Origin of the sequence: Bradyrhizobium sp. 23 (assembly GCF_023073295.1) — a bacterium.
Taxonomy (GTDB): Bacteria; Pseudomonadota; Alphaproteobacteria; order Rhizobiales; family Xanthobacteraceae; genus Bradyrhizobium; species Bradyrhizobium canariense_D.
Map to the genome: position 1 here is coordinate 1 of NZ_JADPJF010000126.1, position 57,671 is coordinate 57,671.

The 57,671-nt window shown below is 58.9% G+C and carries 49 protein-coding genes, 2 pseudogenes and 1 other annotated feature (1 of these 52 running past the window's edge); of the genes and pseudogenes, 17 read left to right on the forward strand and 34 right to left on the reverse strand.

Annotated elements, in window-relative coordinates:
- The first annotated feature begins 130 nt into the window (after positions 1 to 130).
- The gene (locus tag IVB32_RS30605) at positions 131 to 1,687 is read left to right on the forward strand and encodes an ISL3 family transposase (RefSeq protein WP_247412439.1); all 1,557 of its coding nucleotides are present in this window, start codon (positions 131 to 133) and stop codon (positions 1,685 to 1,687) included.
- Positions 1,688 to 1,838: 151 nt separating this feature from the next.
- Positions 1,839 to 2,867, forward strand: coding sequence for an IS110 family transposase (locus IVB32_RS30610; protein ID WP_247412359.1), 1,029 nt, complete (start codon positions 1,839 to 1,841; stop codon positions 2,865 to 2,867).
- A gap of 380 nt (positions 2,868 to 3,247) precedes the next feature.
- Here the strand turns inward: IVB32_RS30610 and IVB32_RS30615 are convergent, their stop codons facing one another.
- The 13 genes from IVB32_RS30615 to IVB32_RS30675 form a co-directional block, all read right to left on the reverse strand.
- Positions 3,248 to 4,114, reverse strand: a complete 867-nt coding sequence (locus IVB32_RS30615) for an electron transfer flavoprotein subunit beta/FixA family protein (protein ID WP_247412360.1) — start codon at positions 4,112 to 4,114, stop codon at positions 3,248 to 3,250.
- Between the two features lie 411 nt (positions 4,115 to 4,525).
- Positions 4,526 to 6,286 carry a nif-specific transcriptional activator NifA gene (nifA, locus tag IVB32_RS30620; RefSeq protein WP_247412361.1) on the reverse strand — a complete coding sequence of 587 codons (1,761 nt, stop codon included), beginning with the start codon at positions 6,284 to 6,286 and terminating at the stop codon, positions 4,526 to 4,528.
- Positions 6,287 to 6,545: 259 nt separating this feature from the next.
- Positions 6,546 to 7,382, reverse strand: a complete 837-nt coding sequence (locus IVB32_RS30625; protein WP_247296043.1) for an SDR family oxidoreductase — start codon at positions 7,380 to 7,382, stop codon at positions 6,546 to 6,548.
- A gap of 916 nt (positions 7,383 to 8,298) precedes the next feature.
- Positions 8,299 to 9,273 carry a nodulation protein NodZ gene (locus tag IVB32_RS30630; protein WP_247412362.1) on the reverse strand — a complete coding sequence of 325 codons (975 nt, stop codon included), beginning with the start codon at positions 9,271 to 9,273 and terminating at the stop codon, positions 8,299 to 8,301.
- Between the two features lie 198 nt (positions 9,274 to 9,471).
- Positions 9,472 to 11,478 carry a carbamoyltransferase gene (locus IVB32_RS30635; RefSeq protein ID WP_247412363.1) on the reverse strand — a complete coding sequence of 669 codons (2,007 nt, stop codon included), beginning with the start codon at positions 11,476 to 11,478 and terminating at the stop codon, positions 9,472 to 9,474.
- Between the two features lie 190 nt (positions 11,479 to 11,668).
- A complete protein-coding gene (locus IVB32_RS30640; protein ID WP_026232959.1) occupies positions 11,669 to 12,457 on the reverse strand; it encodes an ABC transporter permease in 789 nt (262 codons plus the stop codon).
- 3 nt (positions 12,458 to 12,460) lie between these two features.
- Positions 12,461 to 13,375 carry a nodulation factor ABC transporter ATP-binding protein NodI gene (gene nodI / locus IVB32_RS30645; RefSeq protein ID WP_247390152.1) on the reverse strand — a complete coding sequence of 305 codons (915 nt, stop codon included), beginning with the start codon at positions 13,373 to 13,375 and terminating at the stop codon, positions 12,461 to 12,463.
- 4 nt (positions 13,376 to 13,379) lie between these two features.
- A complete protein-coding gene (gene nodU / locus IVB32_RS30650) occupies positions 13,380 to 15,092 on the reverse strand; it encodes a nodulation protein NodU (protein ID WP_247412364.1) in 1,713 nt (570 codons plus the stop codon).
- 11 nt (positions 15,093 to 15,103) lie between these two features.
- The gene (gene nodS, locus IVB32_RS30655; protein ID WP_247412365.1) at positions 15,104 to 15,733 is read right to left on the reverse strand and encodes a nodulation methyltransferase NodS; all 630 of its coding nucleotides are present in this window, start codon (positions 15,731 to 15,733) and stop codon (positions 15,104 to 15,106) included.
- A 22-nt stretch (positions 15,734 to 15,755) separates the two neighbouring features.
- A complete protein-coding gene (gene nodC, locus IVB32_RS30660; protein ID WP_247412367.1) occupies positions 15,756 to 17,114 on the reverse strand; it encodes a chitooligosaccharide synthase NodC in 1,359 nt (452 codons plus the stop codon).
- Positions 17,115 to 17,128: 14 nt separating this feature from the next.
- On the reverse strand, positions 17,129 to 17,788 hold the full coding sequence (gene nodB / locus IVB32_RS30665) for a chitooligosaccharide deacetylase NodB (RefSeq protein WP_247412370.1): 660 nt from the start codon (positions 17,786 to 17,788) through the stop codon (positions 17,129 to 17,131).
- On the reverse strand, positions 17,785 to 18,417 hold the full coding sequence (locus IVB32_RS30670) for a NodA family N-acyltransferase (RefSeq protein WP_018455474.1): 633 nt from the start codon (positions 18,415 to 18,417) through the stop codon (positions 17,785 to 17,787). The genes nodB and IVB32_RS30670 overlap by 4 nt, the downstream gene beginning before the upstream one ends.
- Positions 18,414 to 18,830, reverse strand: a complete 417-nt coding sequence (locus IVB32_RS30675) for a response regulator (RefSeq protein WP_247412442.1) — start codon at positions 18,828 to 18,830, stop codon at positions 18,414 to 18,416. Before IVB32_RS30675 ends, IVB32_RS30670 begins: the two co-directional genes overlap by 4 nt.
- Positions 18,831 to 19,272: 442 nt before the next feature.
- On the opposite strand from IVB32_RS30675, the gene IVB32_RS30680 reads away from it, so the two are divergent.
- The 7 genes from IVB32_RS30680 to IVB32_RS30710 all read left to right on the forward strand — a co-directional run bounded on the left by IVB32_RS30680 (position 19,273) and on the right by IVB32_RS30710 (position 29,889).
- Positions 19,273 to 20,217: a LysR family transcriptional regulator gene (locus IVB32_RS30680; protein WP_018455472.1), complete on the forward strand. Its 945-nt coding sequence runs from the start codon at positions 19,273 to 19,275 to the stop codon at positions 20,215 to 20,217.
- Positions 20,218 to 22,010: 1,793 nt separating this feature from the next.
- Complete coding sequence (locus IVB32_RS30685; protein WP_026232958.1) at positions 22,011 to 22,730, forward strand: MerR family transcriptional regulator; 720 nt, start codon at positions 22,011 to 22,013, stop codon at positions 22,728 to 22,730.
- A 1,340-nt stretch (positions 22,731 to 24,070) separates the two neighbouring features.
- Complete coding sequence (gene hisC, locus IVB32_RS30690) at positions 24,071 to 25,147, forward strand: histidinol-phosphate transaminase (protein ID WP_247412444.1); 1,077 nt, start codon at positions 24,071 to 24,073, stop codon at positions 25,145 to 25,147.
- Positions 25,148 to 25,356: 209 nt separating this feature from the next.
- Positions 25,357 to 26,385: an LLM class flavin-dependent oxidoreductase gene (locus tag IVB32_RS30695; protein ID WP_247412373.1), complete on the forward strand. Its 1,029-nt coding sequence runs from the start codon at positions 25,357 to 25,359 to the stop codon at positions 26,383 to 26,385.
- A 330-nt stretch (positions 26,386 to 26,715) separates the two neighbouring features.
- On the forward strand, positions 26,716 to 26,991 hold the full coding sequence (locus IVB32_RS30700) for a hypothetical protein (RefSeq protein ID WP_247412375.1): 276 nt from the start codon (positions 26,716 to 26,718) through the stop codon (positions 26,989 to 26,991).
- A 557-nt stretch (positions 26,992 to 27,548) separates the two neighbouring features.
- Positions 27,549 to 27,893, forward strand: coding sequence for a hypothetical protein (locus tag IVB32_RS30705; protein WP_247289248.1), 345 nt, complete (start codon positions 27,549 to 27,551; stop codon positions 27,891 to 27,893).
- A 1,258-nt stretch (positions 27,894 to 29,151) separates the two neighbouring features.
- The gene (locus IVB32_RS30710) at positions 29,152 to 29,889 is read left to right on the forward strand and encodes an outer membrane beta-barrel protein (protein ID WP_018455462.1); all 738 of its coding nucleotides are present in this window, start codon (positions 29,152 to 29,154) and stop codon (positions 29,887 to 29,889) included.
- 2,005 nt (positions 29,890 to 31,894) lie between these two features.
- Here the strand turns inward: IVB32_RS30710 and metC are convergent.
- Both metC and IVB32_RS30720 read right to left on the reverse strand, forming a co-directional pair.
- Positions 31,895 to 33,241, reverse strand: a complete 1,347-nt coding sequence (gene metC, locus IVB32_RS30715) for a cystathionine beta-lyase (RefSeq protein ID WP_346731117.1) — start codon at positions 33,239 to 33,241, stop codon at positions 31,895 to 31,897.
- Between the two features lie 375 nt (positions 33,242 to 33,616).
- Positions 33,617 to 33,732, reverse strand: a sequence feature (AL1L pseudoknot).
- Positions 33,723 to 34,013: pseudogene (locus tag IVB32_RS30720) on the reverse strand (transposase); the annotation flags it as partial. Its footprint overlaps the feature before it by 10 nt.
- Before the next feature lie 712 nt (positions 34,014 to 34,725).
- On the opposite strand from IVB32_RS30720, the gene IVB32_RS30725 reads away from it, so the two are divergent.
- Positions 34,726 to 35,553, forward strand: a complete 828-nt coding sequence (locus IVB32_RS30725; RefSeq protein ID WP_247370777.1) for a transglycosylase domain-containing protein — start codon at positions 34,726 to 34,728, stop codon at positions 35,551 to 35,553.
- A gap of 132 nt (positions 35,554 to 35,685) precedes the next feature.
- Here the strand turns inward: IVB32_RS30725 and IVB32_RS30730 are convergent, their stop codons facing one another.
- The 3 genes from IVB32_RS30730 to IVB32_RS30740 form a co-directional block, all read right to left on the reverse strand.
- Positions 35,686 to 36,120 (reverse strand): FMN-binding negative transcriptional regulator, encoded by a 435-nt coding sequence (locus IVB32_RS30730; RefSeq protein WP_247412379.1) that lies wholly within the window; start codon positions 36,118 to 36,120, stop codon positions 35,686 to 35,688.
- Positions 36,121 to 36,184: 64 nt separating this feature from the next.
- Positions 36,185 to 36,337 (reverse strand): rubredoxin, encoded by a 153-nt coding sequence (locus IVB32_RS30735; protein WP_026232952.1) that lies wholly within the window; start codon positions 36,335 to 36,337, stop codon positions 36,185 to 36,187.
- 94 nt (positions 36,338 to 36,431) lie between these two features.
- Positions 36,432 to 37,166 (reverse strand): MFS transporter, encoded by a 735-nt coding sequence (locus IVB32_RS30740; RefSeq protein WP_247412380.1) that lies wholly within the window; start codon positions 37,164 to 37,166, stop codon positions 36,432 to 36,434.
- An 85-nt stretch (positions 37,167 to 37,251) separates the two neighbouring features.
- Here IVB32_RS30740 and IVB32_RS30745 point away from each other — a divergent pair, with 85 nt between their 5' ends.
- On the forward strand, positions 37,252 to 37,470 hold the full coding sequence (locus tag IVB32_RS30745) for a hypothetical protein (RefSeq protein WP_157642942.1): 219 nt from the start codon (positions 37,252 to 37,254) through the stop codon (positions 37,468 to 37,470).
- 1,520 nt (positions 37,471 to 38,990) lie between these two features.
- Here IVB32_RS30745 and IVB32_RS30750 read toward each other — a convergent pair.
- Positions 38,991 to 39,191: pseudogene (locus tag IVB32_RS30750) on the reverse strand (DUF2285 domain-containing protein); the annotation flags it as partial.
- 1,201 nt (positions 39,192 to 40,392) lie between these two features.
- On the opposite strand from IVB32_RS30750, the gene IVB32_RS30755 reads away from it, so the two are divergent.
- Together IVB32_RS30755 and IVB32_RS30760 are read left to right on the forward strand one after the other, a co-directional pair.
- A complete protein-coding gene (locus tag IVB32_RS30755) occupies positions 40,393 to 40,626 on the forward strand; it encodes a hypothetical protein (protein ID WP_026232951.1) in 234 nt (77 codons plus the stop codon).
- A gap of 3 nt (positions 40,627 to 40,629) precedes the next feature.
- Positions 40,630 to 40,851 (forward strand): hypothetical protein, encoded by a 222-nt coding sequence (locus tag IVB32_RS30760; protein WP_247296010.1) that lies wholly within the window; start codon positions 40,630 to 40,632, stop codon positions 40,849 to 40,851.
- 1,342 nt (positions 40,852 to 42,193) lie between these two features.
- On the opposite strand, the gene IVB32_RS30765 is transcribed toward IVB32_RS30760, so the two are convergent.
- The 3 genes from IVB32_RS30765 to IVB32_RS30775 form a co-directional block, all read right to left on the reverse strand.
- Positions 42,194 to 42,616 carry a hypothetical protein gene (locus tag IVB32_RS30765; RefSeq protein ID WP_247412381.1) on the reverse strand — a complete coding sequence of 141 codons (423 nt, stop codon included), beginning with the start codon at positions 42,614 to 42,616 and terminating at the stop codon, positions 42,194 to 42,196.
- 19 nt (positions 42,617 to 42,635) lie between these two features.
- The gene (locus tag IVB32_RS30770) at positions 42,636 to 42,857 is read right to left on the reverse strand and encodes a hypothetical protein (protein ID WP_247370772.1); all 222 of its coding nucleotides are present in this window, start codon (positions 42,855 to 42,857) and stop codon (positions 42,636 to 42,638) included.
- A 529-nt stretch (positions 42,858 to 43,386) separates the two neighbouring features.
- Positions 43,387 to 44,519, reverse strand: a protein-coding gene (locus IVB32_RS30775; protein WP_247412382.1) for an IS3 family transposase whose coding sequence is annotated in 2 segments (ribosomal slippage) — positions 43,387 to 44,264 and positions 44,264 to 44,519 — 1,134 coding nt in all. Because the reading frame shifts where the segments join, the coding sequence is not laid out codon by codon here.
- 901 nt (positions 44,520 to 45,420) lie between these two features.
- On the opposite strand from IVB32_RS30775, the gene IVB32_RS30780 reads away from it, so the two are divergent.
- Complete coding sequence (locus IVB32_RS30780; RefSeq protein ID WP_247412383.1) at positions 45,421 to 45,630, forward strand: hypothetical protein; 210 nt, start codon at positions 45,421 to 45,423, stop codon at positions 45,628 to 45,630.
- Between the two features lie 605 nt (positions 45,631 to 46,235).
- Here the strand turns inward: IVB32_RS30780 and IVB32_RS30785 are convergent.
- The 3 genes from IVB32_RS30785 to IVB32_RS30795 form a co-directional block, all read right to left on the reverse strand.
- Positions 46,236 to 46,958 carry a hypothetical protein gene (locus IVB32_RS30785; RefSeq protein WP_247412386.1) on the reverse strand — a complete coding sequence of 241 codons (723 nt, stop codon included), beginning with the start codon at positions 46,956 to 46,958 and terminating at the stop codon, positions 46,236 to 46,238.
- Between the two features lie 205 nt (positions 46,959 to 47,163).
- Positions 47,164 to 47,490: a hypothetical protein gene (locus IVB32_RS30790; RefSeq protein ID WP_247412388.1), complete on the reverse strand. Its 327-nt coding sequence runs from the start codon at positions 47,488 to 47,490 to the stop codon at positions 47,164 to 47,166.
- The gene (locus tag IVB32_RS30795) at positions 47,480 to 47,845 is read right to left on the reverse strand and encodes a DUF6074 family protein (RefSeq protein ID WP_018455442.1); all 366 of its coding nucleotides are present in this window, start codon (positions 47,843 to 47,845) and stop codon (positions 47,480 to 47,482) included. The genes IVB32_RS30790 and IVB32_RS30795 overlap by 11 nt, the downstream gene beginning before the upstream one ends.
- A gap of 53 nt (positions 47,846 to 47,898) precedes the next feature.
- On the opposite strand from IVB32_RS30795, the gene IVB32_RS30800 reads away from it, so the two are divergent.
- Positions 47,899 to 48,078 (forward strand): hypothetical protein, encoded by a 180-nt coding sequence (locus IVB32_RS30800; protein ID WP_247412391.1) that lies wholly within the window; start codon positions 47,899 to 47,901, stop codon positions 48,076 to 48,078.
- A 177-nt stretch (positions 48,079 to 48,255) separates the two neighbouring features.
- Here IVB32_RS30800 and IVB32_RS30805 read toward each other — a convergent pair whose 3' ends face one another.
- The 5 genes from IVB32_RS30805 to IVB32_RS30825 all read right to left on the reverse strand — a co-directional run bounded on the left by IVB32_RS30805 (position 48,256) and on the right by IVB32_RS30825 (position 53,597).
- On the reverse strand, positions 48,256 to 48,519 hold the full coding sequence (locus tag IVB32_RS30805; RefSeq protein ID WP_247412394.1) for a hypothetical protein: 264 nt from the start codon (positions 48,517 to 48,519) through the stop codon (positions 48,256 to 48,258).
- Between the two features lie 859 nt (positions 48,520 to 49,378).
- Positions 49,379 to 50,860: an RES family NAD+ phosphorylase gene (locus IVB32_RS30810; protein WP_247412399.1), complete on the reverse strand. Its 1,482-nt coding sequence runs from the start codon at positions 50,858 to 50,860 to the stop codon at positions 49,379 to 49,381.
- A 245-nt stretch (positions 50,861 to 51,105) separates the two neighbouring features.
- Entirely contained in the window at positions 51,106 to 51,534 is a 429-nt protein-coding gene (locus IVB32_RS30815) for a hypothetical protein (RefSeq protein WP_247412404.1), read from the reverse strand.
- A 29-nt stretch (positions 51,535 to 51,563) separates the two neighbouring features.
- Positions 51,564 to 52,070, reverse strand: a complete 507-nt coding sequence (locus tag IVB32_RS30820; RefSeq protein WP_247412406.1) for a DUF6035 family protein — start codon at positions 52,068 to 52,070, stop codon at positions 51,564 to 51,566.
- A gap of 330 nt (positions 52,071 to 52,400) precedes the next feature.
- A complete protein-coding gene (locus IVB32_RS30825) occupies positions 52,401 to 53,597 on the reverse strand; it encodes a Fic/DOC family N-terminal domain-containing protein (RefSeq protein WP_247412408.1) in 1,197 nt (398 codons plus the stop codon).
- 174 nt (positions 53,598 to 53,771) lie between these two features.
- Here IVB32_RS30825 and IVB32_RS30830 point away from each other — a divergent pair, with 174 nt between their 5' ends.
- Complete coding sequence (locus IVB32_RS30830) at positions 53,772 to 54,338, forward strand: hypothetical protein (protein WP_247412411.1); 567 nt, start codon at positions 53,772 to 53,774, stop codon at positions 54,336 to 54,338.
- A gap of 210 nt (positions 54,339 to 54,548) precedes the next feature.
- On the opposite strand, the gene IVB32_RS30835 is transcribed toward IVB32_RS30830, so the two are convergent.
- A complete protein-coding gene (locus tag IVB32_RS30835; RefSeq protein WP_247412416.1) occupies positions 54,549 to 55,064 on the reverse strand; it encodes a hypothetical protein in 516 nt (171 codons plus the stop codon).
- Between the two features lie 470 nt (positions 55,065 to 55,534).
- On the opposite strand from IVB32_RS30835, the gene IVB32_RS30840 reads away from it, so the two are divergent.
- Positions 55,535 to 56,389: a hypothetical protein gene (locus IVB32_RS30840; protein WP_247412419.1), complete on the forward strand. Its 855-nt coding sequence runs from the start codon at positions 55,535 to 55,537 to the stop codon at positions 56,387 to 56,389.
- A gap of 131 nt (positions 56,390 to 56,520) precedes the next feature.
- Here IVB32_RS30840 and IVB32_RS30845 read toward each other — a convergent pair whose 3' ends face one another.
- From IVB32_RS30845 to IVB32_RS42685, 3 genes are all read right to left on the reverse strand, one after another.
- Positions 56,521 to 57,099, reverse strand: coding sequence for a DUF2937 family protein (locus IVB32_RS30845; RefSeq protein ID WP_247412422.1), 579 nt, complete (start codon positions 57,097 to 57,099; stop codon positions 56,521 to 56,523).
- A 184-nt stretch (positions 57,100 to 57,283) separates the two neighbouring features.
- Complete coding sequence (locus tag IVB32_RS42680) at positions 57,284 to 57,466, reverse strand: zincin-like metallopeptidase domain-containing protein (protein WP_018455432.1); 183 nt, start codon at positions 57,464 to 57,466, stop codon at positions 57,284 to 57,286.
- Between the two features lie 125 nt (positions 57,467 to 57,591).
- Positions 57,592 to 57,671 carry the 3' end of an ArdC-like ssDNA-binding domain-containing protein gene (locus IVB32_RS42685; RefSeq protein ID WP_253075430.1) on the reverse strand. 361 nt of this gene lie beyond the right edge of the window, so only the last 80 of its 441 coding nucleotides appear in the window; its start codon lies beyond the right edge, outside the window; the stop codon is at positions 57,592 to 57,594.

Sequence of the window (57,671 nt, forward strand, 5' to 3'; positions counted from 1 at the left end):
TCCTTTGTGGCGCCTCTCTACGCGACCACGTTAGGCACTTTTGATGCCGGTTCGAAGGGCCGTTCCACACCATCACTTTTGATGAAGTTCAAGCGCCGGCTCGTGTTGGTTTCACAAAGGAATCAATATGATGCAGCGAGCCCTACGTCCGTCGGCTCTGGTCCCTCACGGGTTTGACGTGAAAAGCGCCTTTTGTAATGGCGCTACGACCCTGATCACCGTGCGTCCCACGAGCGGGACCAGTCTCTGTCCCGGCTGCGGGACCAGTTCTGGGCGGATCCATAGCCGATATCAGCGGCGCCTAACCGATCTGCCGCTTGCGGGGCGGCAGGTTCGCTTGGTGGTCGTGGCGCGCCGCTTCCGCTGCGTTACTGCTCTCTGCGGTCGGCGTATTTTCACCGAGCGCTTCGATGACGGCGCTCTAGCACCGTGGGCGCGGCGAACGACCCGGCTCGATCTGATCGTCCATCACCTTGGCCTCGCCTTGGGTGGCCGCCCAGCGGCGAGTTTTGCCCGTCGACTTATGCTGCCCGTGAGCAACGACACGTTGCTTCGGGTGGTTAGAAGGCGCGGGTGTCCACCCTTTGCTGCGCCGAGCGTTATCGGCATCGACGATTGGGCCTGGCGGCGCAATCAGCGGTATGGAACTATCATCTGCGACCTCGAGCGGCGACGACCGATCACTCTCTTACCCGACAGAGAGCCAGCCACTGCGCAGGCCTGGCTCGCGGGGCAACCACAAATCGCTGTGGTCGCGCGCGACCGCGGCGGCGGTTACGCCCTTGCTGCGGCCAAGGCACTCCCGCACGCCACCCAGGTCGCCGACCGTTGGCACCTCATGGAGAACGCCAGCCACGCCTTCCTGGATGCGGTTCGCAAATCCATGCGCCAGGTCCGCATCGCGGTCGGCTCCGCCACCATAAATCCCAACTTATTGACCGCCGCCGAGCGCATTCAATATGAGGGTTATCTTCGGCGAGAAGACACCAACGCGGCAATCCTCAAACAGGCTGAGACGGGCGTCTCCATAAAGGAGATCGTACGGCTCACCGGCCATAGCCGGGGCCTCATCCGCAGGGCATTGCGAGGTCAGCGATCCGACGTGTTCAGGGTGCGCGAGAGCTCGCTCGAGCACTACCTGCCATGGCTCGATGTTCAGTGGGCCGCTGGTCATTGTAATGGCGCCGACCTGTGGCGTTGCCTCAAGGCGCAGGGATTTAGAGGCTCGGTGCGAGTCGTTACCGAATGGGCGACACGCCGTCGGCGTGCCGAAATGCCCGATGCTCAGAGCCTGCAGCGCGTACCGTCCGCGAGAACGATCGCCCGCCTGATGACCAATGGCCGCGATACACTATCAAGGTCAGAGACCGTCACCATTGCGGCGATCGAGCAAGGCGTTCCTCTTCTGGTGGAAGCTCGAGAGATCATAGCCGCTTTCCATGCGATGATCCGCAAGAAGGCTCACATGGAGCTTGAACCATGGTTGGAACGGGCACGCGCAAGCCTCGTCATGTCTTTCGCCAACGGCGTCATCAAGGACAAGGCCGCCGTCAGCGCAGCGATCACAACGTCCTGGTCCAACGGACAGACCGAGGGCCAGATCACCAAGCTTAAACTGGTGAAGCGCCAAATGTACGGACGCGCCAAGCTCGACTTGCTGCAGGCTCGACTAATCGGTGCCACATGACCAGTGCTGCACCAAAATTGCGTCAGAGCCAAAATTGGACGCCGATGAGGGGTCAAATTTGCAAACGATGACGTAATTGCGGTCGGCGCTCGTGGCAGACAAGCTCCGTTATCGTTGAGCCCTCGCAATCAAATGATTCGAAGGAGTTCCCATGAAGCAGTACGTCGGGCTGGACGTCTCACAGAGAGAAACCGCTGTGTGCGTTGTCAACGAGACCGGTCAAGTAATCTTCGAAGGAAAAGCCAAGTCTAATCCTGGTGCCTTGACTGACCTGCTTAGCAAACATGCGCCTCATGCCGAGCGTATCGGCTTCGAGACCGGTGCGATGGCGAGTTGGCTATGGCATGAACTCCGCAGGGTTGAGCTTCCGGTGGTCTGCATCGACGCTCGGCATGCGCACGCAGCTTTGTCGGTCCGAATGAACAAGAGCGATCAGAATGATGCGCGAGGCCTTGCCGAACTGGTGCGGGTTGGATGGTATCGAGAGGTCAAAGTCAAAAGTGAGGAAAGCCAGAAGATCCGAGCGATCCTTGTCGCCAGATCTCGGCTAGTGTCCATGCGCCGAGACATCGAGAACCAGGTTCGCAGCTTGATCAAGGAATGTGGATTGCTATTCCCTCGCGCGATCGGCCAACAGTTCCGCAACCAGGTCAGCGAACTCTTGGGCGCCGATCATTTGCTTCTCAGCGTGATATCGCCGCTGCTCTCGATCCACGAGAACGTTTGTCAGCAACAAGGTAAGTTCGACAACGAGGTCCGCCGGTTGGCAAAGCTGGACGAGACGACGCGTCGCCTGATGACGGTCCCGGGGGTCGGTGTCGTGACGGCCCTAACGTTCCGCCACACGATCGATGACCCCTCGCGCTTCCGATCGGCTTCTACGGTCGGCGCCTACCTAGGCCTTACGCCGAGGCGCAGCCAATCCGGCGAAACCGACACCAACGGAAAGATATCTCGATGGGGCGACCGGCTTCTCCGAACTTACTTGTTCGAGGCCGCCACTGTCCTTCTTTATCGAACCAAAAAGTGGTCTTCCTTAAAGGCCTGGGGCATGAAGCTCGCCAAGCGGATCGGCATGAAGAAGGCAAAGGTCGCCATCGCCCGAAAGATCGCCGTGATTCTCCACTGCATCTGGGTCGATGGCACATCGTTCGACTGGGGCCAGCCGAAGCCAATCTGATATTTGCTCGCAAGTTCCTGGTCCGGTCCGCCGGACTGGCGATGTCCCGCTGGGACGGTGGTCGTGGTGACCTCGGTCAATCGGCTGGTGGCGGTTCGCCCGCACTCCGCTGCAAACGTTGAGGCGCCCGATCCGGACATCATCATGAGGCGCTCGCGACCTCGGAAAGGACCATGACCCCAGCTACGACATCAACCTAACCCGACGAAGCCGCCAACGACGTCGATTGCCAATCCCGCTAGGCAATCGTCTCGCCATCCGCGATCGCTCCGTCTCCGCAACCTGACCAGCTCCGACGGAGCAATCGCTACCGGCGTGTCACTGGAGAGAGGAAGAATGGTAGCTTGACAACAAACCGCAATTAAAGGGCCGATTGACATTCACGCACCGCTAGTTTGGGCGGATGAGGTACCGCGCGCAAGCTGTGCGAGCTCCATCTCGAGCGTAGGGTTGCGCTTGAACATGGCGTCGATCAACGCTTGCGCCGGCTGCTCGGCCGCTTCCACCCACGTCGCCTTCTCCGCTCGTGCGGAGGGCGCGAAGACACGCTTGACGACCGTCGGCGACCCCCTCAGACCGCATTTGGCCATGTCATCCACGCCGGCAGTTTGAGCGCTCCATTTTACGACGGAGGCACGGGCCGCACGCAAGGCGTCGATCATTGCACCGCGGCGAATTTGATTGCTTGCCTCTAACATGCTGACGAGACAAGGAAGCTTGGAACGCAGCACTTGGACTCCTCCTTCGCAGCGCCGTTCCGCATCGATCGTGCGTGCTTTGAAGTCCAACGCTTTGATTGTTGAAACATACGTAAGCTGCTGGACCCCGAGCCTCTTTGCAATGCCAGGTCCCACCTGCGCCGTATCGCCGTCGATAGTCTGCTTGCCAGTGAATATGACGTCTGGTGGGCCATATTCCTTCCCGATATTGCGAATCGCGCACGCCAGAGCGTAACTCGTCGCCAGCGTATCAGAGCCTGCGAAACTACGATCGGTGAGCAGGACAGCACGATCGGCACCAAATGTCAGCGCCTTTCGGAGAGATTCTTCGGCCGACGGCGGCCCCATTGTCAGAACAGTGATTTCACCGCCGAACTTGTCTCGTAGCTCGAGCGCAGCTTCCAGTGCGAACAGATCATATGGGTTGATGATCGTCGGCACGCCCTGCCGCATGATCGTATTCGTGACAGGATGCACGCGGATTTGTGCGGAGTCGGGGACCTGTTTGATGCAGACGATGCTGTGCATATGCTTCTCCTAAGATGTTGAGCAGGCTCCCCACGAATAGCAACTGTCATACCACCCGGGCACTTCGCCGATGAGCGACGAATGCAACGGCTGGCGATTGACGGCGAGACCGTTGGGACTGCGACGAGCTGCGTAAAGCGGGACGTGATCTCTCTCATCTGAGTCGCGCCATAAACGGCCCGGCCGCGATCTTGCGCCGGTTCGACACCTAATCATTTCTCATAGGGCGAATACATTGCAAGCAGACGATGACCAGCACGCGGCTGACGCGAAGATGGCTTACGCTCCCGGCATTGCCTCCCAAGCAGAGCACATCGGTTTCGTATCCGCTTCATGGACCAGAGTACCGCCTCTTGCGCACGCTCTCCTACCGCGCCCGGCGATCGAGAGAGACGCGAGCCGACTTTTTATTCAGAAGCGCTTGATCTCGATACCGTGCCTTCTCAAGGCATAGCCAATCTGGCGCGGCGTCAGTCCAAGCAAGCGCGCCGCCTTGGCCTGTACCCACCCGGACGTTTCCATCGCGGCGACTACGCGCTCGCGATCTGTGACCTTGGCGGCACCTATGTTGGGTCGGCCGGGTGGCTCTAGCGGCGTCAGTTCGCTACCGACCGGCTGAACGTGTGCCACAGCTTGTGTCGGCGGCATGCTCAGCCTCGCGGGAAGTGAGATTATAGGGCTCGGCTGTCGTGCCACTTGCTCCAGCCCGCACTTCCATAGCGTGGCCGACAGGCATTGCCCGTGGCAGCAGGCAAAATCGTCTCTTACGATCGACGATCCGTGCGCCAGGGTCGCGGTCCGCTGCACACAGTTCTCCAGCTCACGGACATTACCGGGAAATCCGCAATTCATAAGAACGTCTATCGCACTTGACTCGAAGACCAGAGCACGGCCGTTCTCATTGTTGAAGTTCTTCAAGAATCGAGCGGCGAGAAGCGGAATATCAGTGCGTCTTTCGCGCAGCGGCGGCAGTAGCAGAGGAACCACGCTAATGCGATAATAGAGATCGGCACGAAACTCCTTCCTTGCCACCGCCTCTTCAAGATTCTTGTTCGTGGCAGCAATCACGCGGACGTCGACTTTGATCGTCTGATTGCCGCCCACCCGCTCGAACTCCTGCTCCTGAAGCACGCGCAGGAGTTTCGCCTGGAACGACGCCGAGATCTCGCCAATCTCATCCAGAAACAACGTTCCCTTGTCCGCGAGTTCGAAGCGACCCTTGCGCGCGTTGAATGCGCCCGTAAACGCCCCCTTCTCGTGACCGAACAATTCGGATTCCAGCACCGTCTCGGTGAGGGCTGCGCAATTCAGCTTGATAAAGGGGCGTTTGGCGCGCGCTGAACGCTCGTGAATAGCCTTCGCGACCAGCTCTTTGCCGGTGCCCGATTCGCCACGCAACAGAACGGTGCTATTCGATTTTGCGATCAGCTCGATCTTCTCAAGCATCGCGCGCAGCGCCGGACTGTCGCCGATAATTCCCTCGACTTGGACCTTCTTACGCTCCCGGCCATGAGGCTTGAGCTCGGACGAAGGCTGCGTCTGCAGCCGGAACTCCTCGTCCATAAGCCGCCCGCGGTCGCGCACAAAGGTGCAATGCAGCTTTGCCGTCTGGCCCAGAAGGCTTGCGACCATCGTCAGCAGGCGGAGGTCGTCCTCGAGCTGCGCATGCGTCCCGTTGTCTGCGATGCGGTCGATGCTCAGCGTACCCACAACTTTCTCGTCGATCTCTATGGGAACGCCGATGAAGGCAACACACGTATTACGGGCGGCGTCTAGCATCATCTCGACTTCCGAAAAACTGAAGATCGAATGCAGCGCTACGTTCTCGACGATGAGCGGCCGCCCCGTCGCCACAATTTGATCAATTGCTCCTTGCGGCAAGCGCCCCCCGCAACGCGCGTCGCGCCCTTCGCTCCGGCCGTCGTCTACGATGATCTCGGGCACCCCGTCATGTTCGAACAGACATACGATGCCGCGCCGCATCTGCACGAGCGATGGCAGCCGCTCGATGACGCTCGCCAGCTTGGCTTCGAGCCGGGATAGGCCAGTGAGCGTGTGCGCTATTTCAAAGATCGTGCTTAGCGATTTCTCTTGCGACGGCAGAATAGAAGCGGAAGGGTCCGCGCCGGAGGTTGAGTTTGGTGTTTCGCTCAGGGAAACGCTGTCCAGCATAGTGACTTCTCCGTTCCTTTCTTGATCCTCCCCATCACCTCGATCGGACTTGTTAGACTCGTGTTGCATGCCTGCCTCGATCTGACATCCAATTCTCAGGCCGGGGGCGAGAGATGACGGCTCTTCATGGCACGCCGGCAGCACTTACAGTGACTAGATTTTGCGCTTATTCTTTCCAACTCGCTGCGCGGATTCGCCCGCCCAACATGGCTTCGATCGATGAAGCTGAGTTAGTCGGGTTCGCCAGGAACGGATTCACTCACAAGTGTTGCCCGCCATTGATCGGCACTTCGGCACCGGTGACATAACTTGCCGCATCTGAACATAGGAAGAAAATGACCTTGGCGACCTCTTCGGGTGTACCCACCCGGCGTAGTGGGATCTTTGGCACGAGATGCGCTTCCGTATCAGGCGACAAAATGTCCGTCTTGATTTCGCCGGGCGCGATCGCATTGACGCGAATGCCATGTGAGGCGTAGTCGTGCGCCATTTCGCGCGTGAGACAAGCGAGCGCAGCTTTCGACGTGGCATATGCCGTGCCTGCAAATGGATGCACCCGCGCTCCGGCGATCGAAGTCACATTGACGATCGAGCCTGACGCCGCTTTTAGCTCATCGAACAGACCTTGAGCGAGCAGGATCGGCGCCACCAGATTGAGGTGGAACACGCTCATCCAGGTATCGACTGAGGTCGCCAGCGACGTGAGCCGGGCACCGTTTGGCGTTTTTGGTGAGTTTCCGGCATTGTTTATCAGTCCCTGCAGCGGTGCGCCGGCAAGGCGCTCCTTTATCTGGGCAATCACGCGCGGTAGCGTCCGATGATCGCTCAGGTCGACTTCGATATAGCTATCCCCCTCTGAGTCCCATGGGCAGCGCACCGCATCGAATGGTTGGCGCGCGCAAGAAATGATGCGCCAACCGGCTTCCGAAAACAATCTTCCCGTGGCGCGACCGATACCGCGCGATGCCCCGGTCAATACCAGCGTCTTCCGCTCACGCAGCGGACGGCCCGCTCCATCGGCGTGAATTGGACCACGAGGGTCCGTTTCCGACGATTTAGCTGCGACCGCGTTGTCATCTGGTAGACCTAGATTCACACGCGACTCCCTTCCGCTCCCCTCGCCCGTGCACCTGGTGCAGGATCCGGGCCAGAGCGAAGCAGGGCACAGGTGGCGCGCTTTTACGACGCAAATGGCAGGTTCCGAACATCTGGCCTGTTTGCTTTGCGACACCGGCAGCGCCGCAGCAATGGCTGTCGTCGAGCTCCCGGGTGCTGCCCACTGCGTGCGCTACGCTTCGAGCCAGAGGCTGGGGTTTGCATGGCGAGCTGACTGCGTCACCACTCCACGAGTGGTCTGTGGGTCATGCGCGCTAGACGAGATAGATTAGCTGCGGGCGGAGATCAGGATTTAATGGCCGGTTCGTCCAAGTTGCTCTCGGCCTGGTTACGCGCGGCCGCACATACGGCTCTTGAGCAATACCGATGGGCCGCCGGCCGCGCGGTTCATCACACCTCCGTCCGAAAGGACTCCGCGAGCGGAGCATGAACAAAGGCCGCGTCCAGAAAACGAAAGCCCTGCCCAGCAAAGGCGATCCATCTACCGGACGCGCCTCCTTGCTGCTGGGACATTCTGTCGTGACTGTCTGTTACGTCAGATTTCCTCGGCGACCCGGACCGCCATTGCCGTGCTTTTCACCGTCTGGCCAGCGACGGCGGACTTGGCTGGAGGATGACAGAACTGTAAGCTTTCCGCGCGACTCGACTTGCACCGGAGGGCCCGAAGTGTTGCCGGGCAAGACCGCCGGCCCTCACTGGCATCCGCCTTACGCTTCTCAGGCGTTCGCCCTCCCACCGCACCGCATCCATGGTAGTGCGCCGGTCAGCCGTCGCTTGCGGGACGGAAGTCGCCATCCAACGTTCCTGCGACACGTTGCGAAACTCGACCGTGTCGAAGCCAGCAGTATCAGACCGATGATCTAGCCCGTCATTGTTCAGGCCCACATTCTGGCGCTTCAGGAAGCCGCGAAATGCTCGTATGGATTATCGATCAGGGTCAAGCGCTCCGGATTGCTCTGGTCGAATTCAATAATCCGTGGCACGAGCAGACGGGCATAGCGCGTGAAGGCGCTGGTGGGGGGAAAGCGGATCACGGTAGCGCACCGCGCAAGAAGATACATGTCGATGAGAGCGGAAGCTCCACCTTCAACTCCCATTTCCGCACTATGCAACGGCCCTGCCCGATCGGCCTGGAAACGTTTTGGTACGGCGAAGACATCGGGAAACAGACCCGATAGGCGATCGAGCACCTGTGCACTGTCCGTGCACAGGAAGACCTTTACAGGCTTTGGATATGGCAAAGCCTTGGCTTTACGGATTGCCATGCAAACCTGACGAAGGGCGAGCTCCGAATCGGCCCAGTACGGCGCATGCTCCATGATATCTTCGCCATTGCCGTGCCGAACATGAACGCCAATGATGCTATGGCCGCTAAAATGTTCCTCATACAAGGCGTCGATCCGCGCTTGAATCTCAGACCTGAGCTTGATGTTCCGAAAGATCAGTCGTTCGGCTGCCTCGCCACAACGCCACATTAGGCAGGCGTCACAGACAATGGTGTTGGCTTCGTTATCTTCTCTCGCCTGGAACAGCTCGGTCAGTTCGTCACGTTCTCGGAAGATCTGCTCATCCGGACGATTGATGCAGTCGATCGACGGCCTATTCCACCACCGCGGGAAGAACGGTCCGGGAAACGAGAGCTGGTTGACCCGGTCATCGCAAATCACCGGTACCCCAGCGATGTCCTCAACCGGCTCGAAGAACACCGGAAAGGCGTTGCTGAACGGTCGGTCGATGTAGCAGGAACCGCGCCAGTCAACGACGAGCGTCCGCCCGGTCCGCTGCGCGTACGACCAGGCCGACGCCAATGACCAGAGGCAGTCACCGAAGCCGGTACGCCTCCGAGAAATAACAAAGCGTTCCTTGGTCAAGTTATCAAACCCTTCTCGTTGTGCAAGATCAGCTTTGTGTGGCGCACCTAGCATCTGCGATTCCGATCCACGCCAGTGGACGGCTGGTCACCGGGACGCAAGGCGATCAACCCGCAACCCTCCTCCACGGCACCGCGTTTGGGAGGTCATGCGAGAGGCCTCCAAAGAGCCCTCTTCCGCATTGCTCACCTTTTGCAATCACGCGGTCGGTGACGGATGCAGCCGTATACGGCGGAGATCCCAGAGCCCACGCAGTTCGTTCACGAGAGCTTCTCGCCTAGTCCTGTCAGAGGTGACCCTGGCGAGAAGATCGGCAAGAACAGCTTCCTTCTCAATTTGCATCAGCATGTCGAACAGGTCATGCGAGACGCGCACGCTCTCCTGGCTGGAGTGACCCATGCGGATCTCGCAGACTGTCTCCTGGCGTTCTCGGCCCGCATGAGCGCGAACCCGGTAAAGAGATACATGGGGCGGCAGTGATACAGCGAGTGCAGTCCAGCTTTCGAGCGTTGTCGCCCGCTTTTTGACGAGGAATGAACCGATTACAAGGCCATCCAGCTCGGTTGACAAAAACGCCGTAATCGCATCGGCAACGGAATCTACGATCGGTTCGGCATTGTTGTTGAACGACGTGTTAAGCAAAATCGGGACGCCTGTCCGGCTCTTGAACGCATTGATGAGTTCCCAATAGGCGGCATTGTTCGTGCGGGAAACCGTCTGCAGCCGAGCCGTACCATCGATATGCGTGATCGCGCCCAGCAAAGCACGCTTGGATTCCCGCACGCGAACGACGAAATTCATGAAGGGGTATTCTGCGCGACCATCCGGCAACTCAAAGAACGCGCCCGCATCCTCCTCCAGAACTGATGGTGCAAATGGTCGATAACTCTCGCGCTTCTTGACCATCGCATTGATCCGGTCCTTGTTCGCCGCGGGCCTCGGGTCCGCAAGAATACTACGGTTGCCGAGCGCACGAGGGCCGAACTCCGATCGGCCCTGCACCCACCCGATCACGGCGCCATCAACCATCCACTCGGCTGCTCTGGTTGCGACCTCAGCGGTCCGTTCAAACTCGAGGTGTCCGGCCCATCCCTTCAGTTCCTTTTCGATGCTATCGTCGCTGCCGACATCTGGCCCCCAATAAACCGCCTGTAGCCGCTCGCGGGGCGCAGGCTGCCCGGCCTCGTTCGACACCATCAGCGCCGCGCCCAATGCGCATCCGGCGTCATGCGCAGCCGGCTGCACGAAGATGTCTTCGAACAGGCCTGAATACAGGAGTTTTCCGTTCAGCGTGCAGTTATGGGCCACCCCGCCAGCCAGGCACAACCGTTTCATTCCGGTCGACTCACGGTAATGCCGCAGAATGTGAAACACGATCCGCTCCAGCGCCTCCTGCAACGATGCGCTCACATCTCGATGCTGTTGGGTGAACGGCATTCCCTTTCGCCGGACCTCGATATTGTGCAGCAATGCTGGGCCGATACGTTCGAGGTGAACGCGGTAGCCACCGTTTGCGCAGAGCTCATAGAATTGGGAAAAGAGCTCGCGATAGCGTGCGGGATCTCCGTAAGGAGCCAGTCCCATAACCTTATACTCGTCGAACAGGCCGTAGCCGAGATATCGGATCGTCTCCAGATAGAACAGTCCGAGAGAGTTATTCTCTGGAAATGTCATAAGCTCGGTCATTTCGCTGCCTGACCCGACAGCCAAGAGACCCGACAGGAAGTCGCCACAACCGTCGATCGCGAGGACCAGGCTATCTTCAAAACCCGACATCGCCAGAGCGCTCACGGCGTGGGCCTGATGGTGGCCTACGAATGACACCCGGGAAGGATCAACTTGGGTACCGAACTCCGTGGCTAGAAGGTGCCGTAGCAGCAGATTCGCATCTAGGGGAATTGAGATTTCCGGTTGTGAGATGAACAACCGTTCGAGCATTGCATTGCAATAGGCTTCAGTAGCGTAGAACGCAATACGATCGACGTCGCGAAGCTCCACACCCGCGGCTGCAAGACAGTATTCGATCGCACTGCTCGGCAGCTTGTTTGAATGTTTGATCCGGTTAAGGCGCTCCTCTTCCACGGCAGCGATCACGCGCCCGTCCTTGACAAGTACCGCGGCGCCGTCGTGCAGAAACGTGCCCGGCAGCCCAAGGGGGTTTTCATAGACCCTGTCGAGGCCGCCACTCAATCCTAGACACAGCATCTTGTTCTCCGTTAATCCTGAGAGGCCTGTTGGCCTATTTCGTATCGCTTGCTTTGGGAGTAGGCCGCGCGAGGCCGATCAGGCATCGCTAGCTGACGAGACGCATATAAGCGTCGCACGCGATTGGAAATTCGCTAAGCCCGATATCTCATCTCGCACACGCGATGCTTCGCTTTAGATCTTATTCCTCTCACCGCATCAGGCGCTGCCGAAGGAGCACGGCCGAGACGAGGAAGGGAACTGCTGCGTAGATGCAAAGTGCGCCCACATGCAATCCGACGCTGTCAACCGGTCGACCAAGCATTGTTGGACGAATGAGATCGACCGAATGACTCAGCGGCAATAAGGCTGCGATGCGTTGAAATGAACCGGGCAACTGGCTCATTGGGAAGATCGTCCCGCTTAAATACATCATGGGCGTAAGAATAAGCGACTGGTAGAAGATGAAATAGTCGTGGCTCGGTGCAAGTGCTGAAACGACCATTGCGAGACTCGCGAAAGTAACGCCAGTGAGGGCGATGGCTGGTAACGCATAGGGAATGGATGACCACTCTGCGTAACCCAGCGCGACGGCCACAATCGTGATCGCGGTCCCGGCGAGCAAGGCCTTGCTCGCTGCCCAGGCCACTTCACCGAGGACAATGTCGCCGAGCGTAAGGGGCGTACAGAGCACTGCCTCCCAGGTGCAATTTGTCTGCATGCGAGCGTAAGCCGCATAGATCGTTTCGAAGGTTGCGGAGACCATCGCGCTTGTGGCAACCATTCCAGCCGCCAGAAACGAGATGTATGAGGTGCCCTCAACACCACCTATGATCATTCCAAGGCCAAAACCGAGACCGAACAGAGAGCTCATCGGCTCGGCCAGATTCCCAAGAACCGATGCCAGAGCAACTTTCCGCCAAACCAGAAAATTGCGGCGCCATACCGCCATCCAGTTCCATGGATTAGCAGGGAGCGCCGGCGCAAAACGTTGCCACATCGTTCAGTCCTTTATCTCTCGCCCGGTTAGCCGCAAGAACACATCCTCCAGATTTGGAGGACGCTGCAGAAAGCGCAGATCCGTGCGGTTGACAAGCCGGAGGCGCACCTGCTCTGGATCCGTGACATAGCAGAACAGCGTCTCCCCGCTCACCTCAGCGCGCTGCACTTGGGGTCTGACCAGCGGCAGCAGTTCGTGCGGGTTACCGCCGTAAATCTCGATCACTTGGCAGCCGATCTGCTGCTCGATCAGCGCGCGAGGCTGACCTTCGGCGATCTTACGGCCGTGCTCGAGCACGCACAGGCGGTCGCACAATCGCTCCGCCTCTTCCATGAAGTGGGTGGTGAGAAGGATCGTTTTGCCGCGCCCTAATAACGAGCGCAAGCGTTCCCAAATCAGGTGACGGCCGTGCGGATCGAGGCCGGTCGTCGGCTCATCAAGGACCAAGAGCTGCGGATCGTTAATGAGGGCCCGTGCCAACGTCAGGCGTCGCTTCATGCCGCCGGACAGTTCGGCGACTCGCGCGTCCGCCTTGTTCTCCAGGCGTGCGAATTCGAGCAGTGACGGCGTGACCGCTTCCACCTCAGCCGCGCTCATGGCGAAGTAGCGCCCGAAAACGAGCAAGTTTTCGCGCACCGTGAGCTGAAGATCAAGGTTATCGAACTGTGGGACAACCCCGATCCCCCGGCGCGCCAAGCGCGCCCGCGCCGGCACTGGCTCGCCGAGCACGCATATCTTACCTGCGTCGGGCGATGCAACACCCAGGATCAAACGCGCAAGCGTGCTTTTACCCGCGCCGTTTGGTCCCAGCAGACCGAAGCACTCTCCCGGCGAGACCGTAAACGAAAGAGCGTCCACGACGGCCCTGTCGTCGTAGAACTTGCTCACCTGGAAAAGGTCGACTGCCGCGGTTGACATTTGCTTACGCCATCGCGACGGACGTTGTTCCCGCCGCTTCCCCGCTTGCGCGCTTTTTTGTCCAAAGCAGGCCGTCACACCATACGTGATCGACGCGTCCCCACTGGCACGCGGCGGCAGCATCCGGGAAAAAGCCGCGTCCATGCAGATTGGCGCTGGTATTGCAAAGCAGCGGAATGGCTGTGAGCTTCTCGTATTCGACGAGAAGCTCGGCCACTTTATGCTGAGAGGTTCTAGAAACGGTTTGTAGACGAGCAGATCCATCGAGATGCACGACGGCGGGAATTTTGTCCCGCCATTCTGGTCGCGTCTGGTGATCGAACAGCATGTACGGATCAGGTATTCCAGGGCTAAAAATCTCCGCGGCACGATCCTCCAGGCAAATCGGCGCTACCGGCCTGAAATGCTCACGAAGTTTGACGTCGTTGAGATGATCCTTCATTCCTTCCCAGCTCGCAGCCGCGAGAATGCTTCTGCCACCCAAGGCTCGCGGCCCGAGCTCGGCACGCCCGGCAAGGAAGACCACGGGCTTGTCGCAAGCGAGGATTGCCGCAAGTTGGCCCATAGTGCAGGGCGCGCCCTCCCATTCGGGCGGGACTTCGCTGGGACGCACGGCCGGTCCGCTGTAGACCGACCATTCCAGAGCTCTAAAGCCTTGCTGTGCCGCCAATGCAGAGCAAGCAGCACCAATGGCTGAGCCGCTGTCGTTCGGAAAGGGCGGCACCCACACGAAATCGAACAGGCCTGTCGCACGAAATGCACTATTCCACTTAATATTCAGGCCACAGCCGCCGGCTATGCAGAGGTTACGCGCCCCCGCAAGATTCGAATGCCGCTCCACCACATCAGCAATGGTGCGAACCAGCAGACGCTCTAGAAACACGTGAAATGACGCAAGGACGTCTTGGGCCTGTTTTTCCTTCAATCGCATTGCGCACGCATCGAAGAAGTCGTGCAGAGCTTCAAGTGGCGATTGTGAGCTGTTGATCGCTTCAAGCTCAGGACAAGCGCCTTCAGCATCCGTGGCAAAGTGCGCCTCATAAAGTTCATGAAACGTCTTAATACAGTCCTCGTCGGGCGATCCCAGTGCGATATAGGCCATCAGCTTGCCGGCAATACCGAGATCCCAGCTGGTCCGGTCTGCCCGCCTGTAAGGTCCAAAGTGGTGTCCTGCCGTCGCATAGGCGTGACCTATTATCGGAAACAGGCACTCAATGAACCGGATGCCGTGGGGCTCTACATAGTAGAGGCGCGGAAAAATGCAGCCGTCCCACACCAAGCAGAAAGCAGATTGTCCGGATTTGGCAAACGAGCTGGCGCAGTATGCGGATGCTACGTGCCCGGTGACGTGGGGATAGCTTTGATAGGGATATAGCTTCCCATCAAGCATGAGGCCGATCCGATCGCGGGACGTCAGGGGGCTATCGCCTTGCCGTTCGACATACGGCGCGCCCTTGAGCTTGATGGTCGTCGTCCCACTCAGGACTTCAAACTGTGACTCGAACTCTCCATCCCAGCCATCAATGACGAACTGATCAACATCGCTCGGATCCAGCCCGTGCTCCGCCAAGGCGTCAACAACGGCATCCAGGTTGTCGATGGTTTGATAACGCGGATTGTTGTTCAGCTTCTCCTGTTCGACACAAAACACCACCCGGCCGTCCTCGATCAGAGCGACTGCCCCGTCGTGCGTCAACTTGATACCGCAGATGCGCATAGTAGGTCCTTTCAAGCTCGGCCGTTAGAACAAATCGAAGATCGCTCCGGATTGCGAAAGCGGACCAACAAGCAGTCTTCGTCAGCCGACCGCCCCTGGCACTGCACGCGTTCGACCTCAATGAGCGCTTCAGCCAACATCGTGATGACTGTCTCGGCGCCAGCGACATGCCCCCATCGCCTGCAGGTGGCATCACGTGCAGATCCGAAGACCAGGTGCCCACCTGGAGCAAGCATCTTCACCAGCTTGTCGATTGCGGTACGCATCCGTGTCATGTCTTCGAGATAGTAGAGAACTTCGGCGACCACGATCAGATCGAACAGCTCTTCGGTCGAGAACTGCAGAATATCGGTCGCCGCCCAGCTGATATGCGACCACCTCTTGGTCCGCTGGACCGCTCGACCGATCGCTCGCGGCATAACATCGATGACCGTGAGCCGTTTGCAGTGAGGAGCAAGCTTCTCTGTGAATGCACCGGCCGCGCACCCGATCTCGAGGCCGGTTGAGACGGCGCCGTTCGACAGCGATAGTCGTAGCAATTGGGTGTGACGCTCACGTTCGAACGGATTGTCGTCAAGCCGCCACGGGTCATCGTTGGTCAGCTCCCGTTGCAACGATTGATATGTCTTGTCCACGCTCACCACTAAATCCCCTACAAAGCTGTCAGTCAGTCGCGGCGGCAATGCCATCAGACGCGATCAGCTGCGAGGAAGCGCGCGGAAGACCTGCCCCGCGAATTGAGCCTGGCGCTTCCGATCCCGGGTTAAGGCTTGGTCCATTTGTCGCGTCTTCGATCGAGGCCTTCGACTCATCGACGTCTGATGATTTCGCTACTTTGCGCGAGAGCCAGTCGCTGTTGCTCAAGGTACAGAGCGCATAGGCTTTCATCGGGAGCAGGAGGAAGATGTTGATAGGCGTGTGCAGCGAGAAGCCGATAAATCGAAGCTCGCCGGCACGAAGGGCCGCCACGCTGCATCGAACCATGGTCATCGCGACGATGGTCAGACCGGTCCACCAGGGCACGGTGCCGGTGAGCGCGAGCTGAGCGAGCGCGGCAATCGATGAGATGGCGAGCAGCAGCGGCCCGAGGTTCTGTCCGAGCACGTCGAGCGTAAGGTACCGGTCCAGGCCGGGCAACAGGTGCAAACCCAGCAGCGTATCGCGGTAAGTGCTCCGCGCCCAGCGGAGCTGTTGCCGCAGATAGGGCAAGAGCCTGTCCGGGACCACCGTGGCGGCGATGGCGTCCGGAACGTACTCGGTTCGAAACCCTGCCTTGAGCATGAGGATCGTCAGATGGCGGTCCTCACCGAAGTCGCTCGGCTTTCCTCGGAAGAACTGCGTCTCGTACTGGTCCAGCAGCAACAGCAGCGCGGAGCGGCGGTACATGGCACACGGCCCGCAGCAGCACATGACGGCACCAAAGCGCGTCTGAGCCGCGCGCTCCTCGTTGCAAGCCAACCAGTACTCCATGTCGATCAATCGGGTCAGCCAGCTGTCGTTCCGGTTGCTGGCCATCAATTGCCCCATGGCCGCGCCGACGGCTGGATCCTGCATCTTGCGTACGAGTTTGCTGACCACGTCGCTGGCGATTTCCGTATCGGAATCGACGTTGAGCACGAGATCGCCGAACGACCGGCGTATCGCTGCGATCTGCGCCTTACGCTTTCCAACGTTACTTGGCAGCAGAATGACGGTGAACCTCGGGTCATACGCGTAGCTCCCATGGACCGGGGCCACTGCAGCGACATTTGCAGAGCCGTCATCGACCACATACACCTGCAATCGCCCTGGGTAATCCTGGCTTGCGAGAGATTTCAGGCAGGCCGCCAGCGTGCGCGGATCCTCGTTGAAGCAGGGCACGATGATATCCACGCTGGGCAGAGCACCGGCGTCGACCGAGTCGTACGGCGGCAGTGAGGCGTCGATTCGCAGCGCATAAAGCGCCTGCGCGCTCTTATGGACGCTGGAGAGCAACGCGTAGGAGGCAACAGCAACGGTGCTGATGGTGGCAAGCAGGCTCATGGGAATTGATCTATTCAGTGAGTTTGAGGAAGCGACCGGATTGCAAATCCACGGTCATGCAGTGCTGGAATGAGCTGGGCGAGCGCCGTCACAGTCTGGTCGCGGCGACCAGAATGAGGGCAGCGTTCCAACTCGTGGGGAGGGCACCCGTCGTGCAGGAGCACGATGGCCCCCGGGTGTACCGAGGCCAGCACCGCGGCAACGATCGCCTCGCCGCCAGGACGAGACCAGTCTTGCGGGTCGACTGACCAGTGCAGAGCTGCCAGTTCGGCCTTCGCCGACGCGGCGAGGGCCTCCTTGGTCCAAGTCCCATACGGCGCACGCATGTGCCGCACAGAGGCTCGCGGGCAGGCCATTCCGATGACCTTGTTCGTTGTGAGGATCTCGTATTCCACCTCATCGGGCATGCATTTGGATAAATCCGGATGCGTCATTGTGTGGTTTGCGATTTCGTGCCCTTCCGCGACGATGCGCTCCATCAGCTCCGGCTGACCCGCTGCATATGCACCGATCACGCAGAAGGTGGCGGGTGCTCGATGCTGCGCCAGCACATCTAGGATAGCCGGCGTGCAATGCGGGTTGGGCCCATCATCAAATGTGAGATAGACGCAGTGCTCTCCGCCGGAGTCGGCGCAGTCGCTCCGCGCTTTAATTTCGCCGTCTGCAGACGTCACAGTTCTGGCCCGTTCCGTTCAATCATCTCACCGGCCGGCCATTCGCTCATTGGCCTCGCAATCGGCAGAACGAGGCCGACCACGTCCTCCACGCGCGTCGGAGGCACAGTGAGATAGATATCCGGACGAGCGGACCGGACACGGAGCCCTGGCAGAACAGTCGCTAATCCCTGTCGCCCGAGCAGCCTGGTAATATGTTTCTGCAGGGCAGATCGGACCGTGCCAAAACCGAACGGCACCCCAAGATCTCGCAATACGGGATACATCACGCGGATGGAGTGGCTGATGCCGAGCCCCTCGAGATCCGGGCGCACCCCGTACAATCCGAGTTCAGCCACAAGCAGATCGACCTCACCCACTTTTATGAAGCGGCGCAGTGCGCCGATGTGAATCGCAACACCACGATCATCGTAGCCGATTGCGCGAATCTCAGGCCTTGCGCCGGCCCAGCTTCGATGACCTTCAAAGGGCTTTGCATTGAATGCCCCGGTCGGACCATAGGTCTTCCGGAAGAAGTCGGACAACTCAATATGGTCAGCAAGTTGAAGCTCATTCTCCCAGCACAGCCTCCAACGAACTGGAGGGCGCGCCGAAGCACCTCGTGTGGATCCGGGCGCGATCATTTTCATAGAGAGTAATTCCTATTCATTATCTGGCTCCTGACGCACGCCAGCAGTTCGCTACGCTCGAAAGGCTTGCTCAAAAACTGGAGTCCAGTTTGCAGGACTCGCCTCATATCGTTTTCGAAGCTGTCTGTGAGCAGAACGGTGGGAATCGCGCGTCCGGATGCAGCCAGATGATGGAAAAGCTCAAAGCCACTCATCACGCTCGACTGCATGTCCGCGATCAAGCACGACGTGATCATACGGCGGCCCGATTTCAAGAACTCGTCTGCGCTCTCGAAGGGTTCGGGTACGTAACCCGCCGAAAACACCATATCTGTCAGACCTTCACGCACTGACCGATCGGCATTCACAATGGATACGACGTCGAGCGTGTGCGCAACTCGCATCAGATTCACCAAGGACGGTTTCGCTTGCATGTTCGGCACGATTTCTCCGCAGCAAGGACGCAATCGGATGCGACCAAAACACATTTGGCACCCGCAACCGAAGGGGTCCAACTGGAGGGAAATCTACGGTCAGGTTAAGCGTTCGCTCAATTCTACAGCGGTACACGGCCGGTATAGAATGGGTTGGCGAAGCCATACGATGGTTTGCTCGTCCTATACGCCCACGCACATTTGCGGATCGCCACCGTGCTAGCTCGCCGAGATAGGACTTGCGCAACACGCGCGAAACTGCGACCGCACGGTCCAGATGTCTTGATCGGTCCCTGGCGCTGGGCTGAGACGCGCTACGATTTGTAACCATTCTGATAGATCTGGCATCTCGCTAAACTATCCTTTGCTATCCTCAGTCGGTACAAATGGTAAAATCGATTGTATCGATAGAACACATTCATACGGTGGATCACTCAAGATCATGCGTTTCAAGGGCCTCGATCTGAATCTCCTCGTCGCGTTCGACGCCCTGGTGACGCAAGGCAATCTCACTGCGGCGGCAAGAAGCATCAACCTCAGTCAACCTGCCATGAGTGCTGCCGTCGCGCGGCTTCGCACTTACTTTCGCGATGAGCTATTCACGATGAGGGGTCGGAAGCTTGTCCCAACGCCGCGGGCTCAAGCGCTCGCAGCCCCAATTCGCGAGGCTCTCGCTCACATTCAGCTCTCCATCATTTCTCCGGAGGGCTTCACTCCGTCTCAATCGAATCGGCGATTCAGGATCATCCTGTCCGACTTCATGACTGTCGTGTTTCTTCGAAGAATCGTGGACCGCGTCGCGCGGGAAGCTCCGACGATCAATTTCGAGTTGCTGCCGCCCTTAGAGGAACCCGATGAACTTCTCCGGCGCGGTGAAGTCGATTTTCTCATGTATCCGGAGATGTTCATGTCGAGTGCGCATCCCAAGGCGGCACTGTTCGAGGACACGTTCGTTTGCGTGGGCTGCCCCATGAACAAGCAGCTGGCGCCGCGACTTACGTTCGAGAAGTACATGTCGATCGGGCACGTGGAAGCCCGGTTCGGGGGCTCCCTGAGGCCCTCCTTTCACGAATGGCTCTTGCTCGAGCATGGTTTCAAGATACGCACCGAGGTCGCAGTGCAGGGTTTTGGTATGATTCCGCCTATGTTATTGGGCACCAACCGTATAGCGAGTATGCCCTCAAGACTGGTCAGCCATTTCGCAGACACGATGCCCCTGCGGGTCATCGAACCTCCGCTGCGACTTCTCACATTCACCGAGGCCGTCCAGTGGCCGGCCATTCATAATACTGATCCTGCAAGCATTTGGATGCGCAACATGTTCTTGCAAGAGGCATCCATGATGGTCTCTCCGTCCGAGACCAACCAATGTCACGGCCCGTTCTAGCATTGTTCGGCCGTTTGCGATCTAATCTCGGTTAACCAGATCTACGCCAGGCTCGAGGCTCCGGTCCTCGCTGGTGTTCGGATTGGCGCGTTTGAGCGTAGTTTGATCGGGTCGGCCGCGCTCTTGATCTCGCGCTGGCGTGACGATCTTGCGCTTCATACAGCTCGTTCGGCGGCGCTCCGCCTGACTTGCCTGACACGACGGCTGCATCGCACTGTTCTACATGAGCTGAGGCTCAGAGCTCGCGAAGTGATCCGGCCACTCAGATGAACGAAATCAGGCCTTGGCACTAAAATCCCTCGAATCGTACACCGCGTCAGGTTGTAGACAAAGACCTGCGATCGAGGCTGCAAACGTGGACACTGGCAGGCACCCACACCGCTCTTAACCTGCCGGTGGGCATTCTCCTTGCCGTCTACTGTCCCGGTGATCGCAGCAGCAATGCCAAAGCACCACATCGGATCGGTGGGTGCAGGTCATCCTTTCGGATCGCGACAGTGGTGTTATTCGAGAGTGTCGTGGCGCGTCGGGCGCGGGATGCCGCCGCCGTTAGTCCCGAGTTGCGGCCCGTCACCGCTGACTTCGAAGAGCTACTTCGGTGCGGCAACATGATTTGCCAATCTTACCCAAAGCATCTATGTCCAGCGCTCGCACACCAAAGCGATACTGTTCGAGGATGAAAGTGAGTGAGCTTCTGGACGAGCAAGGGACTGTGCTGCGCAACACTGATCCGGCTCACGTCTGGATATGCGAGTTATTGCTGTAGGAGCTATGGCACGTCGTTGTTTCCCGGCGCGCCCGCGCGGCGCCGGGGGCGTGTTGCCCGTTTTGAGTGTGCCTCCACGTCCGACGGATATCGGAGCGATCCTTCGAGGCTCCGTCCTCAATCGCGAGTAACGTTTCGCCAACCGCGCGAGGTGCGCTCGCGTTGAGATACATGCCGGAAATGGTTTTGCGGCCCGCCTTCTCTCATTATACTGGCGCTTTGCGTCGCAGACTTGCGCCGTTGAAGAGCAGCCATCATCTTGTGGCATTCCAAAACCCGATGTTGCCATGCGCGAACAACGCCTTCGCGGCCACAAAGCCATCAACAGACTAGCAGCGCGTCGAAAACGCTGCTAGGTGCCGAGCGGGCGGCCGCGCCACCCATCTGATCAGATCAGTACTTTGTCTGGGCAGCCGTTCGTGAAGCTGTGTCTCAAGAGCAAGCGGGGTGGCATGTACCTGCTTTCGCTTCGCGTGGCGATCAGACAGCAAATGGCCGCTGCTGCGCCAGCATCCAGCGGAAATTGCACAGTTTCGGTCAGGCAGTGTTGGACAAAAGGGAAGCATACGCCGTGTTGCACAACGGCACCACACGAACGCACCTGTCACATTCTTTCGCGCACGTCGCCGCTCCGTCTTCTTTTTGCCCTACCACAGCCAAACGGCTTCCCCACGTGCAGCGAAGGTGCCGCAATGAAAGGAGCTTACTGTTGGAGAAGCCGAGCGGAGTCTACGACCCGGAGGATCTCGCGAGCTTGGGAAACCTTTTTGATCGAGCAATCGCGTCTTTACCGACATGCATGCGAACCGGCGAGAATCGCGTAGCGATCGCCAGACTTGTGATGCAACGTGCAGCGAGGGACGAATTGGCGTCGCTGGCGAACTTGATGCTTGCACTTGTCTCGGCTGATTGATTAACAGCATGCGCTCAGTGCTCCTGGGGTTCGCAGCGAGAGACCATCATCTAGATCATTGAAATCACTTGATTCTCACGTGACGTCAGGTTGTAGGCTTGCAAATTGAGGACCATGACAAAAGCCACACCACGACGGCGCCGATGGCGCATTGGAGAACTTGCAGAGGCGACCGGCGTAACGGTACGCACTCTGCATCATTACGAACATACGGGGTTGTTGACGGTCGCGGAACGTACCGGTGGCGGTCACCGCATGTACGATCGTGAAAGCCTACAACGCGTCTGTCAGATACGGGCGCTACGTGAGCTCGGCTTCTCGCTTCCTGAGATCCGCAAAGCCATCGAGGGACGGTCGTCTCTCACGGACCTATTGCGCAACCATCTCGAGCGAATTGAAATTCAAGTCGCGCGGGCGACATTATTACGGGATCGATTGCGCAATATGACGACGCAAGGTGAGACAGAAGTTAGTGTCGACGAGCTACCGGCCACGTTAGATGCAATGTCGCGGATTCAGGAACGTACCCCCTCGGCCATCTGCACATGCGCCTCTAACGCTAGCCGCGAGGATCGGTGGCGCAAGATTCGGGACGAGCTACGAAGCTGCATGGATCGGGGCGAGCCGCCATGCGGTGAGCGACCAAATGCGGTCGCGCGTCAGGCCCGTTCGCTGCTGACTGAGATCGCAGGAGTTGATTCGACTGTCTCGATGATACTGAAGGTGCTGACGCGATTGACTGAACCACACAATCTCGCCGGCTGGGATGCGAGCCTCATGCGATACCTGGATCTCGCCCTCGCCGCGCTGGAGAGCCAGCTCGGAACGAGTTGACGCACCCGGCTGCCGGACTCGGTTGCTCAAATGTCTCTAACTGAATGAGCTGATGCTGATCCTTGTCTGACTGAGGATCGTTGGCCCGTAGCAATTCGCCTGCGAATGTGCGTTGTCGACACCCTGGGAACTTTCGCTCTGCCAACCTCGACGAGCACGCTTCGAAGTACTTGATCCGTACGTAGCGTCAAATTGTACCTTCTAAAAGTATCGACGCAGCGGCGGGGCGACCTACAGAGCGCCGGCTACGCCGATGGAGACTCCAATGATCTGCACCACTTTTGGAAGTTCCCGGTGAGAGCGCTGGGCGAGAACAATTCGGTGGATGACCGTCTTTGGCCATTTCCGGCGACTCCGGCACGCTCCTTTACCTCCATGCCGCACTCGACGAAGAATGCTGCAGGGGCAGCCGATGTCGCCAAGCTCAAGGCTTCAAGCCAATCTGCTGCAGGTTGCAGGCTACGCTTATGCCCCAGTTCAAGCATGGGCAGGCTCGGTCAGACGGGCGGGCACCGTCGATGCCACGCGGGTCGCTGCGGCCGAACCTCGGGCTCAATCGAAGGGGCCATTGCCACGGTTCGATTCGACTCCAAGGGAGACAATGCCGCCCCTGGGTCCATCGATTACCGCTGGCCCGATAATCCGTCGAAGGGGTCGCGCAGACCTGGCCGCCCGCACCAACACCGCACGGAGCGTTGAATGATGAACCATCCTAGGCCTCGCGATTGCGCGCTGGTCACGTGCGTCGCAGTCGCCGCAGTCGCGGCATTTCTCGCCCTCGCGGCAATGCTATCACAGCTGTCGTACGCGCCCGAACGGCCGCCCGAAGAGTACGTTCCCATTCGTCTGGTACCACTGGAGTGAGCATCACTTCCACAATCGTAAGGCCGACGAACATCGGTGGCTTCTTCCACCTAGTGACACTGATGCGCACCTCGCTCTCGGGAGTGAGCTGCCATGACCTCTTTAGAAGGAACGTAGCTTGTGGCAACATGTCAGGCGTGCGCAGTCTGTCTGCGGATTACGAGTTCAAGCCACGTTAGCCGCGCTGTTCGGCCGAGTGGACGTGGCGTTTCCTCCCCTCTTGAAACAGGTATTCGCCGGGATAACGCCGTGCGCCCGCCTGATCCGCACTGATCGCTGCCGGACTTTGAGCCGGACTCTGATCCGGTGCGGCGCTTAGATCTGAGCCCGCCTGTGGCACCCACCCTCACGTTCATGCACGCCTTGCGCTTCCCGGCTCCGAATACGGGGCGCGCATCAGGTAGGCTCGATGAAGGCCGTCAACTGCTCTCGTCGACGAAAGGGAGAACATCAAATTGGATACAAAACTGCAAAATATGCTTTCCTCGCTCTCGCCGGTGGCTCGCGAATTGGATGCTCTGCCGTCCGGGCGGCCTACGCGCGACAATACTTCCGTGAAACTGAACACGAATGAGAACCCATTTCCCTTGCCAGCCATCGTGATGCGAAGCGCGATTGCAGCTCTTGAGGTGCAATACCGCTATCCAGAAGACGACAATGTCAGCTTGAGACAAGCGGCCGCAGCGGCCTATGGGATTGCCACTGATCGTGTGATGGCTGGCAATGGATCGTCTGAACTCCTCAGTCTCATTTACAGAGCCTTTCTTGCCCCGGGCGACGGCGTCGCAATGATGTCGCCCGGCTTCTCATTCAATCGCAAGCTTGCGATGTTGCAAGGGGCCCGGTTCATTGAAATTCCCTGGTCTGAACCCGACTGCTTGCCGATGGACGAGCTGCTTTTCGGTCCGGCTAAACATGCCAAGTTCATTCTGCTGGCCAATCCGAACAATCCGACCGGAACCTTCGTTCCGGTCGCTGAGATCGAGCGCCTCGTTACACGGTCTGACCGATTGATCGTATTGGACGAAGCTTATGTCGATTTCGCACCTGAGGACGGCCTACGCCTCATTGAGCGCCATTCGAATCTTCTGGTCCTGCGCACGCTTTCCAAGAGTCATTCCGCCGCTGGCATTCGCGTCGGCTTCGGTTTCGGCCATCCCGAGCTGATTGGGCGGCTTCGCAACATCCAGAATGTTTTTAATATGAATGTGGTCGCTCATGCCGTAGGCATGAGCGTCCTTGCGCATCGCGACGCCTACGAGGAGAACCATCGCCACGTCAGGTTTGAGCGTCAGCGCGTAGCGGCCGCCCTCTCGGAATTTGGGTTCTCCGTAACGCCTTCCCACGCGAACTTCCTCCTCGCCCGTGTGCCGGTAGGCCAGGGTGGCAGATGGTGGCAGGCGGCATTGCAAGACCAGAGCGTCCTCGTTGCCTTCTTTCCGGATCCCGGCCTGGAAGAGTGCATTCGGGTTAGCATCGGTACAAAGCGCCAGATGGATGCGTTTCTTGCGGCTGTCGGCAGCATTCTTAAGAAAGTGGGATGCCGTGGCTAGTGAACCCTTCCACTCAGGTCACAGATCCCCGTTCGTCATCGAACAGGACCCACACATGATGCAGCTTCGCGACCGGCCTCAGTCAGTCATTGTCCGGTCGACGCATTGCGAGCTGCTGAGAACGGCTTCGCGGCATATGCACGCCAGCGAGCGCTTCTTGAACCCCAAAAACCTAGCGGACTCCGGTCCTCTCTATAGGAGATAACTGAGTGAGAAACGTTCTTCCCTCAAACCTGACCTGCGGCATTTTTGATCATCTTGACGAGGACGGTCCCGATATCGCCAGGCAATACGCGGACCGCCTCGCGCTGGCGGAGGCCTACGACCGGCTCGGTTTCTATGCCTATCATCTGGCAGAGCATCATTGCACCCCCCATGGACGCGGTCCATCGCCGAACTTGTTTCTGTCAAGCGTCATACAACGCACACGGCGACTTCGCGTTGGTCCGTTGGTCATGCTGCTCAACCTCTACCACCCGTTGCGGGCATTCGAGGAGATCTGCATGTTGGATCACCTGAGCAGCGGCAGAGTCGAGGTCGGCCTTGGTCGCGGCTCCCTCCCGATCGAACTGAGCTATTTTGGGGTTGGAGCCGATGTTGCCTCTAGCCGTTACGAGGAAGCTTCCCAAATCTTCGTTAACGCGATGAATGGCGGCCCGCTCTCGTACAAAGGGCAACATTTTGCGCTGAGCGACGTCCCTTTGACGCTTTCACCTCACCAGCGTCCTTGTCCCCCGACATGGATTGCTACAAATCGGCCAGAGTCCGCGCATTGGGCGGCGGCGAATGGCGCTAATCTGGCGTGCATGGGACCCTCTTCTGCCGTTCGCAAAGTAACAGATCGCTATCGCGCTCATAGAAACGCGAAGTATGACACCAACGGTTCAGCACCATTTCTCGCATTACTCCGCATGGTCGTAATTGCCAGCTCTGAAGCAGCCGCCCGCTCCCTCGCCGCGCCAGCCTACGAAACCTGGCTCAAGAGCTTTAAGTTCTTGTACGACCTCAATGACATCCCGCCTCCATGCAACCTGCCCCTAACGTTGGATGCCGCAATTGAGAGTGAACTGTGCGTTGTCGGATCCCGCGCTTCGGTGCGCCAAACCCTTCTCGATCACGTGGAAGAGGCAGGCGCCAACTATCTCCTTTGTCAGCTCGCCTTTGGATCTCTGTCACTGGATGCCTGCCTCAACACAGCAACTGCGATTCACTCCGAGCTCATGGCGGCAGAGCACTGATGGTGAGCCGATTCCAAGCAGTTCGCCCTTGACCATGCAATAAATGGCAACACCGAGGCCCATGAGCACCGCAGCCGGATGCATTTGTCAGGCCGCTCTTATGGCTCAAGTGGCTCTTACGCGCATGAGACCCTTTCGACTACATCACCAAGTTGTAGTCTCGAGGGCAATAAACGCCGTGTCTCCCATTTTGCATGCGTTGATATTGCCCGCGCAGTGGTTTGCTTGGCCAGGTGAGTTGGCTCACGCTCATCCCGCTTTGGCGCGCCAGTTCGTCGATCGCATTTCACACGAATCCAAGATGTGGCTTATCGCACGGGCGGGCCTGTCGTGACGCGGTCCCGGCAGCGCTTCGACCAGATGGACGAGATCGCGCGTAAGCTCGAGATCGTGCTGGCGGAGTTGGCTTCGCTGCGCATTCTGCTGGCTGCGCACGGAATTAGCACCCCTCCGCCTCTGCATGAGGACTACCTCACTGTTCAGCGATACGCAGCGATGAACCACATAAGCCCCGAAGGGGTGCTCTCTCGGATCCGCCGCGGCAAGCTGCGCGCGGAGAAGCGCGGTGGCCGCTGGTGGGTGAAATGCACGGTTTGCACAGCATAGCCGTGCAGTGGCGAGGACAGTTATGGTAGCCGAAACGAACCAATCCGAGATACGGAATCCAGCACGTGAAAATGATCTGCGCGTTTAAGTTGCCGCCCTTTCTGCGCTCGACCCGATGACCAATGGAGAATCAAGGGATGATCGAGAGGTCAACGTGGCGCACGACCAACACACCGTCGCGGGATCGGCAGGCTCGATGTCGATGCACCCAGGCAATCACAAAACGCGCGCGTGGCAGAAGTCCAACTCCGATGCCGCTGCATGTATTGTGGCAAATGGGAAGCGGCGCATACCCTCCGTTTTGCACGTGAGCCACCGCACGCTACCGAGTTACGGCTTGGAGCGCAGGAAAGAGAAGTGCCTTGCTCGCAAATCGCACCTTGCGAGTTCCGCTGAGCATATCTTGAACGTCCGTCTCACGCGGGCTGGGGTGTAGCAGCCGACATGTATCCCAGTCATTCGCCTGTTCAGGGTCGCCTCGCGCGCCGGTGCGAGACGCGGACAGGTCTAATTTCGCTGGGATAGTCCGAGATTCAGGCTGGAGAAGGAGATGGCCAATGATGTCACCAAGGCTAATGTCAGTCCTCGGGTCGACGGTAGCAGTCGAGCGTATATTTTGGAAATTTCGAGAATTGATCGATGGCGATAGCGCGATCTCACCTGAAGTTCGAGAGACGCTTCATGTAATCCTAGATGCAAAGCTTCTTTCCGCAAAAGATAAGATTATGAGCGACGCGCGCGCTGCGATTGACGCAACTCCTGATTTGCCGCAGGCGGCCCGCGATCGAGCATACCGGTCGCTCGACTTTGCAATGAAGATGTTCATGACCAGTGAACCGCGCCGCGCTGAGGATCCCTTTAACGAAGTTGGTATCTGCAGCGCTCATCCCAAGACGCGTTGATGCAGGACCCGCTCCAGCGATCGGCGCCTCACTGCCGCCGTACGACCCGGTCAAGATCGGTGCTTGCCGAGCGTGGATGTCGTCGTGCCCTGCTTCAACGAGGGACCGGCGTGCGCTTGCCGCCTGCCTGAGGTCTCTCGCAAGTCAGGGCTTCCGGCAGTTCTGCTCCGCCGCCGCTCCGAGTTCCCGCACGCCGTGGTTCCTAATGCGGCATTCGGCCTTGCTCAAGCAAGGCAATTGCCGATCTGCCATAAGAGGGCGAACGCCGGGTGCCGTCAGTTCGTCGAGCACAAAATCGGGAGGCGGCGTGGAGGGCACGCGCGTGCAGTCAGTCCCAACAGCGCGGTGCAAGGTGCGACTGCTGGCCGATTTGACCCGAGACACTGACGGTGACGACGGCGAGCCGGCCGTTCACGGATGATCGGATCGGCAGCCGTGTATTCGCGACCGGCCCTGGACCTTGCAACGTACGTTTGTGTGATCTTAGCATGCGCGGAAGCCATTGCCGGACCGAATTCTAACAAGCGCTGGTGCACACCATCCACAAGGAGCACCTTTCACTCTCCTGCGGCATCTACTCCGGTTCAATGCCCGTGTCCATCTGCACTGGGCCAGAAGGCTGATCCAGAGCCACCGCACGACTTCGAATTAACTCGCCTACCTAAACCGAGAGGTTTCCAAGGTTAGGCTCCCCTCCTAGAACTCGGTCCGCGATAGTCACTACAGCGGATGCATCATGAAACCCGACGAGCGCCTCGCCGAGGTCCTGGAGAACAGCGCGTGTTTCGATGATGAGGCATCGGAGGTGTGGGCGCAGTGCCTCTCACCCACTGAGCGGCTGGCGTATATTCGAAAGCATCGCTCTCACTTCCGGTTCGCAGATTACGATGACGTGATATCTGTTGTACGGGGTCGGCGCTTCACCGGTTGCTCATCGCAGCTCCTTCGGTGGCGTCACAGGATAAGAGCAAGGGCGTTGCAAGGCGCTTTGCTCTTTTCGGTTGCGGTGTGGCTGGGCCTCGTGTGGGTTGCGGTGCGCTTCATCCGCTGAGATCAGCAGCACGCTTTTCGCCGACGCCACGCAATCTGGTTCGCACGCGAAAGAGCATTGCGAAGCGTGATCCGCAACGCCGCAACCTGACGCAGGGTTCGGTTCAAGCATTCCTTTCCGACGAAATGTTGCGGTGCAGCTACAGCTATCCGTGCGGATGTTGTTAAGACGCGCGAGGCTCGGGGCACTCAAGACATGAGAGTAGAAATGAAGAACTTGTTGCTCGCGACTGCAAGCATTGTGGCGCTCGGCGCGATTGCGCCCGCATTCGGCGCGGATCTGGCTGCGCAGCCCGTCCAGCCTCTCTATGGCAAAGCTCCGCAGCTTGTTGCGGCTATGATCTATGACTGGAGCGGCTACTACGTCGGCTTGAACGGCGGCTTGGGCTCAAGCGCGAATTGCTGGGACTTCAATGGCGGCACACCTGAGGGCTGCCATGATGCGACCGGCGGTACTGTGGGTGGCCAGATCGGGTATCGAAGGCAGACGGGCCAGATCGTGCTTGGTGTTGAAGGCCAGGGGAACTGGGCTGGTTTGACCGGCTCGAATGACAGCGTCGCGTTTGCGGATATCAACCAGACCAAGATTGATGCGTTCGGCCTGATAACAGGGCAGATCGGTTATGCCGTAGACAACGTATTATTTTACGCCAAAGGTGGTGCCGCAGTGACGAGCAATACCTATCAGATTAGCTCGACCCTCACGGGCGCGCAGCTTGGGAAGAGCGACCACATTCTTTGGGGTGGTGCGCTGGGAGCTGGGATTGAGTACGGTTTCGCGCCGAGCTGGTCGGTCAGCCTCGAGTACGACCACCTATTCATGCAGCCCGGAGCGGTGCACTTCGCCGCGCCCGCAGGCGGAACCGATCGCGTCCGCCAGGATTTCGATCTTCTGACTGCCCGGCTCAATTATAAGTTCGGCGGCCCGTTTCTTCTGAAATATTGATCAGCAGTACGAACGAAGAATCGGAAGCCCCGGCCCATGGCCGGGGCTTGTTTTTGCAAGGGCAGGCTTGCTGCATCAAGCAATACCGTTATCCCAGGCGACTAGCTTGCCGCAATCCAGGCCCAAAAACCGCTCCCATATTGATGGGTATCGGCATCCACAACCAAGCACGCTTGCGAAGATCACTGTGATCGCACGCGCGTCATCGATGCGCCGAATGGTCTACCGTTATGGCCAGTCCACGTCGGATTTAGGCGATCGTACGAACCTCTCCCGCCTCGAAAACTCGACCAACCCTCGGCGGGATACGCATCTATGCCCCCGAAGACGACGAGACGACAGGCGTGTCAGCTATTCGCGGCGACAGCATCTTCTGCACCTTGGGCTGAACGTGTCCTCGCTGTCATGTTGCCACGCTGGTCAGATCGATCGCTCGTGACTTCGACATAGGTCGGTACGGGGCAGCGGCGCCGAAACGTCAGATTAGACCGGGGCGAATCGCCTTGGCAAGGCAATGGGTACGGCTGTTCGTCTCTAGCTTTCGCATCGCGTTCTTCAGGTGAAAGTTCACCGTATTCTCGCTGACTCTCAGGATGACTCCGATTTCCCAGGATGATTTCCCCTCTTCCACTAGCGGAGGCAATCCTTTTCTCGTTTGGATAGGGCCACTTTCATATGGCATTTGCTCTCCGATGAGGGCGCGATTTCTGTAAATGCATGATGAAACTGCCAAGCCAATGCGTTGAGACGACTGAGGCGATACTGAGGGTCGACATCGTCGAACCTGGATGCAAAGGATACGACGCATAGCCGTCCAAATGGTCCGAACAGTGGTACGGTTACGCCGTGCTTCAGACCCGCCTCTTTGGCCTCGTTCAACACACGCACTTCGCCGGGTTGCAATTGATCTTGTGAGCGAGTTGATCCCATAGAAACGGCGCCGACTGCATCGTCCTACCGAACCACAGGATCGATGGCATTGTATCGGCGTTCAGCATAGCGCTCGCGCCACGCGGAAGGAAAGCTCACCGTCACGGCGGCTGGCAGATACTCTGGCCGGCGGGTCGGCTCCGCGTCCGTCAGCGCCCCGTAAGCGACTTGACTGAAGCCCTGTTCGCTCGAGCAGCTCACAAGCAGATCGAACAACACCTCGGGAGATCGACTCTGTTTTGCGCATTCGATGAAGCAAAATAGGTCCATTTGGTGCCTCCCGCCACCGACTTAGGCAATCCGGTGCTGCGTCTTTTGAGTGGATCGATTTGGGCAGGGCCCTGCGCCACTTCGGCCTCATCTTGCTTCGAAGTGCTCGACCGAACGCGACAGTCATACTTCTCGTCACGAGCTGCAATCGAGTTGGCTGAGACCGGGTAGCTGCTCGATAGAGAACATTGTGCATGCGCCTCTTCCGGAGGAGGCGGACCTGAAGCGTCCAGCAAATGTCGTCCCAGCTGAGGCGGCAGGAGCACTGCCGCAAGCAGGAGTGTTGGAGAACTGGGCGCCACGTTCACTGCTACAATTCGGACATTCGTCGCAAGAGAGACAACCTTGTTGGTGCTAGCTGAAGAATGTATGTCGCATCGCCAAGTACGCGAACGATCGTTTACGCCTTGGGTCAGCCTCCGCGCCTCTGCTCCGGGGGCCAGCCGAGCTAGTAGACCCGGCGCCCGCGTCATAGGGCACAGAGGCAATTAGACGCAGAAATGGCATGCATCCGCTGCGATATACCCGTTTGCGGTCGCGCCATAACCGAACGGAAAGCCGGAGATTCCCGGTTGCGCGGTCGCCTATTGCCAAGCGCTCGTGTTGAAAAGCACCCGGACATGTTTGGGCAAGCGAATCATCCGAATACGGCAATGGCCTGCGGCTTAAATGAGATCCAACCGACCGCACACATGGGCGTTGTGCTCACGCACATTGACAGACAGAAGCCGTACGCATGGTTGCGATAGCGCCCCCAAGCGTCGCTCTTATCGGCCTCCTCGCACCATCAATACTGCCCTTGAAATCACCCGTCTCTGCTCTCATCCTGGTAAGCAGCGTCGCTCACGGAGTGTTCGCAGGCGGCTTGCAGCGCCTGATGCATGTCCGCAATGAGATCACTCGGCCTCTCGATGCCGGCGTGAATACGAATCAACGGTCCATCAAATGAAACCTTAGCTTCCGTTCGTGGAGGATCATCGACAGGCAGCGCAAGGCTTTCGTACCCACCCCACGACAATCCGATTCCAAAAAGGCGCAGTTTCTGGAAGAAAACCGAAAGCTGGGCCTTGGGCATAGCCTTCAGAACGACGCCGAACAGGCCACTTGCACCCAAGAAATCCCGCTTCCAAATATTGTGGCCGGGATCGTTTGGGAGCGCAGGGTGTAGAACCCGGCCCACTGCCGGGTGGTCTTCCAGGCTTTGAGCCAGCTTGATGCCATTTTCGCAATGCTGCCTCATGCGAACGGCTAGTGTCCGCAGTCCACGAAGAGCTAAATAGATGTCATCTGGCCCAGCGATCTCCCCGAAATGATGAGCGCTTGGCTGCAGGAACGGCCACGCTTCCTTGTTAGCAGTAGCAATGCCCAGAAGGGCGTCGGAATGACCAACGATATACTTGGTCGCGGCATGGATCGAAATGTCGACGCCATGGAGAAAGGGTTTGAAATAGAGCGGCGTCGCCCAAGTGTTGTCCATGAGCACGAGCGCACCCGAATGATGCGCGATCGCGCACAGCGCGGGAAGATCCTGTACCTCAAACGTCAGTGACCCCGGGGACTCCAGGTACACAGCTCGCGTTTTTGCTCCAATCTTCGCGAGTAGATCCGAAGGTTGTGTGGGATGGAAGTACTCCACTTTGACCTTAAATCTAGTTAGAACCTTGTTCGCGAATATCCTGACCGGTTCATAGACGTTATCGCAGATCAAAACATGATCCCCGGCCTTCAGGATCCCGAGAAGCGCGTGGGAGCACGCAGAGAGCCCCGAAGGGAACAAGATCGAACGATACCCGCCTTCCAGTTCACAAATGGCAGCCTCGAGAGCGCGAGACAGCGGTGAGCCGAATCGTCCGTAGTTCGTCACTGGATTCTGCTTGCGCCTATCCCACTCTTCGAGGCTTTCCGAAACGATCGTGGAACCTCGATAGACAGGCACATTGACCATCCCGGCGTGTTCAGCCGGCGCGCGACCGAGATGAGACAATTTCGTGTTGGGCTCTGGCAAGCCTTTACCCGAAGGGATCCGATCCATACTTCTCCTATCTGGGATCGCGCCGCTTAATGCGCAGCGAATGCCCACAACGTGCAACTCGTCTCCGGCGCGACCACTCGAGAACTCTGCATCGACGCCCTCTTCGTCATCATATCCCAATTTTAGAGCAGCTCTCCTCCCGCACCGAAAGCGCGGTCAACCGCACAGCGAGACCGTGCCGGACCGCGCTCCTGAAACTCGGTGGTCAGCTTCATGCAGATCTACAGTGGGTCCATCACTACAGCAAAGGTTGGGCCAGACGCGCGGGGTGCAGGCTGCAGGCGGATTAACCAGGACTGATCGAATGACTCGGCACCAGGCGACTTTCTTGTCGGACAAAAGACGCTGCATGTGGGCTCCTCGCCAAATCGGTTAAATCGGGACGATCTTGATGTGAGTTGACAATTGCACTTGTTATGAACTCGCGCGTTGGCGTTGTTTTTTCAGCCGCTTGGCTGGATCGCGCCGCTTGGACGCATCGGCGTGGTAGGTCGAGGGGGCGCATCGGCAGGACCTTGCAGATCGGCTCACCCCCATGCGCCCACGATGGATCATCAAGAGGCGATCATGGCTTGGACCCGCGGTCGAGCTCCGCCATCGCAAAATAGGCGCTTGCGTTCCGTAGGATTTCGTTAGCCTGCCGGAGCTCGCGGTTCTTCCGTCGGGGCCTTCAGCTTCTCGGCCATCTCAGTCGGAACGCCGGTCCGCTGCCCGCTGTCGATCTCGCCTTCTTGACCCAGTCACGAAGCGTTTGCGGTGTGCCGCCGATCTTTGCCGCAACCGATCTCACCGCCGCCCGGCGCGAAGGATGCTCGCCGGAGAGATCCAGAACCATCCGAACCGCTCGGGTTCGGACCTCGGGTGACAATTTGTCCCTCGTCTTGCTCGTCATGGCTCCATCCTCTCAGGAGTTGGAGCGTCCGACAAACCCGGGCGGTTCAAACCGATACCTGACTGAATCGAGAGCTGGACCTTAACACCACTTGAATCGTACCTAGCGTCAAGTTGTACTAACTACCGGTTCGATTCTCCGAACCCGAGACACATTCCGGCCTCAAGGTGCAGGCGCGGGACATTGAGGATCTGCGAGGCGTGCTTGAGATGATGGTGGCAGCTCTTATTGTCCTTTCGATTGTCGCCGCCGGTGGGGCTGGCTACGGCGTCCGTACTCGGCGCTTTCGCATCCGACGAGAGCGCGCGCGGCTGCATATGGCTACGGCCCACTCCGCGGAGAGTTGCAGCAGTCATCCGCCGTCGCGCAACTCGCTCGAGCAACCCGCGTGCTGGCAACCAGAAGCAGATCTTGCGGACCAGAAGCGCTCGACAATAGCCCGCGAGGGCTAAACAAATTCACACGGGCTCACCTCTCACCTGCAGAATTCGCTGCCGGCACCCTCGGCAAGGTGCAGCTGATGCGCGAGTTCTTACGTTGTGCTGCGGCGTGTCGCGGCTCCAGAACTACGACAGATGCTTTGTCTGGCGCGGACGTCCGAACGGAGCGGCGTGCCGCAGGCAGCACGCGTTTCGACGCGCTAAGTTCAGAACAATTTGAAACGCAAGTGAGTCAGATGATACCGCGAAGAAGAACCCCAATCCCAGATCGTATGATGGCTGGAGCCACGCGTGGCTCGTCGATTATGCGCGGTGCAAGGCTTGTTCCCCGATCCTTGCGCTGTACGATCATCGATCCGCTTTCGGAGGCCTTAACATTCGGGCTCATCAGCCTCATAGTGTTAATGATCGTGGCAAACCCCGTTTTTCAGAAAACAGGTGATCAGGATTGGAGCCAGGGCGACGATCCCACACTCTGTCTGCCGGAATGTCGCACGGGTCTGACCAGCGCTTGCGCGACCTACAGCTCGATTTCAGTGAAGGAGCTTCCGGACGTCCTAGTCAAGGCGACATTGGCAACCGGGGATCGCCGCTTCTATAGCCATTTCGGCTTTGACCTTACCGCGATCGCGCTCTCATTGCATGCCGCCCCGGGCACACAGGCCGTGCGATCGTCCATTACCCAGCAGGTTGCGAGAATTCTATTCCCCTCAGATCAACCAAATTTGGAGGTCAGGATTCAGGAGGCGCTTGTCGCAATTTGGCTCGAATGGCGGCTCAGCAAGGATGAAATCCTGAAGATCTACCTAAACCGTGTGCAGATCGGAGGCGGCATCTTCGGCGTCAGTAAAGCTGCGCAGAGTTATTTCCAGAAGCAGGTTCAGGATATCGAACTTGGCGAAGCAGCCTTGCTTGCCGGCCTGATAAATGCGCCACTAGATCTATCTTCGCATGTTGCTCTTCCGAATGCGCGTGAGCGTGCAAACCTGGTTCTGGACACCCTCCTCGAGACCGGGCTCATCACCAATGATCAGCTGTTCGCGGCAAAGCAACATCCGGCACGCCTGATCTTCATGGATCAGGACGCATCGCCGAATTGAAGCGATCGAGGCGAGCGTGATCTCGCGGAAGATGATTGCCACTGCTGCCAACGAGTGGAGGGTAGCACAGCTGATTGACTGGCTATGAAGCCTGCTCCGTGTTGATGGCTGCGGCCAGCATTGCCTCGCCCATCACATTGTTCCCTGTGCCTTTAGGGCATAGCCGGCGCCGACAATATCTCGGACCTCTTTGTTCTGGCTGAGCTTCGACTTGCCTATGAGGCGTGTGACCTCGATCTCGACGCCGACGATCATCTTGAGCATCTCGCCGATGTAGTCCTTGGGGCTGTCGGTCATCTTCCAAGGATCGGCCTGTTTCGCCTCATGAATGCGGAAATCGATCAGAACCTCATCGCCGGTGGCGAGATCCTGACAAATAGGGCTCGTACGAGCGACATGCGAATGAAGCACGCCCTGCTGACCTTCGTGCGCATGCAGCTCGAAGGGAATATGATTCGCGTCAAACCCACTCTTCCCGTTGGTAAAGAGGATGCCGAGCGGATTTTTTTCAATGAGATGGTGAAGTACCTCGGCGCGAGCCTCAACGAAGTGCGGAGGGACGTACATGATAACTCCTTTGGCATTGTGGGACGCCGTGCACCATAGGGTCGCGCAGCATCAACGGTTTGGTTCAGACCTCGGTCATCTCGAATTCACTTTTGCCAGCACGCCGGTCGGGGCAGATCCAATCTGCGGGCACGTCCTCCCAGCGGGCGCCGGGCGGAATGCCCTCTTCAGGCCATCCGTCTCGCTCGTTGTAAATGAGCCCGCACAACGCACACATCGAGGTCTTGTAGAGAGGCGCGTCGGACGCGATCTCGGTGTTCACGTGAGCACTTTCGTTGCTCATGACAGCTTCCATATTCGTCGGGCAGGGTTCATGAGGTCGACTTAGGGCGAGTCTGGCCTATCCAACTTGTAACTGCATTTTTGCTGGTGCGATCGCGATGGGATAGATCAGGCCGGGGTAGATGTTGCCGGTTGCCGGTGTAGCTGACGAGCGAGAGGCTGATCAGCGGAACGAAGCCGCCGAGTATGCCAGTGCCGATGGGATACGGAAGCGACAGCGAGGTATATCGCAGCCGCGCCGGAAAGAGCTCGACGAGAAACGCGGCATTCGGCCCATACACCAGCACTACCAAGACGAGTCGCGCCAGGAATAGCGCGGTGACGGCCACGTAGTTGTGCGCAGCCGTGGCGCTTGCAACGCCCATGTAGATGTGAATGTACAGCGCGGCGGCGAGCAGAAGTCCGGTGACGATCAGCGGACGACGTCCGATGCCGTCTGACAAGGCCCCGCTCACGACCACCAGGGGCGTACCGATGGCTAGGGCAATGGCGACGCAGACATTCGCCGTCAGGAAATCCACCTTGAGAACGCTCTGCAGGAAATACAGCGCGTAGAATTGCCCGGTGTACCACACGCATCCCAGACCCGCCGTCGCGCCGAAGAGAGCATACAGCGCATAACCAAATCCTTGTCTCGTGCCGAAACTTTCGCGAACCGGCGCGCGCGAGACCTTGCCGGCCTGGCGCATCTGCTCGAAAACCGGCGACTCGCTCAGCTTGAGACGAAGATTGATCGAAAACACGACGAGAAGTGCGGACAGCAAGAACGGGATACGCCACCCCCAAGCACGGAAACCTTCCTCCCCGAGCGTTAGCCGACACGCCAGCACGACCAGAATTGCAACGAAGATGCCATCGCTTGGTAAGAGGAAGTGCCTCGATGGACCTTCAGAAATTCTCGATCAGAAAATCAAAGATCTGCCTGCAGGCCCCTATAAAATCGGCCTAAAGGCGGTGATGGCGCATATTGATGCCGCCATCAAGCACTACAAGCGAGGACAATCCGAGCCAGACCAAACACTATTCACCGATGTTGTCTTTCGCTGCAATCAAGCTTTTGAGGGTTAAGGAAGCTTACCGAGTGCTCGCTGGCAAGGACCCGTCGCGTATCGCGCCCCACAAAATCGAGGAGTTCCTCGGTCAGGCTGATCTACTTCGAAAGAAAGTGTTGGATCAATTTACGCGTTACCGGACCGAATGGCGCAACCCATTCCACGCACGACTACGCTCTCGATTTCGACGAGGACGAAGGCCTGATGGCAATCGTATCTGTCACGGTCTTCGCCATCGTTCTTTGCGATCAGATCGACGGAAACTTCCTTTTGACACTGCGGCGGACCCACGAGAGCCTGCCGCCACCCCGACGACCCGGCAGGCACACCGCTGCTTGACTTAGTTACGAGCGCCCTTCTCAGATTTGCTCAAGGACATACAGATGACCCTTTGGTTTCTCGCGATCAATTGAGACCGCATTATCTTCGTACGGTGGGCACTATTGCGGGCTATCTCGTCAGTGCGCTGCGCGGCGTGCCAGGTGTTAGGGTCAAACAGAGCCAACTGTTCTCTGATAGAGAGGCTGATATCGTCGTCGAGCGATCAACGGGAGTGAGCTCTACGGAGAAGGTAATCGTTGAGTTGAAGGTTTCCTCCTCAGGGAAGTCCCTTCCGAGGCGCTTCCTTCGACGTAGCGCGGTCGAAAAAGCCGCTTACTTCTTGCACCTGCCCGACGTGACGGGAGCCGTCGTATTTCTATATTCCGGCAGCAATAAAACGTATGAGATTGCCGATACAACGGAGGCGCCGATAGAGAAGTTGCGAATAGTCGGCGCGGCTTCGGATACAAAGTTAGTGAGCCCAAGAGATTAGAAGTGCACCGTCTGTTTGGCATGGGCCTCGGGCTTCTCGTTGGCATAAATGCGGTGCTCTTCACGGCTATGATTTTCTCGGAATGCCGGCTCACAGCCGCGATTGCCGGCGAGCGGTCCGCCGAGACGCCGGAATGCAGGGAGATAACGGCTCGGATCATCGAGCGGGAAACACGCATTTCGATCACTTCTCGGCCTCCGGCGGCAGTGTCTTTTTCAAGAAGCCGGACAGGGTCTTAATCTGCGATCCAAAGTTTGTAACGCGAGCGGCTTCCCGTCAAATGATTGGTTTGCCCTCGCCGCGACGGCAGGAAGCGCGGTCACGGGTGTCGATCCGAAAAAACTGCAGGCGGCGGCTCATCGATGCCAGAGAACCGCACTCAAGGACGACGGCGAACAAGCTAGCGTTGCTCTTCTCCTAACGCAGCAGTCGGGTGTCAGGCGTTCACCAGAGACGGCGGAGGCGTGGTCGTGGATGTGGCAATACCGCTGCGAAAGCATTGAACTGGTTCAACGCAGGTCCCAGCACACCGCCGCGTTGTTGCCCGCGAAATAGCCAGAGCCTGCCCGAATTGGTTAACGGGTTGTTAATCGGGGTTCGGCAGGCTTACCATCAGCGCTGCCGATCAGCCCCCCAGCCACAGGTAGCGCAAAGCGATGGCCGGCGGCAGCGATGCCCGCCGGCCATTGTCGTGACCTAGCCCTTTCAGCAGCCGAAGGCCATCCTTGCCGCAGCAACCGACGGTACCCACTGTCAGCGACCCATTTCGCGCGCTCAAGATGGCTTTCGAACGCGGGCCGAGCGCGCGCTGGCTCACGTTCCGGGTCAATGCGCAAGATGATCCGCGATACCTCGCGCCAGTCAGCGCCTTCCGCATCGGCATCAAGCATGCGGAGATAGGTGATGCGGTGCTGTTCATCATAGAAACATGTGCTTCCTTCCGATCATTGGTTGCAGCGTCGGGACCATTCTCGGTCTTTGTGTCGCCCGGGTGGGCGCCGGCACGGGACTAAGGCCGTTGCGAAATGTGGCTGATTTATTTCCCGCGCGATCCGGGTTGACGTGATCGGTATGCGCGCCGGCGTTCCCACTTCGGCCCGCGGTAGGGCCGGCCACCCGGCGTTCTTGTGAAGCGCGCCGGGCGAGTACCGAGACAGCGCCGCTGCGACAGTCCATGCAGCCCGCGGCCGCTTCCAAGCCGCTAGGGAAGTTGGACAGGATAGCCAAGTCGCCCCCGCGTTTCGGGGTCCGCACCTACCGCAGCGCGGGGCCGTAGGACTGCCGGCACTCGACAGCCCGGTCATGTTGCACACTGGTTATTGATCCGGCCAGCCCAACATGCAGGCTTGGGATGGGCCGGCACCGACGCCAAACACGCGCCCAGCTGGGACCGCGGCGCCTGCGCGCCGTAACGGAAGTTCAATGCCAATGTGGAGCATCTCTCGGCGGATCGCGGCCGCCACCTGAGCCGGTAAAACAAGGCGGGCTCGGTATTCCTAGGAACCCGGGCCCACAACCTCAGCAACGTCATGGCGGCGCCGTTCGGCTGCGTGTTGGGTTCTAAGCGCCCTTGTCTCAAACCGCCTTGAGCAAGGTCAAAAACTCCCCTTCTGGCAGTCGGGCTGGTCATCGGTCGACTTGATGCTATCGGCTACAAGCGGATGCAATTCAACCTCGATGGACCAGGCGAGCATAGTTTCGCCTGACAGTGGGCACGAACCAAGCAGATGCGTCCTCCCATGCCGCAAAACAACAACCATGAACCATTTAGAAAAGATTGCCGGCTGTTCCCGGTCGTTAAGTGATCGTAAACCATGCGATGGCAACAAACCGCATGGAAACCGAACTCCCGCCTGAAACGATACTGCGAGACAGCCGTCGGCAAGAAAAGCGCAGGTCGCTTTTTAAGCACTATCACCGGCAATTTCTCGATCGTCTTCGTGACCGCGATTGGGTGTCTTCGTTAAAGCTTCCCGACAGCCCCGGAACGACGCTCGCTCTTTTACGAAACGGATGGATGGAGCGACGCTCAACGGGCAAAGGCGTCGAATATCGTATGACGGAAGCCGGTCTGTTGGAGCTTAGCCGGCCACGATAACTCAAAGGCGCAGTGGAGGCAACGCAGTGTCAACAGCCATGGAAATGATCGTCGCCGGCTACGTGAAGGTGCGGGACCGACGTGCCTTGACGGACCTGCTCGCGCATCGGCGCAAGATGCTGGGCGAACTACACGCTGTCTCCGGCATCGATCCCGCGAACGCTGTTCAGGCCGTCCAAGACGAAATAACAACTATCGAAGCCGGCCTAGAAGAACTCAAACCGCCGCCCGGCTCGCTCCCCGAAAACGAGTGGAGCTAGGGCGTGCGCGTTAACAAGATCAATTGGGAGAAGATCGGCCGCATGACAGAGCCCGGCCGTTACAAATGCTTCTTCGGCTATCTAACCGTTACGTCAGACGACATCGAAGTGTGGACGCGCTATCCCAACGCGACGTTCACTTTGATTGTGGGGCCAACGACTGAGCAATCGTTGGGCGAAGATTACCGTTTAGGCGCGTTCGACATCGGCGATCCACAGCAGTAGGCGGTTCGCCGTCGGCGATGCCTATCGGGCTGCCGCTTGCGCCGACTTCGCCAAGGCGCCAGGCCCCGATCTAGACCGCCTCGCCGGTACATCGCTGGACAAGGGCGCCGAACTTGATGCGCTCGCGGCGATGCCAGCAGACGACCGGGCTTCGCTGATCCGATGGGCGGCCGCCGGCGAGATTGCCGCTTTTGCGGTCCTGCTGGCCGGTTGGTTCAGCGAGCGCGCACTCCGTGCAGAAAGACAGCGCCGGATATCCCATCGACGCCGCTGATCGTCATGGTTGCAATGCTAAGTGAAGCCTCGCCAATCAGTTGAGGGCAACATGGTTCGGGCATTTCGCGATACTGTCATGGCACTCACTTTTCTTGTAGTCGCGGGCAGCAACATTTTGTGGGATTTCATGAATAGCTACCTCGCCTGCGCCCTTGCACTGACCGCTTCAATCACAGCCGGCGTTTGCGTCGAGCGCGCCTTCATGAAGCGGCCCAATCGCGAGATGGCCCGCCTCCACCGCGAGCATTCGGCAGAAGGACCAATAGGCCGGCGCGGCTGGGAGTAAGGCCAGCTCGGCTTACGAAATACGGCTCCCGTGATTGAGACGCTGCATTCCCGATCGCGGCGAGATCAGCCCTGAGCTATTCCGGGCCGCTATCGCATGGGTGTTGAGGGGCTGGTATCCAAGCATCGCGATCGGCCTCACCGTGGCGGCCGGCAGAAGCACTGGATCAAGGTGAAGAACCGCAGCCACCCGGCGACGGAACGGGAGCTATAGATCGGCAGCACGGCTGTTCCAGAATTAACCTGATCTCGCTGCATCAAGCTTAATTCTGCAACTCGATTGCAGCATCGCTGCGAAGCGTTACCTTCTGAGCGCCGGACATTGCCCGTCCGGCTCCACCCAAGGCGAAGTCGTCGCGCCAACATATTCGACGCGGCGCTTCGTTTGATTGCAGGCGGTTTCGTTTGGAAAAGCAGCCGGACCACGAACCGCTTGATCTCGTCGAGATGCGTCGGCAACTCACCGTACTGCGTTCGCAACATTCCGAAAATTTTGGAATAGCGTCGCTGTTGAACCGCTTCCTCGTGAAGATCGCGTTTCTGTCAGAGCCGAGGGACGTCGCGCACGTCCAACATCTGCGGTCTGAGTTCGCACGAACGCTACAAAAGGTTGAAGCGATCGCCTCGCGGTCCCCATCTGCGAAGCCATCAGGCGCCGTCAAGCAGCCCAAGTAACACTAACGCACAGACGTCCTTGCGCCTGCCGCCGGCGGCGCCGATGCTGGATGCAGTCGCGAAGTCGTCCTCGTCTCGCGTCCGGCGGCCCCGCCCATGATCAGATCTAGGGAGCGCGCCGCACCGCTCCGGGTACAAACGGCAGTCTCGGAGAAAACGACTTGGCGGTCGCGAGAACCGCGGCTTCGTCGGTTTCGAGTGCGATCTTCTGGGCGAGCATCACATCGCCAACTGCCAACGCCCGTTCGGGGAGGAAGCACCATCCCACCTTAGGCTCCAATTTTTCATCCAGCTCCAAAACATTGCTCATGGTGCCCTGATGAATTCGGTATCGACGGCCGGTAAGAGAACCAGTGACTTCAAAAAAGCCATTGACATCAAATTGCGCGCGCTGTTCTGGAGATAACCATTCCCGCAAAAGACGGCGTGCACGCGCTTCCGGGCCATTTTGCTCGTTGAAGCTCCGATAGAGCGCGCGCAGGGCGCGCAAACGCGCGCCCTGCGCGACGTTGCGTCCGAACAAAAACATCTTCGGTGCTACGACGGTTCTAACCGCCGACTAAGTGCGGATAGAACAGCGTTTCCTCCGCTGTTGCATCAAATGTCCGTATCAGCTTGAGATCGCCGGCCGGGGTCCGAGTGGCAGCGGTAAATCCCCGGCCGGTAAACATCTTGAAGCGCCGCTCGGCCTCGGCGAGCCCCTTGAGGTCGTCTTGCTCAAAAAAATGTCTGCTGTCGCCTGTGCTGTCCATTACAATCTGGGTAGCCATGGAAGAGAACTCCGCAACGCCTAGCCTCTGATGAAGAACAAACCTCGCTGCGATCAATAGTGTTCCTGCTCTCGGCAAATTTCATTGTGCCTTCTTGTTAGTCAGCGGTCGTCTACGAACATTCTACCGTCGCGACGCTACCCGCGCGAAGGGGCTAGGTTCTTGGACTATGTTTCAACACATCGCGCACCAATCGTCAGGAAATGGAACGAGCAGCCACGGCCCGTCCTCAATGTTATCGTTTGCAGCTACGGGTCTGCCGGTCGCGAGGGGCTCGGCTGCGAACTCTTCGACCTCAGCGGTACTCGCCGCGTGACGCTCGGCGCAGCTTAAATCACTTTGCATGAATAAAACTTCCCACCGGGGCACGATCGAATTTGCAGCGTCTTCGAAAAATATGGATCAAAAAGATCGGCACGCGACAAAATATCAGACCCCCTTGGCAAGCGATAGGAGCGCGGACCTGTCAGAGCTGGTCCCGGTTGTCTGAACAGAATCTCCGCGTCGATAAGTGGAGCCTCTGCCGGGGTTAGGCCGCCATGCGGATTGGCAGCGGGTTGAAGTAAGCTTGATCCGGTGTGCCGCCGTCAAGGCTCGAGTGAGGACGTCGGCCATTGTAGAAGTCGAGGTATCGGCCGATCGAGGCGCGGGCGTCGGACACGCTGTCGTAGGCCCGCAAGTAGACCTCCTCGTATTTGACGCTGCGCCACAGCCGCTCGATGAACACGTTGTCCCGCCAAGCTCCTTTACCGTCCATGCTGATGGCGATGCCGTTGCTGGCCAGCGCGCCGGTGAAGGCCGAGCCGGTGAACTGCGAGCCCTGATCCGTGTTGAAGATTTCAGGCCTGCCGTGACGCGCCAAAGCGTCCTCCAGTGTCTCGACGCAGAACGCCGCCTCCATCGTGATCGAGAGCCGCCACGACAGGACCCGGCGGGTCGCCCAGTCGAGGACGACAGCGAGATACACAAAGCCGCGCGCCATCGGGATGTAGGTGACGTCCATTGCCCAGACCTGGTTCGGGCGCGTGATCTCCACGCCGCGCAGCAGATACGGATAGATCTTGTGCCCGGGCTCAGGTTTGGTGGTGCGCGGACGGCGGTACAGCGCCTCTATCCCCATCCGCCGCATCAGCGTCTTGACATGCCGGCGGCCGATCTTGCTCCCCTCGGCAGCCAGCAGGCCTCGCAACATTCGCGAACCGGCGAAGGGAAACTCCAGATGCAACCGGTCGAGCCGCCGCATCAGCGCGAGGTCGTCGGGCGATACCGGACGCGGCAGGTAATAGACGCTGCCGCGGCTGATCTTCAAAACTTCCGCCTGCCTGGTGATCGACAGATCGTGCTCACGGTCGATCATCGCTTTGCGCTCAGCAATCCCGCCTTGGTGAGCGCTCCTTCTAAAAAATCGTTCTCCAGCGTCAGTTCTCCGATCTTGGCGTGCAGCGACTTCACGTCGATCGCAGGCACGGCGGGCGCGGCGCCGCCAGGTCCAAAAACTCCGGAAGCTCCACCCTCCAGTTGGGCTTTCCATGCCGTAATCTGATTGGGGTGAACGTCAAAGTGCTCGGCCAATTGAGCCATCGTTCGGTCGCCCTTGACAGCGGCCAGCGCCACCTTCGCCTTGAAAGCCGGTGTGTGGTTCCGGCGTGCGCGTCTCGTCATCGTCTCTCCTGATTCGCGGGCCAATCTTGCCCGCCGTCAGGCAGAAACTCCACTTATCGCCCTGTTCAGATTTCCGGAGCCGGCTCTGTCCTTTTGCATCCTAGTCGCGCGCGCCATCACGCGTTGCAGTGCAGCCAACAGCCATCTCCATTCTTTGAGAGCCGTCGCTCCATCAAACTTTGCGGGCGGCGATCATGGCCTGTGAGGGCGGCTCAACGGAGTTCTGCGCCGCGCGCCGTACCTCCCTGCCGCGCAGCGCACGGCGGAAGCGATCGCTGCTAACCCGGAGAAGTTTGACCGCGCTATCGCGGCGGAAATCGGCGTCAGTCACCCAATCGTAGCGAAAGCCCGTCGATCAACTGGAAAGCAGTTACCAGTTGCAAAACGAACCGGCCGCCACGGCAAGCAACGGAAGGCGCCGACCATGTCAGCTGCGCAGGTTGAGGCATTCTCGGTCGATGAACTCGACGCCTGCGACCGTGCTGTCGTTTGCCTACACTGCAGCGAAGCTTCAAGCGCGGCTTGCGAAGGCGAAGAAGGCCCACGACGAACTGATCTGCGCCGCCTACCGCACGCAAGGCGATGCGCTTAATATCGAGGCGCGGGCAAAGCGTCGGCTTGCCGACGAATATGACGCAGCGCAAGCGCGGGGTGAGGTTGCGCGTCTTGGAGATAATCTGCCTAGAGTTACCACCCGGAACGCTAGCAAGCCGACAGCGGCCGACGTCGGTATCTCCCGCCAAGAATTCCATGAGGCGCGCCAGATCAGGGACGCGGAAAAGCGCCACCGCGGCGCGCCGCTAGGAACCACCGCGGGGGAATTCCTCGCGGCAATCACGAGTGTAGTGTCCGTCGGTGCCAAACCCGGCCGCCTCCGGAGTGTTGCAGGGGGGGGCTGCTATTGGCAATCATTTTGATCCTGGCTCTCGCCGGCGCGATCCTCCTTCTAGCGATCCGCATCGTCATCGGCTGGATTTCCCCGACCGCCGGTAAACAGTTCTCCCCGGCGATCGACATAGCCGGGACGTTCTTCCTGAAACTGATCGTCGTGGTTGCCCCGGTCGCGATCTTGGCCGTCGTCGGCTTCGCGCTGATGACCTCCACCAAGTAGAGCAAGCGAACCACGACATCGATATCAGACGCCACTTCGGGATAGAACGTCGCCTGACGATTACCTAGATCGAAGTGAACGCGACCTTGGTCAGGCATGGTTTTGCCCGAGCTCGCAGATACCGATTGCCGCGGCTTGATTGCGTGAACTCGATCGGCTTGATCGGACAGACGGCCTTCAACATGTGGGCCGACAGCCCGCAATAGCTCGCGGCTTGACCCAGCCGCAGCGCCGCCGGCCAGTATGGTAGGTCGCGCTTCATGTCGCTGCTTTGACCCGCCCGGCCAGCGCGGGTACTCGTTCGTACCGACGTAGCCGCGCTTCCCAACACCCGACCTATATGACCGTTTGGTAAAGCCATCGTCGGTCCACTCCGCAAACAACATCCGCTCGCCCTGGAACCTAATTTCGAGTTTTCTGGTGTGCGCTGGATTGTCGATCTGCCGACGCAAGGACAGCGCCATATGGTTGTATCGGAAGTCGTAAACGCGGGTCCGGCCGTCGAGCGCTTGGATAATGAAACCGGCAGCGTTCCGGAAGGATCGCTAGAGCGACCTTCACCAAAGCCTTGATGCGTTCAGAGCGGTCAGCTTGGTACATGCAATTCAGCTGGGTGTTTCGGCTATAAGCTGGTCAAGTTCACTGGCCGTAATCAGATCGCGGTGCATTAGGACTTTCGCTACACGGTCAATCTCGGCCCAGTGCTCGTCGACCAACGCTTCACAATTCTGCAAGATGACGGCCAGTATGTCGTTCGCCTGCCGAAGGACGTCCGGGGGAAGTTCAAGCTCCTCGTTCCCAGCGCCGGGCAACGACTGGCCAGATTTCAGTAGAGCAATAGAACCGGCCGCCGCTTGTGCAATCTGCAAGTCGCTTTCGGCGCCGTCAGAAAACGAGCTGGGACGCCCTGAGAAACGAACGTTCGCGACTGGTCCTGCTAATGCTACAGCGCCATCGATCTCGTACCCCGCAATCTTCGCTTCTACTGCTTCTCCACTCTCATAAGACGCCGAGGCGGTTAAGGCTCCGACCGATCCTGACATACGTATTTCCGCGCATGCTAGGCCTTGACGGCGAGCCAGCACTGCGTGGGCCGCTTCATGGTATGCCATCATCATTCGTCTTCGCCTTCGCTCGCCCATGGTTGACCTTTTTCGTAAAGATGGCCCGGAGGACGGCGGCGGAAGCCGCCGCCCCATTCGACGATGTTTTGCCGCAATTCCGGCGACGCGAAGGACCGCACTTGCGAACTCGCGGCCCAGAAGCAGACCTCGCCCCTGTTCGCCGCCGCAATAGTTGCTCTTCTGCACTTCCTCGAACAGCATCATGCCGCGCACCAAGATCAACATTCCTGAGACGGTAAGCGGCGCGTGCTGGCGAATTCTATACAGCAAATAATGGATTATCTTTGCTTCTATGTGTGCTGCGTCCTTCGCGGCTTCGACACCGGAGACTTCGATAGCTCTGGCGCACTGGGCTCCGTATCGTTCCGCTGCAACAATTCGCGCTGTCAGGTCCCCTTCCAGTCGTTCCCTAGCCCGCTTGCCTCCCCAACGTTCGGTATCCACCCCGGACCGCGGCGAGTGCGATGCGGAGACGATCGGGCTTGAGCAGGTTGAGCCAGGCCGCGTCGGGGTGGACCGTCCCGTTGGCATCGACGATCGTGCGATAGAGCGGCTGCCCTTCGAACCCTTCGGCTTGTTCAAAGCAACCTTGGAAGGCCCGCCGGTCGGCCGCGGACGTGATCACGATCGAAGGCGGCGGTTCGGGCCACTGTTCAGCGGCCGGCGCCCGGGCCTGCTCTAGGCGCGCCACCGCGGCCCGGTAAGCCGGCGTGCGGCAGCGGTGCTCATTGGTCACCGCCCGGCGTCAGAACCTGCCGCCACAGTTCGGCGCGGACCTTTGCTTCGATGCGCCGGACTTCCGCGTCGATGGTGAAATGATCAACGCCTATTTCATCCAGTGTCCGACGGATCGCGTTTAGATTTTGCCGAACATGCTGCTCGCCTTGCTCGGCAGGTCGCGTCAGAACGAATTCGACGTGGCGCTTGATGTAAGCGGCGTCCCGGAAGCGGCCGGGCAAAAGTAAGACCTTCGCCTTCGGCTCGGCGATGCGGACATGAAGCCGGGGATCGCCTTCCTGAGCCGGCGCCACTTCGCGCCGGGCGTTGCGCACGGCGCGCGACACGGCCCGTTCAGTCATGCTGCCCTCCAAGTCCGACGATCTGCGAAGACGATCTGCCAAGCGGCCTTCGCGAAAGCGTGGCAATGCTGTTCGATTTCGGCATCGGTGATGCCCAGCCCAGCGAGCCGGCCCCACTCGATGTCAAGGTGCTCGATCAGAAATTTCTCAGCGTGGTCAGCCCACGGTCGCTTGCGCATTTCGGCGGCTATGAAAGCGACGATCCGACGGTGGCGGGCCGACGGGAACGCGTAAATGTGCGCTGAAGGAACTGCCTTGCGTCGGCGCTTCATCGGTCAACTCCCGATCTGCTGGATGAAGGGCGGCGCGCTGGGGAAAGGTTCAGAGACCGCAGCGCGCCGCCGCTAGCGCCGCCCGGGTACGTCCGCCGGGTCGGCGCCGGCGCTGACGCGGGACGGAACCGCGCGCGCCGAAGTGGAAGGTTAGGCGGCGGCTTGATCGCCGCGCAGAAGCTGGAACAAATCTTCCACAGGAGCAGTCGTGTGGCGTCCGTTCTTTCGAACGCGGATCACGCCGTCCTTCATTAGCTCATAAAATCTGGTTGTCCCAATTCCAGCGACTTCGCAAAAGCGGTCGACGGGCACGTTCAGGGACAGGTTGTAAAGTTTGAAGACGTCCGGGAGCGTCATGTCGCCGGGGCGAGAACGATGGGAGGTCGACAACTGGGGCGGCAATTCGCGGCGCATTGGGAGAGTTCTCCTAGGCTTCAGTTTCGTCCATGACCGCAATCATTCGCGACACTCAGAGCGTTCGTCAACGTGCCAAAAATCCAATACTAAAGCACCGAAGTTATGTCGGTTGATGCGAGGTTTATTCCGGTCCGACGGATTATTGATGAAACGACTACATCGAATGGGCGGGTGCGAAATCGCGCAGCGATGTGATTTGCGGCGGTCATTCCGGGCGCTTTACCGGTTGATTTCGAGCGTAGAGAGACGAAGGCGAATGCAAGTGACGGTGCTTTCGTTTCACCGCGGCGTCGAATGCCGGCGGATGACTGCGCCGAGCTGATTACTCGGATGCGTTACGGAGACGCCGTCTTTGGCGACGAGATCGTGCAGTTCAACGGTGGCTCGGCTCATATCACTCGCGCAAAGAATGGATTTTGGCATGGGCCTAACGGTCCGCGGAACACGCATGTGAGCGCAGTTCTATTGTTACCTGAGACAGGATTGTCGAAGCTGAGAGAGGAGAAATGGCAGCGGGTACTCGCAGTTCATCCTTGGGCGGACCACCCCTCTTCCGGACGAGCGACGAGAGATCAACCGATTTGAGGCGGACGACGACAAGTGGATGTTTCGGGACGGAAGGCGGTTCGCCGACATTGTCAGCCTGCCTGATCCGTGGTCGCCAAAGGAAGAATGAAAGCTATTCCCTTGCAGGCAAGCGCTGGCGCATCCCAATTCGGGCCGCTGTTCTCATCGATAGGTTCGCGGTCGTCGTAGGAATTTTCGTGCCACTGCTTGTGGCCGGCGAAAGCGCCTCATGCGTCAGCGCCATTAGTCGCCACCGCCATCACACACCTTCTCGTGACCGGGTGTAAATTTAGAACGGCGATCGATCGTCCTTCTCCCAGCGGGAACGACGCACCTGATACTCGTCTGTCTTGAAGACGACGCCCTCCACATGGTGTACGCTGACGCTGTCCGGCATGACGCGAAGGCTTGGCTCCCGCAGACCGGAATCGACCCGTTCTCCCGCCAACGCCGGCATGGCATCGAAGTCGGGCCATCCTGGCGATTTTTCCTTTTCTTCATCAACCTTTGGCCGCGGCGGCACCTCCTCGAATACCGAGTAATCGACTTCCCACCCCTCCGCGGTACTTTGCCCCGTCCTGGCTCTGATCTCGGTCCCGCTCGGAATTTCCATCGCCTCGACGCGCGCAGCCTTGTGGAATAGGACGACGTTGAGCACGTCTCCCGCGACCTGAACCGACGGGAAGATAATGCCATCAATGGGCACCGAGGATTCCGTTGCGAGAAAATCGGCGATGGCTTGCGTTGCCAGATACTCGAAAGGCTCATCGTCGGGCATGACCGGTTGGGTGATACGGTTGCTCAGAGATTTCAGAAATTGCGCTCGTTCCAGCCGGCGCGCAAAATCGACGTCAAAGATGCTTCCGCGCATCTGGACATTCTTGAGCGCCGTCAGATCGAGCAGCCGGAGTTTTCGGATAATCTCGAATTGCGCCACGGCAACCTTGCTTCCAACCGGAGGCCGCACCTCGGCGATGGCGGCCTTGGGATCGTTGGCGCCGTAGAACACAGAAATGCCCTGCGCATTCATGCGACCTGCCGCAGCCACCAGCGCTGGCGGCGACCCGAGTTGGAGGTCGGGCCGACACATCGCCACCTCGAGTTTGTCCTCGGACTGGAAGACCCGGGCACGAGAGAGTGTATGGAAGGGCGTTCCGGGCCCCGCATCTACGACCAGAGGCTGCCCCTGCCGCGTCCGCAAAGCATCCACCCCGTCGAAGATGGCCGCCAGATGCGTAGCTGCGGTGCGACTGAAGAAGCGCGCCTCGGTCTTGAGTGAATTCTCGAACCGATACCATTCCTCGAGCCAAGCATCATCGCTGACCTTTTTCTCTTGATAGTAACTGTCGCTCGCGAACTCCGTCTCTTCACCCATGGCTGCGCTGTCGAAATCGCTATGTTCCTCCTCCAGGATTGACTGGACGTCCTGGGCCGCGTCTTCAGGGATTTCGGCGGCGTTTTGAATGGCGTACACGACATCATCGCCATGTCGATACCATTCGTAGCTCAGCTCCTTGTCGCGCTGGAGCATATATTCGTAGTCGTTTGGTTGATCTGACGTTCGATAGTAGTGCTGCTCGAACGCGGTCGCCACACGTGCGGCCATCTTGTCAAGGCTGAAGGTACGACGCGCCTTGTCGCAATAGCTGCACTTGGCGCGTTTGCCCTTTGCGCGAACTTCATCGCTTAGATACTGCTCGCCAATGCAGGCGTAGCATATGCGCTTCGCTTCGAGGTCGTCACTATCTACGGGATGCACGATATTTTCCACCTTGTTGCGCCATCGTCTCCTACCAAGCCGCTGCCCCCACAGGCAATCTGGCCCCGTCCGCAATCCTCGACTCACTTGATTGCGCTACAGAATACGTCAAGCGCTGAGATACGCTGCTGGCATTGCGTCAAGCTGAAGAGAATATCTCCGGGAACAAGGCCAGCGCGATCTTTCCCGACACGCTTTGGCGATCGTCTTGCACCACTGTGCGAGCTTTGACGATCTTGTTGCGAACACTCTCGATTTCAAAGAGAGCGTCCCTGTTGGTCAGTCGGGCGAAGGTCCGAATGAGGCGGCACATAGCGCTGTCGTCGCTCGTCATTGAGGAAGGAGTTCAGCACCTCGACAAGATTCTGCTGCCGCGATCCGACTGGCCGACCGTCGACCAGGGAAAGTAAGCAGTTGATCAATGCATCCACATCGAGCGCGTGCAGCTCGTTGACGTCGCTCCCCGGAATCGCCACTTTGGCGACGAGTTCGCCAAACAGTATCTCACGCTCTTTCCATTTCGTACCTCTTTCGGCGAGCGCGCCGCGCCAGCGCGACAGAAAGTCATGATGCCAAGGCGGCCTCGACGGGACCGCGTTTGCGCGCCCTCCCTCGATCCAATTGAGGTCGGAAATCGTGACCAATTTCGAGCGCCATGCGTCTACATCCAGCCAGAACGCGCGCAAGATTACTTCTCGCCGCTGTCTGGAGAGGGCTATCGTTTCATCGTCAATTGAGAACAGGTTCTTGTCGTGGGAGTAGAAATGTCCTCAAACGAACTGAGTAATCGGCCGCTCGTGGGTGGCTCAAGATTCCAGGTGAGCCAAATCAGGCGAATGGACGCGCTCTCATAGAAATCTTCGCGTTGCACGATGATGGGGATTTGCGTGGTTGCAAGTTGAACCTCCACGACGAGTGGCATGCGATCATAGATCGCGCGTACGTCCGGCCGCCGCCGTCCATTCTCTAGGATGAGATACTCATCGACAACGACGCTTCCTGCGGTCGTGCGCGGATCGTTGGTCAATAACTCACCGACGATATGTTTGATTTTAGCATGCAGCGGGCTTTCCTGCGCTCCGTCAAATTGCTGCGCGCTAACTATATCGACGCTGGCCGGCGTCCCCGTCCACCAGGGACAAAGCTGTGGGCACCCGGGCGGTGTTTCCAGTAAGGCTGGCCGGTCCGGCCTTCGCGCGGAGCATAGACGGCATGTCCGCATTTCGCGCAGACGAAACGCGCTTTCCTGTCGAGCCGCGCGCGCGTCGCCGCGCGACGGAGAACCTGATAATCATCCTTGCTCATCGCTATGAGCGCATCACTCGTGATGCTGTGCATCGATGCAAGGTCAACCACTCTTTTGAGTGTCCTTCGGAGAATCGCCTCGACCATCTACCGAATCTCCCTTCGTCGGGCGTGATCATTGAGCATTTGCGGGATCGCGTGCTATGGAAAATCGCCTGTGTCTGGAAGTCCCGCCGACGGCATGACCGGCGGCGGGGCGAAGACGCAATTCGCGGCTTCACCGATTGTCAGCCCGGCATACCGGCCGTCAGGTGTCCGCACCGGGAAGAATGGGTTCTTCGCCGAAGGGTCGGTTAATGATCGACAGCGCGTCGGGCGCGGCGAAGACGCGGTTGCGCGCATAGCCGGTACGCTCGTTCAAGATTTTATTCTCGACCAGTTGCTCTACCGCTTGCGAGGCTGCAGGCACCGTAATGCTGAGAAGCGAGGCCAGACGCTTGACGGTCAGCACCGGATAGTGCGGCAGAACATCGAGTGCTCGCAGGCTCGCTGAGCCCTGGCGAAATTTGCGCCGCTTTCGCCATAGATCGCCAAGTGCAGACAAAGCGTCGCGCGTCTTCAGCAGCTCATCCGTGGTGCCGACAATTGCGTCTGCCATGAATCCGACCGCTTGATGCCAATCGAGGCGCTGCTGAGCCGCTTTGAGCGATTCATAATAAGCCGCCTTGTGGGCTTCAATGTACGGTGACAGGTAAATCGGCATCATGCCTTCCGCCGCCATCATCAACGGCAGGAGGAGACGGCCGACGCGGCCATTGCCATCACGAAACGGGTGGACTGCCTCAAAATGTGCATGCGCAACCGCCATTCGCACAATGAAGCTCTGGTACATCGCCTGCATGCCCTCGCAGCGCATGTACTTCATCGTGTCCTCAAGACACGCGGCAATGTCAGACGGCGGCGTCGGATTGTAGGTCGAGTAAGCAATATCGCCCCTGCCGCCGATCCAGACCACAACCTGGCGAAGATCGCCGGGCTTGTCCTTGTATTCTGCGTCGCCGCGCATGACGGCGTGATGCAGATCCTGCACCAAACCGCTTGTGAAGATTTCCAGTTTCTGGTGTCTGGCCCGCGGCAGGAAGTCATCGAGCGCGAGCGCGTAGTCACGCACCTGAACTACCGCCTCGCCCTGCTGGGAATCTTCGCTTTCTTCACCGGACAGCAATTCGTCAAGCGTGCTGTTGGTGCCTTCGATCGCCGAGCTGCTGACAGCTTCCCGCCGGGGCAAGATGCGGCTGATCAGATATGGGTCCTTTAGTTCGGCCGCGAGCGTCTCGATACGCACCAAGGCTGCATCCGCCGCCCTGAGCCGGGCAAGGACCGCCCCCCCGGCAACGCCGTCCTCAGGCGGGGGCAGCGGAACCACGCCGTAATGCGCCGCATAGGGCGCCGGAAGCCGCTGCAATCGTTCCCGAACGGCGTGAGTGAGATTATCGCGGTTCAAGAGAAACCTTCCGCAGAAGAGCCAAGTCCGACACCATAATAAAGGTTGTTGAGCTATACTTCAATAAAGCGACTGACGGTGGGCCCTATATAACGTTCTTAGGTTCTATAAAGGAACCTATTGCCGTACTGTCCTTACGGTATATATTGCGTAACGACAGTACGGAGACATTTCGTGGCCGATCCTACGGTAGTCAGGCGAGTAAGACGCCAGCGCGACGTTCGCCTGGCTGAAGGCTGGCAGGAAGTCCGTGTGTGGGTGCCCACCGAACAAGACGCAAACGACATCAGAAACCTCGCCGCCGATCGCAGGGCAAAAGCAAAAGCGCTCGCCGGCCTTGACGAAGGAATTAAGAGCATGCCCCCAGAAACACTGCACCGCATTGCCGAGGCGATCGCATCCCAGGGCTCGGCAGCCTACACGACCCCTTCCGGTCCTGTACTGGACCTCCTCACCAAACTCGCGGAAGAGGATGATCTCGCGAGCTTCTCGCGGGCTTTCATTCTTCTGGCGCGCGCCGCACCGGCTAGAGCCGCGTTTGTCGCGGGCGCGGTGCCGGCAAAGATCTCCAACTTCCTGATCAAGCATCGCGGCGTCAAGGCGACCGCGCTGATCAAGTGGACCGAGTCGAATCCGGATTGGACTGAGGAGCTCAAGAACGCACTGCGTGATCCCGAACTATTTGTTCGTGTTGTCGAAGACTTCGCCTCTGCGATCAAGCAAGGTGCCGCCGCTCACTAGACCTTTGACAAAGAAACCGGCGCCGTTTCAAAACAGCGGCGCCGGTTTCCTTGTGACTCGGATAAGCCTTTACATTGAATGCGCCTTAGGGCGATTAGCCTTGCCGTGTTAGACTGGACGATGCCCTTTCCAGTCACCCCCGCACCCGGAGACGATCCCCGCCAGTTTCAGATACAAGGCCCGACGGGGGTTCGCCATCCGATTATCTCCTTACTGGCAATCGACAACCACACAGACCGCGTCTCTGGTCTCGGCACGGCGTTCCGGATCGACGCCTTCGGAGGATATCTGACCGCGCAGCACGTGCTTGAAGCATGGCTCGGGCCTTCGCGCCCGCGGTCGACGGTTGTAGGTCTGCTCAACCCGGGGCGGCGCGCCCCGATTGGTGTCGACCGGGATGGTCGTGATTGCGTCAGCGACCGCCTTTCGCACCCCGCCAGAAGATATTGCCCTTGATTGGCTGCTCAACCGTGCCTCGAGCCGCATGTCACTCGGCTGCATGACGCTGTCGTTCAAAGCGACAACACGCGCCTGCACGAAGTACGCGATTTTCTGCCCCTGCGGCTGACCGGAAAATGGCCCGAGATCGGCGATGAAGTCATGGCGGTGGGATTTCCCGAACTGCGTTCGATACGGGACCGCGAGATCGACACGGATGTTCTGACCGAGCGCATGTATGGGTCTATTGGCCGCGTAACGGCAGTGCTGCCGAGTGGCCGCGAACATCGGCCTTGGCCGACATTTGCGGTCGACAGCCATTGGCCAGGCGGTATGAGCGGAGGACCCGTGTTCAACCAGGACGAGAGGTGATCGGCCTCGTCAGCTCAAGCGACGAGCGGGGAAGCGACGGTGCGCAATCCTACGCCTTCCGGTTTGCGGCGATCCCAGGTCTTCAACGCAACCTCCCTCACGTCGACCCATCGAGCCCGGGATGGGTGCGCGGTTGGGCGGTGGTGCGCAACGCTCCTTGGCATGTTGCGGCAATGACCAACGACCGCGCACGGGCAGAGGAAATCTGCGCGACGCTGGCGTCGGACTATTCGGTTCGCTTGGGCTCCCTGCGGGCTGGCTCAGATGATTTTATGAGTTCGGCCGATTAGGCGGGTCAGCTAACTTGGAAGCCGACCAGGTTGCCGATTTCACCAAGTCGTAGGCCCGACCTTTCCCACGCGTAAATTCAAGGCAGCGACGCCAAAATGAGCAAACCATTTGATCTTCTCAATCTCTATGCCCGCTTCAGCCGCGAGCGAAAGATTTCGGTCACGGCGCCCAAGACAGCCCAGGAATTTTTGGCGGCGATCGGCGCGCAGCTTGACAAGGCATTGACCGATGACATTCTGATCGCGGGCCAACGAACCGCGGCAATGTTCGAAGCCATGGTGGTGGCGCTTGGTCATTACAAGCTGATGAAGGTCGAAGATACCGGGCGCGTCTATCCTGTCGGCAGATATCGGGCGCCCGATTTCAGAATCGTACTGGAAGACGACGAGCAATGGCTGGTCGAAGTCAAGAACGTCTACGAGGCAGATCCGGTCCGGCAAGAACGTCAGATCAGGACACCGTCTTATCTGTCCTCGCTCGACAGCTACGCGCGGGCAACACGGGCCGCGCTCAAGGTGGCCGTCTATTGGGCCAGATGGGGCATCTGGACGCTCGTATCCCCGCACGATCTGCTGGATGAAAATGGCTACCTCAAGCTCGACATGAAACATGCCGTCTGCTTCAATGAGCTGGGCAGGCTCGGCGATATGACAATCGGCACAACGCCGCCGCTCACACTTCGGCTAACCGCCGACACGCCCAACGCCATCGGCCCCGACGGAATGGCGCCTTTTACGGTTCGAGAGGTCACGATGCTCAGTGAGGATCGTGTCCTCACGCGTGCGGACGAGCAGGAGATCGCGTGGATATTCATGAATCTCGGGGAATGGGCCGAGCAGGAGACCAAGGCCATTGTCACTGACGGAAGATTGTCGGCGATCGAGTTTTCTTGGGTGCCCGAGGAACGGCTCAACGAGGACACTGAGAGATTTGAAATAATCGGCACTTGAGCCGGATGTTTTCCCGCCACTATTCGCAACGGGCCAATGGAGAACCGGATTCAGTGCAAATTGAACTTGAACATCGGCCCAACTGGTTCGCGCCACTGGTATCATCCGACCACAAAAGTGATGCGTTGCCGCTATGGCGCTTCATCCAGCAGCCGCTCGCGGTGAAGACCGCGAACAAGAGTTGAGGTATAGAAACGCCGCGCGGAGTTTGACGGCTTGGTTTGCTGTCCTCCTGCCGATGAATCTCGGTTTCGTCGGATCACGCAGCGACTCTGCCTCGTGAGCCGGCAACAGCCGCCGAGGACCAAGAATGCAGCATAAGGCAAGCACCAGCCGATGATCGCAAATACAATGCCCGTGAGGGTCGTCGGAAGCGCGGATGCATAGGCGCTCCAGGCTTGCGCCATGATCGGCTTGTCGTAGTCAACCGCTACCGCCAGGATGGCCGCAGGCGTGACGCCATTCGCCAAAGCCGATTGCTGCTCGTTCAGCCGGTCCAGCCTTCGAACATATTCCGTCATTCGCTGCGCCTGGTCGCACACCAGTCGTTCTGGGTTCTTCGCCATCACACCGAGTGCGCCCGATCGGTCATAACCCGAGCGGCGGGAGTCCTCGTCGAAGTTGCGCACAATGACTGTCAGCTCGTCGGCTGCGCCACCGAGCCGCTGCCTATACTGTTGCAGGAGCTCAGGAATCTGCGCAAACAGCAAAGGGTTGCGTCATCTGCTTGCGACCAACGTTCACTGCCGGTGGCCTAGCCTGCCGACGCATCACACACCACGCGGGATACCGACATGCCTGCCATCGAACCAAAAAACGTCACCGCGCAAATCCTAATACTGTTCACTAGTGTCGACGCCTTTCGCCGTGAATACGAGGGGCGCGCAGCCTAGTTCAGCCAGTGGTGAAGGAGCAGGCGCCGATGTTTTCCTCGTGGCGGCGGCAGCGAAAACCGCGCGGGAATCCGACCTTCATCAGCTTCAGCCACTGCGCGAGATACGAGCGTGATCGGCACGCACATTCCTGCGTGATCTGAAGCTCCGCGCACAGGAACGCCGCGCCGATTTCAGCGACCAATTCCTCGGCGGCGTAGGCCGCCGAAGCGTTTGCCGAACGTGCGATCGAGCCTGTGTTTCGCGCCGGGTCAGCTCGTGGACAAGCGTGCGTAATAGCCTTCGCTTGCGGGACAGCGTTTCGGTGCCTCAGAACATTTCCTCCGGAGGCATCTGGATACGATCGGTGGAGGGCCGGTAAAAGGCCCGGTCGCCCCCGTGCTCGATGC

Bases quoted from the DNA above. Each gene is read 5' to 3' on its own strand.
- IVB32_RS30605 (WP_247412439.1), top strand. From the start codon at position 131: ATGCAGCGAGCCCTACGTCCGTCGGCTCTGGTCCCTCACGGGTTTGAC.
- IVB32_RS30610 (WP_247412359.1), top strand. From the start codon at position 1,839: ATGAAGCAGTACGTCGGGCTGGACGTCTCACAGAGAGAAACCGCTGTG.
- IVB32_RS30615 (WP_247412360.1), bottom strand. From the start codon at position 4,114: ATGCACAGCATCGTCTGCATCAAACAGGTCCCCGACTCCGCACAAATC.
- nifA (WP_247412361.1), bottom strand. From the start codon at position 6,286: ATGCTGGACAGCGTTTCCCTGAGCGAAACACCAAACTCAACCTCCGGC.
- IVB32_RS30635 (WP_247412363.1), bottom strand. From the start codon at position 11,478: ATGCTGTGTCTAGGATTGAGTGGCGGCCTCGACAGGGTCTATGAAAAC.
- IVB32_RS30640 (WP_026232959.1), bottom strand. From the start codon at position 12,457: ATGTGGCAACGTTTTGCGCCGGCGCTCCCTGCTAATCCATGGAACTGG.
- nodI (WP_247390152.1), bottom strand. From the start codon at position 13,375: ATGTCAACCGCGGCAGTCGACCTTTTCCAGGTGAGCAAGTTCTACGAC.
- nodU (WP_247412364.1), bottom strand. From the start codon at position 15,092: ATGCGCATCTGCGGTATCAAGTTGACGCACGACGGGGCAGTCGCTCTG.
- nodC (WP_247412367.1), bottom strand. From the start codon at position 17,114: ATGAGCCTGCTTGCCACCATCAGCACCGTTGCTGTTGCCTCCTACGCG.
- IVB32_RS30670 (WP_018455474.1), bottom strand. From the start codon at position 18,417: ATGAAAATGATCGCGCCCGGATCCACACGAGGTGCTTCGGCGCGCCCT.
- IVB32_RS30675 (WP_247412442.1), bottom strand. From the start codon at position 18,830: ATGCAAGCGAAACCGTCCTTGGTGAATCTGATGCGAGTTGCGCACACG.
- IVB32_RS30680 (WP_018455472.1), top strand. From the start codon at position 19,273: ATGCGTTTCAAGGGCCTCGATCTGAATCTCCTCGTCGCGTTCGACGCC.
- IVB32_RS30685 (WP_026232958.1), top strand. From the start codon at position 22,011: ATGACAAAAGCCACACCACGACGGCGCCGATGGCGCATTGGAGAACTT.
- hisC (WP_247412444.1), top strand. From the start codon at position 24,071: ATGCTTTCCTCGCTCTCGCCGGTGGCTCGCGAATTGGATGCTCTGCCG.
- IVB32_RS30705 (WP_247289248.1), top strand. From the start codon at position 27,549: ATGATGTCACCAAGGCTAATGTCAGTCCTCGGGTCGACGGTAGCAGTC.
- IVB32_RS30710 (WP_018455462.1), top strand. From the start codon at position 29,152: ATGAAGAACTTGTTGCTCGCGACTGCAAGCATTGTGGCGCTCGGCGCG.
- IVB32_RS30725 (WP_247370777.1), top strand. From the start codon at position 34,726: ATGATGGCTGGAGCCACGCGTGGCTCGTCGATTATGCGCGGTGCAAGG.
- IVB32_RS30730 (WP_247412379.1), bottom strand. From the start codon at position 36,120: ATGTACGTCCCTCCGCACTTCGTTGAGGCTCGCGCCGAGGTACTTCAC.
- IVB32_RS30735 (WP_026232952.1), bottom strand. From the start codon at position 36,337: ATGTGTGCGTTGTGCGGGCTCATTTACAACGAGCGAGACGGATGGCCT.
- IVB32_RS30745 (WP_157642942.1), top strand. From the start codon at position 37,252: ATGCCATCGCTTGGTAAGAGGAAGTGCCTCGATGGACCTTCAGAAATT.
- IVB32_RS30765 (WP_247412381.1), bottom strand. From the start codon at position 42,616: ATGTTTTTGTTCGGACGCAACGTCGCGCAGGGCGCGCGTTTGCGCGCC.
- IVB32_RS30770 (WP_247370772.1), bottom strand. From the start codon at position 42,857: ATGGCTACCCAGATTGTAATGGACAGCACAGGCGACAGCAGACATTTT.
- IVB32_RS30785 (WP_247412386.1), bottom strand. From the start codon at position 46,958: ATGATGCTGTTCGAGGAAGTGCAGAAGAGCAACTATTGCGGCGGCGAA.
- IVB32_RS30800 (WP_247412391.1), top strand. From the start codon at position 47,899: ATGCTGTTCGATTTCGGCATCGGTGATGCCCAGCCCAGCGAGCCGGCC.
- IVB32_RS30805 (WP_247412394.1), bottom strand. From the start codon at position 48,519: ATGCGCCGCGAATTGCCGCCCCAGTTGTCGACCTCCCATCGTTCTCGC.
- IVB32_RS30820 (WP_247412406.1), bottom strand. From the start codon at position 52,070: ATGCGGACATGCCGTCTATGCTCCGCGCGAAGGCCGGACCGGCCAGCC.
- IVB32_RS30835 (WP_247412416.1), bottom strand. From the start codon at position 55,064: ATGTTCGCGGCCACTCGGCAGCACTGCCGTTACGCGGCCAATAGACCC.
- IVB32_RS30840 (WP_247412419.1), top strand. From the start codon at position 55,535: ATGAGCAAACCATTTGATCTTCTCAATCTCTATGCCCGCTTCAGCCGC.